The sequence below is a fragment of the Amycolatopsis japonica genome (genome assembly GCF_000732925.1).
Lineage (GTDB): Bacteria > Actinomycetota > Actinomycetes > Mycobacteriales > Pseudonocardiaceae > Amycolatopsis > Amycolatopsis japonica.
This window is the reverse complement of the sequence record NZ_CP008953.1, coordinates 5,516,035-5,573,134: the sequence shown is the minus strand read 5'-3', so window position 1 is coordinate 5,573,134 and position 57,100 is coordinate 5,516,035. Positions and strand designations below refer to the sequence as shown.

Below are 57,100 nucleotides of genomic sequence, written 5' to 3'. Positions count from 1 at the left end.
GCGGTCGGCACCGTGGTGCTGTCGCCGCTGGCGCTCGGCACCGGCGCGGTGTGGGGTTCGCCACGTTTGGTGCTGCTCGGCGTCGGGGTGGGCGTGCTCGCCACCGTCGTGCCGTACGGGCTCGACCAAGTGGTCCTGCGCAAGGCCGGGCAGGCGCGGTTCGCGCTGCTGCTCGCCTTGCTGCCGGTCACGGCGGGCGTCATCGGCTTCCTCTGGCTCCGTCAGGTCCCGGCGCTGCCCGAGGCCCTCGGCACGCTGGCCGTCGTCGCCGGGGTCGCGCTGCGCTCTCCGGGGAAACGTGATGACTCGGCGCCCCTCTGAGCGGGATACTGAGCGGTCTGTGGCGCTTTCAGCACCGGGAGGACACGTGGCCGAGATCCGGCGGGCCGGCACCGTCGAGGAGGTCGTCGCCGCTCAGCACCTGTTCGACGGCCCCGCGCACCGTGAGGCGTCCGAGAAGTTCCTCGCGGGGGAGGAGAACCACCTCCTCATCGCCTACGAGGACGGCGAGCCCGCGGGGATGATCACCGGTACCGAGGTGACGCATCCGGACAAGGGCACCGAGATGTTCCTCAACGAACTCGACGTCAGCCCGGACTACCAGCGGCGCGGGATCGGCCGCGACCTCGTCGACGCGCTGGCCGGGATCGCGCGGGAACGCGGCTGCCGGGGGATGTGGGTCGGCGTCGAAACGGACAACAAGGCCGCGCTGGCGACCTACACCTCAGCCGGGGCGTCGAACGACGGGCCGTTCATCATGCAGTCGTGGACGTTCGAAGACTGATGTCGTCCGGAATCGACGGCGACCGGACGGGGCTGTCCGGTCGCCGCTGGCTGCCAGGGGGCGAGCACCTCGTCGCCGTCGCGCGGGCCGAACTCCCGCAGCGGGACGGGCTCGCCGGACCCTTCACGGCGCTGGCCGCCCTGCGCGCGGCGGGTTTCGACGTCGCGGGCCAGGACGAGGTCGCGGCCCTGTCCGGCACCACGCACGAAGGCCTGGCACGGGCGATCGGGACGCTGTCGGGCGGACGGCTCGTCGCCGTGCCCGCCACCGGGAACTGGGCGCCGCACTCGTTGTTCATGCTCCTCGCGGCGCTGTGGCGGCTGCCGAGGGTCGCGTTGATCGCGGAGGTCGACACGGCCGAGTTCGGCGCGCACGACACCCCGGCGCGAGCGCTGCTCGACTATCTCGACACCGGTATCCCGCCGCTGTGGTCGTCGCGCTGGCGTCCGCCCGGCGGGCATCACGTGCTGGCCGCCGGGATGCGGATCGGCGCCGAAGGCACTCTCGTGTCCATTATGGACGGCTACCCGTCCTTGGGGGACAACGGTTTGCACGACCAGCCGGTGGAATGGGTGGCCGCGGCGCTGAAGCGGATGCTGGTCGTGGTGGACGACGGCGACGCCGAAGCCGCCGTCGACGCGATCACGACGGCCGGTCTGTGGAGCTGAGCTCGTCCTTCGCGAAACGGGAATGCTTGCGCCCGTAGAAGACGTAGATCAGCATGCCGAGGCCCAGCCACGCGGCGAACCGCAGCCACGTCATCACGTCCAGGTTCAGCATCAGGTAGAAGCACGCCAGCGCCGCCACGATGGGCAGATACGGCGAGAACGGCACGGTGAACGGACGTTCCAGGTCCGGGCGGCGTTTGCGCAGCACCGGGACGGCCAGCGCGACGATGATCATCGCCGACAGCGCGCCGATGCTGACCATGTCGGCGAGTTCGGAGATCGGGACGAACGCGGCCAGCACCGCGATCAGCACCGCGCCGGCGATCGTCATCCGGTGCGGGGTGCCCCAGCGCGGATGCGCCGTGCCGAACTTCTTCGGCAGCAGGCCGTCGCGGCCCATGGCGAAACCGATCCGGCCGATCGTCACCAGTTCCACCATCATCACCGACGTCAGCCCGGTGACCGCGCCGAGCGAGATCAGCGCGCCCACCCAGTGCTGCCCGACGCGGTCGAAGGCGTCGGCGAGCGGGGCGCCCGCGTCGATCTCGGCGAACGGCACCATCCCGGTCAGCACCAGCGAGACCCCGATGTAGAGCAGCGCGCAGACGCCGAGTGCGCCGAGGATGCCGACCCGCAGATCGCGTTTCGGGTTCACGGTCTCCTCGCCGAGGTTGGCGAGCGCCTCGAAACCGGTGTAGGCGAAGAAGACGACGGCCGCGGCGGTCACCATCCCGGCGATACCGTAGACGGACTGTTCGAGCCCGAGCGCGGCTTGCACGATCGGCTGATGCAGGGTTCCGGCGGTCGCCGTCGGCGGCTGCGCGGCGGGGATGAACGGGGTGAGGTTCTCGCCGCGGATGTAGAACACGCCGACCGCGAGGATCAGCACGCACACCGCGACCTTGACCAGCACGAGCAGGTTCGTCACCCGCGCCGATTCCTTGATCCCGAGGACGGCGATCACGGTCAGCACGGCGATGATCACGACCGCGCCTATGTTGACCTTCGCGTCTTCGCCGAACCAGTCGGGGGAGAGTCCCATCAGATTCGCGAGATAGCCGGACCAGCCGCGGGACACGACGGCCGCGCCGAGGGCGAACTCGAGCAGCAGGTCCCAGCCGATGATCCAGGCGAAGGTCTCGCCGAGGGTGGCGAAGGCGTAGGTGTAGGCGCTTCCGGCCGTCGGCACGCTGGAGGCGAGTTCGGCATAGCAGAGGGCGGCCAGCCCGGCCACGACGGCGCCGAGCACGAACGACAGCGTGACCGACGGGCCCGCGTGCGTTTTCGCCTCGACCCCGGCGAGGGTGAAGATGCCGGTGCCGATGATGATGCCGACCCCGAACCCGATCAGGTCGCGCCCGTGCAGGCGGCGTTTCAGCTCACCGGAATCCTGCCGTTTCAGGACCTCGTCCACGTCCAGAGTTCGCCGCATGAAGGGTCACGCTAGAAGATCGCCGTCCACCTCGCAGATCGGTGGGAGGAGTACCCGGCGGAGGTGAAGGGAGCTTTCGCCGCATCAGACGCGGTGAAGGGAGCCTTCAGCCCACGCGCGACAGTCGTGGTGGAAGTTCACCCCTCCAGCACGACACCGTTCTCCTGCGCCAGGATCGCCGCCTGCACCCGCGACCGCAGCCCCAGTTTCGTCAGCACCCGGGAGACGTGCGTCTTCACCGTCGTCTCGCCGATGTGCAGCCGCGTGCCGATCTGCGCGTTGGACAGGCCGCCGCCCAGGCACGCCAGCACTTCGCGCTCGCGTTCGGTCAGGTCTTCGAGCCCGGCGGGGGCGACGGAGGGTTCACGGGTCCCGGCGGCGAAGGCGGCGATCAGCTTCCGCGTGACCTGCGGCGCGAGCACTCCTTCGCCCGCCGCGACCAGCTTCACCGCCTCGATCAGCCGCGACGCCTCCACCGACTTCAGCAGGAACCCGGCCGCGCCCGCCCGCAGCGCGGCGTGGACGTACTCGTCGAGATCGAAGGTGGTGAGCACGAGGACCTCGCACAGCCCCTCCGCGGTCAGTTCCCGCGTGGCGGCGATGCCGTCGACCCCGGGCATCCGCACGTCCATCAGCACGACGTCCGGCTTGAGCGCCTTCGCCTGGCGGACGGCGATGGCGCCGTCCGCGGCCTCGCCGACCACCTCGATACCCTCGGCGTTGCCGAGGATCATCATCAGCCCGGCACGGATCGCGCCGTGGTCGTCGGCGACCAGCACCCTGATGTTCCCGTCGCTCAAGACCCCTCCAGAGGCAGTTCGGCGCGGACCAGCCAGCGGCCGCCGGACGGCCCGGCGGTGAAGGTGCCGCCCACCGCGGCGGCGCGTTCCCGCATGTTCAGCAGGCCGAGGCCGGTCCCGCCGTCGCCGGGGCGGCCCGGCTGAAGATCATTGCGCACCTCGACGGTGAGTATGCCGCCGCTCGACCGGATGTCGAGGACGGCCCGCCCGCCGGGAGCGTGTTTCATCGCGTTGGTCAGCGCTTCCTGCGCGATCCGGTACGCGGTCAGGTCGACCGCGGCGGGCAGGTCGGCGGACCGGCCCGGTACGGCGCCGAGTTCGACCGCCAGCCCGCTCGCCCGCGCCGATTCGACCAGTTTGGACAGTTCGGCCAGCCGGGCGGGCGCGGTCGGCTCGATCTCGGTGTCCGCGCGCAGCAGCCCGATCATCGCGCGCATCTCCTCCAGCGCGCTGACACTGTTCTCCCGCACCGATTCCAGCACCTTCCTGGACAGCTTCGGGTCGGCGGTGGCCATGGACAGCGCGGCTTCGGACTGGATCGCGATCGCCGAGAGATGCCCGGCGATGACGTCGTGCAGATCCCGCGCCATCTTCGACCGTTCGCCCGCCACGGCGGCCTTCCGGTCCAGTTCGCCGATCGTGGCCAGCTGGACCGCGTTCGCCCGCTCGTTGTGGGCGATGTCCCGCTGCTGACGGACGTTGGCCGCCCACCACACCGGGGTGACCAGGAACGGCAGGAACGCGAATGCGACGAGGATCGCCGTGCGCCACTGCGCGGAGAACAGGAGCGCCAGGCAGACCGCGGCGAGCGTCCCGACCGCGGCGACACCGATCATCACCCGGCTGACCCGTCGTGAGCCGTACAGCGTCGTCGCGTAGAGGAAGTCGGTGAAGATGACGAAGATCGGCAGCGAGGGACCGAACGCGATGTCCACGCCGAGGACGACGAGCCCGCACAACAGTCCTAAAGGGACCTTGCGGCGCAGCACCTGCAGGAGGCACAACACGGTCAGTTCGGTCAGCCGGATCCACAGCGGCGTGTCGTCCTTGCCGTTGAGCAGCACGTGCATCCCGCTGAGATAGACCAGCACGCCCAGGATCCAGGTGCCGAAGGCGATGACGAGGTCCTGTTTCCATTCGGCGAGGTGGTTCAGGCGCGGGACGAACGTGGGCACCGTTCCATCCCAGCACACCGGCACCCGCCGCGGGGTCCTACGAACTGATGACGATGATCTCGTGCCGTTCGCCGACGCGGCCCCGCCCCCTCGCGAGACAGACTCGGCTCGTGAACGAGATCTGGGACTTCATCGAAAGAAACCCGATGGCGGCCGTGATCGCCGGCGGGGAGATCGGTTTCTGGGTCGCCATCCTCGCCGGCCTCGTGGCCCGCTATCCGCTCAAGCTCAAGCGCACCGGTGTCGCGCTGCTGCTCCTGACCCCGGTGATCGACATCGTGGTGCTGGTCGCGACCGTCATCGATCTGCGCAACGGGGCCACGGCGAACTTCGTGCACGGCCTCGCCGCGGTGTACCTGGGCTTCAGCGTGGTGTTCGGGCATTCGATGATCAAATGGGCCGACGTGCGGTTCGCGCACCGGTTCGCGGGCGGGCCGCCACCGCCGCCCAAGCCGAGGGGCCGGGAGCAGCGGCGCGCCGAATGGCGTGACTGGTTCAAATGCGTGCTGGCCTGCGGGCTGGCCGCCGGGGTGCTGCTCCTGCTGATCGTCATGGCGGGCGGCACCGCGCAGGCCGACCCGTTGTGGGGCTGGCTGCCACGGCTGGGGGTCGTGACCGCCATCTGGTTCGCCACGGGGCCGCTGTGGCAGGAGTTCTCACCCAAGGACCGGGTCGGGGAAGGGGCACGACGATGATCGAACTGCTGGGGATCCTGCTGCTGGTGCAGGGCGGTGGTGGACTGATCAACCGGTTGCTGGGGAGTACGAACCCGAGCTGGTTCGTCCAGCTGCACCTTCTCCCGCCGGGGATGCACGTGGTGGCGAGCGCGCTGATGGTGGCCGCGGGCGTGGCGGTGCTGTTCGCCGAACGCGCCCGCAAGGGGCGCCGGTCAGAGTGAGACGAGCACCTGCAGGACCCCGAGGACGATGGTGACGACCGTCAGCACGACGGTCACCACGGTGAGCCGCGTGACCCGCGCGCTCACCGTGTTCTCGTAGGCGTACCTGGTCTCCTCGTCCATCGCCTCGGCCTGGCGGTCGAGCTGCGCGATGATCCGCTCCACGCCCATGCTGGTGACCAGCCGGCGCTCCAGGGAATCGATCTCGGGCGGCAGCACCGAATGCAGCATTTCGAGGATGTCGTCGAGCGAGCCGCGCAGCAGCCGGGTGCGGCTCCCGGTCTGCTTCATCGACGCCAGCCACTGGTCGGCCAGCGCCATCCGGATGAGGACGCGTTCGAGGATGAAGAGCATCCCGTGGTCGAGCCCGCCGATCTCGCTGTCGATGCCGAAATACGGTTCGGCGTCGCCGAACGGGCCGCGCATCAGCTCGGCCTGGTGCTCGACGTATTCGGAATCCTTGCTGTTGAGGCAGACGATCCCGCCCGCCATCGTGTACGCGGCGACGAAGGACCGCGTGCCCCACGACGGGCCGAGCGCGTCCCTGGCGACCTCGCGGGGCACGAACCGCCAGCCCTCGTCGCTGGTCGCCATCCCGTAGAACGGCCGGGGATCGGCGGCGACCCGCTGGGCGGGCGGATGCCCGTCGTGGGACCGCAGTTCGACGCACCAGCCCTTGCGGCCGAGCCCTTCGGAGAGGTCGCAACCCCTGGTCAGGTCCTCGAAGACGTGGGTGACGGCCTTGAGGAGCGAAGGGAACGTCTTCTCGCCGTAGCGGCCGTGCAGCCCTTTCTCCCCGTTCGACGTCTCCCGGCCCTGAAGGCTTTGCAGGATCGCGATGGCGAGGTCGAACTCGGCGGAGGGCCCGTCCGCCGCCGCGCCGGTGATCGTGGTGGCGAGGACCAGCGTCATCGCGTGGTAGGCGGGATGCCAGGTGACGACGAGTTCGCACGGCAGGCCGGTCTCGCCGACGCGGATCGCGAGCCTGCGTTTGCGCAGCACCCGTCTTCGCGGTGGTGTCGTGTAACTGGCCAGGAAATTCTCCGCCGCCGTCCACTCGTCGCCGAGTTTCCCGTCGAGGTGGGCCAGCAGGCCGCGGTCCCGTCCGCCGTCCAGTACCTTCCCGGCCTCCCGCTCCGACAGCGGGACCGCCCACGCGAAGGTGAGGAGCACCGCGGTCATGGGCGGCGCAGCACCGTGATCAGGTCCCGGCCGAGATGGCGGCGCAGCGGGCCGGAGGCGTTGACGAGTTCGTCGCGGTCGATGTGCTCGTCGGCAGGGCCGAGATCGTCGAGGACGTGGTACGTCCATTCCCACTCGGTGCGCCAGCCCGCTTCGGCCGCGTCGGCGGCGATCTCCGCCGGGTCCAGATGGCGCACCGGGAGCGCCGGGCCGCCGTCCTGCAGTGCTTGGTCGAACTCTTCGCGCGATACCCGGCGTGAGCGGACTTCGTCGCCTGCTTCGACGCTGTCGAGGCTGAACGTGCCCTGCCCGATCGGCGACCGGCTGTAGGCGAGCACCAGTACGCCGCCGGGCGCGGTGATCCCGGCCAGCCGCCGCAGGATCGGTCCGACGTCCGGCGTCGGCACGTGCTGGATGACGTGACTGCACATCACGAGGTCGTACGGGCCGCCGTCCAAATCCGTGATCGGCGAGACGGCGAAGGAGAACTCGGTGTCTTCGACGACGGTCTCGCGTGCCTTGGCCAGCCGGTCCGGGTCGGGATCCGCGGCGGTGACGTCGGCGGAGAACCGGGCGAGCCAGGGGAGAAGGCGGCCTTCGCCGCAGCCGGCGTCGAGCGCCTTGACCCGCTCGCGCGGGGGGAGGATCTCGGTGAGCCGTTCGGCGACCTTCCCGAGCGCGCGGTCCTCGCTGGCCGTCCAGTAGCCGTCGTAGGGTTCGTGCCGTCGGATGAACACACCGGTGACGTGGTCGCCGGCGTCCGGGTAGCGGTAGCCCTCGGTCAGCACAGTCGCGAATATAGCCCGGATTCGTGGCTTCTCCGGTGCTCCGCGCGGGATTACCATGAGTCATGGCCACCGGGCCTGTCGCGCTGTACGCCGTGGTCGCCGTGGCGCCTTCGGTTCTTTTCTGGTGCGCGCTGAAGGTGCCGGCCGGGCTGCGGTGGTGGCGCGGCCGCCGTCGACCCGAACTCCCGGCCGGGCCGCCCATCGAGAAACTCGCCGCCGATCTCCGCCGGGTGCACCGGCAGCTGGCGGAGCTTCCGTCCGGCGCCTCCGCCGTCCGCCGGTACGGCACCAGGCAGGCGTACGACGCGCTGCTCGTCCAGGCCTGCCGGGAGGTCGAGGTCGAGCACCGGCTGGCCGAGCTGCCGGAGGGTTTCGACCGGGAGATCGAACGGCTGCGCGTCGAGGAATCCCTGGCCGAGCGCGGGCTTTCCGTGTCCTGAAGCGGTTTGTATCGAAAGTATGCGCGCGGCCGGGAGGCTCGCGGGCATGAAGAGGCTGGGACTTCTCGCTTCACTCCTGCTGGTGTTCGCGTTCATCCCGGGCGTGGCCTCCGCCGCGGCCGCCTTCCCGAAGATGGACGCGGCCACGGTCGACGGTTTCCGCTGGACCTCCGGTTCGAGCTTCGGCACCTACGGCGCCCGGATCGCCGCGCTGGAGAACCACCTTCCGGCACGCGGGCTGCCGGAGATCCTGTCGTCGGCGAACCGGAAGGCGCGGCCGCTGTGCCACGCCACGTATCTCGCGGCGGCGCTGAACCCGGCGGGATTCTGCTGGGAAGACGCCAACGACGACAAGACCAACGACTGGATCCCGCAGGGACTGACCGGTTCCGGCGACGCCGACGCGGCGACCGGGAAGGTCGGCGGCAAACGGGTGGTGGCGACGTCCTGGCACACTCCCGGCGACACCATGGTTCGTCTGTCCTTTGTGGACGCGACCGGGCTGGGCTACCGGCACGTGCTGCTCGTCGAACCGACGTCGAACGACAACTTCGCCGTCGTGCAAGGGCACGGGCACGGCATGACGTGGATCGGGAACCGGCTGTTCGTCGCGACCACCGGGGGAGTGGTGCGGGTCTTCGACACCACGCACTTCTGGAAGGTCGACGACAGCTCCGGCGTCGTCGGCAAGGGTTCGGACGGCAAGTACCACGCGGCGTTCTACGACTACGCGATGCCGCAGATCGGCGCCTACTGGTACCCCGGCGGCGGTGGCTGCACCAACGCGCCCGGGATCCGGCCGTGTCTCGCGACGATGTCGTTCGACCACAGTGACGGCTCGATCGTGACGTCGGAGCACATCCCGAACGCGGCGGGCGGCCGGGTGCTGCGGTGGCCGTTCGACCGCGCGACCGGGCTGCCCAAGCTGTCGGCCGACGGCACCGTGCACGCGAAGGAAGGCTTCGTGTCGCCGGTGTGGGGCATGCAGGGAGCGGTGGCACGCAACGGATATTTCGTGCTGACCGGTGTGTGTCCCGAGTACGCCGGGGTGGCGGGTGACCATCCTTCGTGCCTGCACGGCGGGGTCGGCGGCACTTCGACGTCGCGGCTGAGCGGCCGGGCGCCGGTGAACTCGCAGAACCTGTCGTACTGGCCGGCGACGGGGGAGCTGTGGCTGATGAACGAGCAGCTACGGGAGCGGGTCACCGTCCACGTCCCGTGGACCACCTTGACGGGGAGGTCGTGAGTGGTAGCGACTTGGCCTCGTCCCGCTGTCGTGGTGGAGCCGATGTCGGCGAGTGGGGAGGATTTGGGACGTTCAGTGTCCGGAATCTTCCCCACTCGGCAGCGAACCGGGTCGTGCGAGCTTGATCAACGGAAGATCGGGGACATTGAGTGTCCCTGATCCTCCGTTGATCAAGCTCCGAGACCCGAGCGACCCCTCGACGACCGTCCTTACCACTCACGAGATCACGGGGTGAAGTCCCAGCGGGTGGCGCCATGGGGTTCGGCGCCCGCCACGCCGATGGCCCGGCGCAGGGCGAGGCGGTACAGATACCAGGGCGGGGCGCCCGCGCTGGGCGCGCTGAAGGGAGCGGTGAGCGCGTCGCCCTCCACCGTCGCGGGCCAGCCGCCCGTCCGGTAGACCGCCGCGACCCGTTCCAGTGTCGCCGGATCGGTGACCCGGTGCGCCTCGCCCTCCATCGTGAGGTCGATTCCCCGCAGCCGCACCGAAACGGCGCACGCCGGGTTCGCGGCCAGGTTGCGGGACCGGCGGGTGCCCGGCCCGCCTTTGAAGTACAGGACGTCGTCCACCCAGACGGCGCCGACGCCCGCCGAATGCGGACGTCCGTCGGGGCGCACGGTGGTCACGAAGAAGGTCAGGTCGGCGGTCGGGGTGTCCTCGGCGAGGACGTCCCGCGCGCGGCTCCAGGGGAGTTCCGCGGATCCGTAGCGGTCGAGGTTCTTGGTGGCGTGAGGTTTCGTCATACCCACGCGTCGAACGGGCGGGCCGCGATTCGACACCGGACGCGAAAAACCCCGCCACCGAAAACGGTGACGGGGTTTTCCGTGAACCCTGGGCTCAGTCCAGATAGTCGCGCAGCACTTGCGAACGCGACGGGTGACGCAGCTTCGACATCGTCTTCGACTCGATCTGCCGGATGCGCTCACGGGTCACCCCGTACACCTGGCCGATCTCGTCGAGCGTGCGCGGCTGGCCGTCGGTGAGGCCGAACCGCAGCCGCACCACTCCCGCCTCACGTTCGGACAGCGTCTGCAGCACCGACTGGAGCTGGTCCTGCAGCAGCGTGAACGACACCGCGTCGACCGCGACGACGGCCTCGGAGTCTTCGATGAAGTCACCGAGCTGCGAGTCGCCCTCGTCGCCGATGGTCTGGTCGAGCGAGATCGGCTCACGGGCGTACTGCTGGATCTCGAGGACCTTCTCCGGGGAGATGTCCATTTCCTTCGCGAGCTCTTCGGGGGTGGGCTCGCGACCGAGGTCCTGCAGCAGTTCACGCTGTATGCGGCCGAGCTTGTTGATGACCTCGACCATGTGCACCGGGATACGGATGGTGCGGGCCTGGTCGGCCATCGCGCGGGTGATCGCCTGACGGATCCACCAGGTGGCGTACGTGGAGAACTTGTAGCCCTTGGTGTAGTCGAACTTCTCGACCGCGCGGATCAGGCCGAGGTTGCCCTCCTGGATCAGGTCCAGGAACGCCATGCCACGGCCGGTGTAGCGCTTGGCCAGCGAGACCACGAGCCGGAGGTTCGCCTCCAGGAGGTGGTTCTTCGCCCGCTCACCGTCGCGCACGATCCACTTGAGGTCGCGCCGCATCTGGGTGACGAGCTTCTCGCCCTCCTCCTCGGCGTTGCGGACGCGCTCGGCGGCGTAGAGCCCGGCCTCGATGCGCTTGGCGAGCTCCACCTCCTCCTCGGCGTTCAGCAGGGCGACCTTGCCGATCTGCTTGAGGTACGCGCGGACCGAGTCGGCCGAAGCGGTGAGCTCGGCGTCCTTGCGGGCCTGGCGCAGCGCCTCGGACTCTTCCTCGTCCCAGACGAAGTCCGGGTTGTCGGAAGTCTTTCCGGCGTTCTTGTCGGTCGACGTGCGGCGCCCGCGGGCGGGCGTCTCTTCGACGTCCTCCTCGGACTCCGCGTCCTCGTCCGTCTCCTCGGTGACGGAAGCGTCGACGACATCCACCTCGACCTCTTCGAGGTCGGACAGATCCGGGGTCTCGAGGTCGGCCTCGTCGAGGTCGCCGGGACCGTCTTCCGGGTCGCCGTCTTCGGTCTTCGCACCCTTGGTGCTGGGTTTCTTGGCCGGAGCCTTCTTCGCCGGGGCCTTCTTCGCGCCGGCCGCCTTGGCGGCGGTCTTGCGCGCCGCGGGCTTCGCCGCGTCGGTGGCTGCCTCGTCGGCCGGCTCGCCGGCTGCGGTCGCTGTCTTCGTCCCGCTTCGGGTTGCGGTTCTTGCGGCTGCCACTTACGCCCTTTCGCAGCGGTCGATCATGACGAGCCGAGGCGTGATGGTCTCGGCTGCCTCAAACTTCGGGGAACACCCCTCGGCCTGCGGTTTCCCTCGTTCTCGTGAGTGCCGCCGCCGGGGGCCGTGTTCCATTGTAACGACGATACGTGACAGCGTCGCGGCGCGGACCACCGACCGGCGGGCGCGACACGCCGTGCGACGCGCCGAAGTGACATCCGCGGGGTGGATGTCAGCGCGGTCGCGTCAGTGCTCGATGCCCTCCGCCGCGGCGGCCGCCGCGCCGACGATGCCCGCGTTGTTCTGCAGCGACGCGACGATCACCGGGGTGCGGATGTCCAGCAGCGGGACCCATTTGTGCGACTTCTTGCTGACCCCGCCGCCGACGATGAACAGATCCGGCCAGATCAGGTTTTCCAGCACGGAGAGATACCTGTTCACCCGTTCCGCCCATTCGGGATACGACAGGTCCTCGTTGTCCTTCACCGACGCCGCGGCCTTCTTCTCCGCGTCGAAGCCGTCGACCTCGATGTGGCCGAACTCGGTGTTGGGCACGAGCTTGCCGTCCTGGAAGACCGCGCTGCCGATACCGGTGCCGAAGGTCAGCAGCGCCGTCACGCCGCGCCGCGCCACGGGGTCGCCCCAGCGGATCTCGGCCATACCGGCGGCGTCCGCGTCGTTGAGCATCGCGATGTCGTCGACGCCGCGGCCGAGACGCTTGGCGAACAGGGCGTCGGCGTCGGTGCCGATCCACTTGCGGTCGATGTTGGCCGCGGTGTGCGCGACCCCCTTCTTGACCACCGCGGGCAGCGTGACACCCACCGGGCCGTCCCAGCCCGCCTGGCCGGTGATCTCGGCGACGACGTCCGCCACCGCCTCCGGGGTCGACGGCTTCGGCGTGTCGATGCGGATCCGGTCGCCGATCAGCTGTCCCTGCGCCAAGTCCACCAGCGCGCCCTTGATCCCGCTGCCGCCGATGTCGATACCGAACCCTCGGGTCGCCTCCACCACGGACGTGGTCCCTTCTCGCACGATTCAGAAGCCTGCCTCGGAGACTTTAACCGGATGTGGTGACATGGCGGACGTGGGAGTTGACGAGACGTTGCTGAAGGGTGTCGCCGAGCGTGTCGCGGGCGAAGCCGCCGAACTGGTCCACGAGGCCTGGACCGGGATGAACGCGGGCCGCGAGGTGCGCGTGGACACCAAATCCGCCGACACCGACGTGGTGACCGCCGTGGACCACGAGTCGGAACGGCTGGTGCGCGCCCGGCTCGCCGAACTGCGCCCGGACGACGCCGTGCTCGGCGAGGAGGGCGGGGGCGTCGCCGGTGACGGCGTGACGTGGGTGGTCGACCCGATCGACGGGACGGTGAACTTCCTCTACGGGCTGCCCTGGTTCGCCGTGTCGGTGGCCGCGCAGGTCGGCGGGGTGTCGGTGGCGGGCGCCGTCGTCGAACCGGTCAGCGGGCGCCGCTGGACCGCCGCGCGGGGGCAGGGCGCGTTCCTCGACGGGCGGCCGCTGTCGGTCAACGCCCCTTCCCGGCTGGACCTGACGCTCGTCGGTACCGGATTCGCCTACAAGGTGGAACGGCGGACGAAACAGGCCCGGTTCGTCGCGGAACTGGCGACGCGGGTGCGGGACGTCCGGCGCAACGGGGCCGCCTCGCTGGACCTGTGCGCCGTCGCGGCGGGCTGGCTGGACGCCTACGTCGAACACGGCCTCGGGCACTGGGACTGGGCCGCCGGCGCGCTCATCGCGGCCGAGGCGGGCGCTCGGGTGTCGTTGCCGGGCGAGGACGCGGAACTGGGGCCGGACGCGACGTTCGCGGTGGCGCCGTCGATCGCTGCTCCGTTGCGTCAGGCGCTGCTGGAGTCGGGTGTGGGCACGATCTGAATGCCATGAAAGGTCCTTTCCTTGCAAATTTTGCAAGGAAAGGACCTTTCATAGCGCTTGAGAGAGCCTCAGCAGGGGGCTTCGCGGGCGGCCTTCAGCAGCGCCTGGTCGATCACCGGGGCACCGCCGCCCGCGGACTGCTCACCGCCGCCGCTGCCCTGCTGCGCCTTCGACCACTTCGTGAGCTGGTCGAGGACCTGGCGCGCCTCCGCCTTCGGGCGGATGTCGCCGAGCAGGGTGCCGGTGGTGAGCGTGACCGAAGCGTCCTTGCGGTTGTCCTTGACCAGTTCGGCGCACGGGACCACCAGGCTCAGCGTGCGGGCCGCGGCGGCGCCGTTCTCACCGAAGCGGATCTGGCCGCGGCATTTGGCTTCCGCGTTCTTGTAGGCCGGGTCGACGTCCGGCTCGACGATCTGGGAGAAACCGAGTTCCCGGAGAGTGCTGGTGACGATGCCGCCCTGCCCGCGCACCTGGGATCCGTTCAGCACCTGGACGGCGACCTTGTCCGGCGGGACCGGCGCGCGGTCGTCGAGACCGTTGTGCGCCAGCGGCGTGTAGGTGACACCCTGCTGCGGCACGGGCGGCGGATCGCAGCGGACCCTGGCGTCGACGTCGGATTTGCTCGCGACGACGTTCACCCAGACGATCACCGCGCCGAGCGCCATCACCCCGATGACGATGAGCGCGGGCAGCGGCTTGTGCTTGCGATACGGCCTCGCCCCGCGGTCCCCGATGCCGTTCCCCGACGCCACCTGCCAGTCCCTTCCCCAAAGCCCGGATCCCCGGACGGTGCTTCATCTCACCATCGTGTCCGATCAGCCTATGCGTTGCGGCGCGGATGATCGGCGCGGGCCTCCGGATAGCACCACGCGATGGCCACTCCGGGCAAGCAGCCGGGCCCAAGGGGTGAGGTACCCGACGCGGGGGCAACCCATTCGGACGACAGGCGTCTTGACAGCAGGGTTCCCCCTGTTGGGTGACGTAATCGCAGCAATGTCTGACTCGTTGCAGAGCCGGTATCGACGTGAGCTACCCTTCGCGGGCTCAGGCGGCAGTAAGAGGCGCAAAAGAGAGACCTCGCTCACTGCCCAGCCGGGCACAAACAGGGGCGCTGGGACGTTAACCAGCGGCACGAAGGACTCACGAGCCGCGCGCTCGCGGGTCCGGGCCATCTGACATCGAAAGCATCGCAGGGGTGAGGGACTAATGGCGACCGACTACGACGCTCCGCGCCGCAGCGAAGCCGACGAGCTGGCCGAAGACTCGTTGGAAGAGCTGAAGGCAAGGCGTAACGAAAACCAGTCCGGCGTCGTGGACGTCGACGAGGACGCGACCGCCGAGAACTTCGAGCTGCCGGGCGCGGACCTCTCCGGACTTTCCGGGGAGGACCTGACCGTCAAGGTCGTGCCCAAGCAGGCCGACGAGTTCACCTGCTCCGTCTGCTTCCTGGTGCACCACCGCAGCAGGCTCGCGGAGGAGAGTGGCGGCCGGCTCATCTGCCGTGACTGCGCCTGAGCCTACGGGCACAGGGGACGGCGCGACAGGGGCTTCGGGGACTGAAACAGGAACAAAGGGGGCCGACCGGATGGTCGGCCCCCTTTCTGTGTCTAGGACTTCGAGGCGGGGTGGCGGAGCAGCGCGGCCACCTTCTCCGGATGCCGGGTGCTGAACAGCCAGTACGGCGTCGGGTCGTCGGGGTCGGTGAGCCAGACCCGCACGACCGGGCCGACCCAGCCCCGGTGCAGCACGAACGCCGCCGGATCGGCGTCGCGGCCGAGCGCCTTGCGCTTCGCTTCCTTGTCGATGACGTCGACGTCTCCGACGAACTTGAGCGGCAGATGCGCGTCGCGCAGCCACAGCTCCGGCTCGGCGCCGCCGGTCACCCGGACGCGAGACCGGCCGAGCGAGACCATCAGCGCGATCACCGCGGGGATCAGCACCACGTACGGCAGCCATCCGCGGAGCCCGGGGTAGCCCATGTCGATCTCCGCCGCCAGCAGCCCGCCGCCCAGCAGCGGCAACGGCCAGCCCCACCACGGGACATAGAGCCGCTCTGAATGCTTGACGTCGCCGCCTTCGGCCGCGCTCACACTTTCAACCACCTCTTCAGGGTAGTCTCGCCGCCCGTGTCCACCGTTCAGGTACTGCTTTCCCGGATCGATCCTTCGGTCCCCCTCCCCGCCTACGCGCGCCCCGGCGACGCGGGCGCCGACCTCGTCACCACCTCGGATCTCGTGCTCGCGCCCGGTGAACGCGGCGTGGTCGGCACGGGGGTCGCGATCGCGCTGCCGCCCGGGTACGCGGGCTTCGTCCACCCGCGCTCGGGTCTCGCCGCCCGCGTCGGCCTCTCGGTCGTCAACACCCCCGGCACGATCGACTCCGGGTACCGCGGTGAGATCCGCGTCTGCCTGATCAACCATGATCTCTCCGAGAAGGTCGTGCTCACCCGCGGCGACCGGATCGCCCAGCTGGTCGTGCAACGGGTCGAACAGGCCGAGTTCGTCGAGGTCGCCGAGCTCGAGCCGTCCGAGCGCGGCGAGGGAGGGTATGGCTCCACGGGCGGACACGCCACACTGGGAGCCGGAGCCAGGGAAGGAACGGAGAACTAGTGGGGATTTTCGGACGCAAGCGCGCGAAGCCGACCGGACGGCACGCCGCGCCCGAGGTCGACGAGCGTCCAGTTGCCGACGACGCCGACGAAGAGATCGAGTCGCAGCTGTCGGAGACCTCCGACGGCCCCTTCGACCTCGCCGACGCGCCCGAGGACGGCATCCCGAGGATCGACCTCGGCTCGGTGAAGGTGCCGGTGCCCGACGGTTCCCAGGTCCAGGTCGAGATGGACCCGGAGAGCGGCGGCGTCCGCGCGGTGCACGTCGTCACCGAACAGGGCCAGATCACCGTCAGCGGCTACGCGGCACCGCGGTCCGGCGGCCTGTGGAAGGACGTCAGCACCGAGCTCACCGAGCAGCTGCGGGCCGACGGCGCCAAGGTCTCGGTCGGCATGGGGGAGTGGGGGCTGGAGCTGTCGGCGATCGTCGGCGACGTCGCGCTGCGGTTCGTCGGGGTCGACGGCCCGCGCTGGATGCTCCGCGGCGTCATCGCCGGGCCGCAGTCGCAGGCGTCGCAGGCGCCCGCCGTGCTGCGGGAGATCGTGCGGCACACCATCGTCGACCGCGGTGACGCGCCGATGCCGGTCCGCACCCCGCTGACCATCACGCTGCCCGACGCCGTCGCGCAGCACATCGCCGAGCAGCAGGGCTAGCGGGCTTTCAGCCAGGCCAGCACGGTCGCCCGGCCCAGTGACTCCCGGTCCGCGCCGAGGGCGGTGAGCGTCGACTCGCCGACCTCGGCGCGCGGCAGGGCGTCCGCCCAGGCGCGGGCGACCTCCGCCGGATGGATCGGATCGTCCACGCACGCGCCGATCCCCACGGGCACGTCGAGACCCTCGAGGTCTTCGAGTGACGGCGCGGGATGGGCCGCCGCCGTGCGCAGGCTCGACGCCAGTCCGTCGCCGTGCCGCCGCCACGCGCGGCCGAGTTCCGCCGCGAGCCACTCCGGGACGCCGTCGGAGGATTTCGCCAGCGCGCCGTCGACCCCGTTTTCGTCCACCAGATCCGCTGACAGCCGAGCGGCGAGCGACGCGGGTGCTCGCCCGGCCGGGCCGTTCCAGGCCGGGAGCGCGGCCAGCAGGCCGGTGCAGCGGCCCGGATTCCGTGCCGCCCACTCCGCCGAGAGGTGCGCGCCGAACGAGATGCCGCCGACGAGCAGGGGACCGTGCTCGTCGGCGAGCCGGTCCAGCTCCTCGAGATAGCCCTCCGCGAGCCGCTCGCCAGGGGGCGGGGGAGGGGCGAGCAACCGGATGCCGAGTGCCCGCAGCGGACCGCCGAACACGGCGCGCACGAACACTTCGTCGGACCCGGTGCCGGGGAGTACTACTGCCGTCGTAGGCGGAATAGCGGAGGTCACGTTGCGATCTTCTCCCAAACCCGTTGTCCTGGTCCGAGCACAGTTACGCTGGATTACGCACGGGCCGTTCAAGTCGGGGGCCCCGGAGCACAGGAGCACCGTTATGTCCGCCAAAGACGGCGGCTACTTCAGCCGGCTGGTCCGCAAGCTGACCAGCGACGTCGAGGATCTCGACGCCGACGATCTGTCCGAAAAATCCGAGGCCGGCGGAGCGCAGCGCGCCTGCGACTGCCGGTCGGGTCAAGAGGTGACGGTGCTCGGCAGACTCCGCAGCGTGGAGCTCTGCCCGACCAACGAGGCGGCGACCCTGCAGGCCGAGCTGTTCGACGGCACACAGGGTGTGACGCTAATCTGGCTCGGACGCCGCCGGATCCCCGGAATCGAACCCGGGCGAACCATCAAGGTGCGCGGCCGGATGGCCGAACGTGATGGTCAGAAGGTGCTTTACAACCCCTATTACGAACTTCAGAGCCCTGTGAGTTGATCCCGCATCGTGACTGAACCCGTCGGCGGCGAAGAGAAGACCGAAGACAAGAAGCCCCAGCCCACCCTGCTGGAACAGATGGGCGGGCTGTCCGGACTGTTCTATTCCTCGCTGCCGGTCATCGTGTTCGTGATCGCGAACGCGATCTTCGGGCTCACGGTGGGGATCTGGGCCGCGGTGGGCAGCGCGGTGGCGATCACCGTGCTGCGCATCGTCCGCAAGGAGCCGTTGCAGCCCGCGATCTCCGGGTTCTTCGGCGTCGCGATCGCGGCGTTCATCGCCTACCGGACCGGTTCCGCCAAGGGCTTCTTCCTGTTCGGCATCTGGACGAGCCTGGTCTACTGCGGCGTCTTCGTGCTGTCGATCCTCGTCCGCTGGCCGCTCGCCGGCGTGGTGTGGAACGCGCTCAACGGCAGCGGCCACGCGTGGCGCAAGGACAAGAAGTCGCTGATCTCCTACTCGATCGCGACCGCCGCGATGGCGCTGATCTTCGGTGCCCGGTTCGTCGTCCAGCGCTGGCTCTACGACGAGGATTACACCGGCTGGCTGGCCTTCGCGAAGATCGCGATGGGCTACCCGCTGTACGCGCTCGGCCTGCTCACCGTCGTCTGGGCGGTGCGGCGGTCGGACAAGCATCTCAAGGCGCAGGCCGAAGAGGCCCCGCGCGAAGAGACCGACGAAGAGGTCGAGGCCCGCCTGCGCGCGAAGTACGCGCAGGCGCCCGCCGTCGACAACTAATAGCCCAGCGCGGTCCGGATCTCCGGTTCGACGTCCGACGTCGCCACGAACAGCAGCTCGTCACCCGGCTCCAGCGGGTCTTCCGGCTGCGGCACGATCACCCGGTCGCCGCGCAGGATCGTCACCAGCGCCGCGTCCCGCGGCAGGTTGATCTCGCTGACCGCCTTGCCCGCGAGCGGCGTCTCCTCCGGGAGGGTGAGTTCGACGAGGTTCGCCTGGCTCTGCCGGAACGTCATCAGCCGCACCAGATCGCCGACGCTCACCGCCTCCTCGACCATCGCCGCGAGCATCCGCGGGGTCGAGACGGCGACGTCGACGCCCCAGGCGTCGTTGAACAGCCATTCGTTGGCCGGGTTGTTGACCCGCGCCACCACCCGGCGCACCGCGAACTCGGTCTTCGCCAGCAGCGACACCACGAGGTTCGCCTTGTCGTCGCCAGTCGCGGCGATCACGACGTCGCACTCCTCGATCCCGGACTCCTCGAGGATCGAAACCTCGCACGCGTCGCCCAGCACCCAATCCGCCTGCTCGACGGTGTGCGGCTCGAACTGGTCGGCCTCGCGTTCGATGAGCATCACCTGGTGGCGCCCGTCGATCAGCTCCGCGGCGATCGACCGGCCGACCGCGCCGGCCCCGGCAATCGCGACCCGCATCAGTTCTCCTCTTCCGGTTCGCGAGCGGCGACGCTGGTCACGTCGCTGACAGTGCCTGATTTCGCGGCGACGTACACGACGTCGTCCGCCTGGATCACGGCCTTGGTGTCGGGCAGGACGGCGGTGCCGAACCGCATGATGAACGCGACCCGCGCGCCGGTGGTGTCCTGCAGGTCGCGCACGCTGTGCCCGACCCAGCCCTCGTTCAGCGGCAGCTGCAGCAACGCCACGCTGCCGGACGGGTCCCGCCATTCCGAGGCGACGCCGTCGGGGAGCAGGGTGCGCAGGAACCGGTCGGTCGTCCAGGGCACGGTCGCCACGGTCGGGATGCCGAGCCGTTCGTAGACCGCCGCGCGTTTGTGGTCGTAGATCCTGGCGACGACCTTGTCGATGCCGAAGTTCTCCCTGGCCACCCGTGCCGAGATGATGTTGGAGTTGTCGCCGCTGGACACCGCCGCGAAGGCCCCCGCGCGTTCGATCCCGGCCTCGATCAGCACCTGCCGGTCGAAACCGACGCCGACCACCTGCTGACCGTGGAAATCACTGCCGAGCCGCCGGAACGCCTGCTGGGTCTTGTCGATGATGGCGACTTCGTGCCCCAGCCGCTCCAGCGCCGCGGCCAGGGATGCGCCTACCCGGCCGCATCCCATGATCACCACGTGCACGCCCTGCCTCCTTCGTCGTCGGACGTTCACCCGTCCGCAGGTACCCAGACATACCAGCGCCGAACCTACCTTGGGGGCGGACCGTTAGTCTTCTGCGGTGTCGAAGTTCCCGACCGTATTGAAGCGGCTCGTCCTCGGACGTCCATTCCGGAGTGACCGCCTCTCGCATACGCTGCTGCCGAAGCGCATCGCGCTGCCGATTTTCGCGTCCGACGCGTTGTCGAGCGTCGCCTACGCGCCTGAGGAAATCTTTCTGACCCTCAGCGTCGCCGGTTTGTCGGCGTACGCGTTCGCGCCGTGGATCGGCGTCGCCGTCGCGCTCGTCATGCTGGTCGTGGTGGCGTCCTATCGGCAGAACGTGCACGCCTATCCCAGTGGTGGCGGCGACTACGAAGTCGCGAACACCAACCTGGGCGGCAAATTCGGTCTCACCGTCGCCAGCGCGCTGCTGGTCGACTACGTGCTCACCGTCGCGGTGTCGACGTCGTCCGGCGTGGCGAACATCGGGTCGGCCATTCCGTGGGTGGCGCAGCACAAGGTGATCGCCGCGGTCATCATCGTGGTCGTGCTGACCGCGTTGAATCTGCGCGGAGTGCGCGAATCGGGCAAAGCGTTCGCGATCCCGACCTACGGGTTCATCATCGGCATCCTCGGCATGGTGATCTGGGGCCTGATCGAGGCGGCCTCCGGCGCCGACATGCGCGCCGAGAGCGCGGACTTCCAATTGCACGAAGAAGCCTCTTTGACCGGTTTCGCGTTCTTCTTCCTGTTGCTGCGCACGTTCTCCTCCGGTGCGGCGGCGCTGACCGGGGTCGAGGCGATCAGCAACGGCGTCCCGGCGTTCCAGAAGCCGAAATCGAAGAACGCCGCGACCACCCTGCTGATGATGGGTGTGCTCGCGGTGACGATGCTGGTCGGCATCATCACGCTGGCGATCATCACCGACGTCAAATTCGCCGAACACCCGGAAACCCAGCTCACCGGCACTCCGGCGGGCTACGAGCAGAAGACGATCGTCGCGCAGATCGCGCAGGCGGTGTTCGCCGACTTCACCCCCGCGTTCTACTACATCTCCTTCGCCACCGGCATCATCCTGCTGCTGGCCGCGAACACCGCGTTCAACGGTTTCCCGGTGCTCGGCTCGATCCTCGCCCAGGACCGTTACCTGCCGCGCCAGCTGCACACCCGCGGCGACCGGCTGGCGTTCTCCAACGGCATCCTGTTCCTCGCCGCCTTCGCGCTGGTGCTGATCATCGCGTTCGACGCCGAGGTCACCAAGCTCATCCAGCTCTACATCGTGGGGGTGTTCGTCTCCTTCACGATCAGCCAGGCGGGCATGATCCGGCACTGGAACCGCCTGCTGGCCAGGGAGACCGACGCGACGGTGCGGCGGCGGATGCGGCGTTCGCAGACGGTCAACGCGATCGGCCTCACCATGACCGGCACCGTGCTGATCATCGTGCTGGTGACGAAGTTCCTCCTCGGCGCCTGGATCGCGATCGCGGCGATGGTGGCGATCTACGTGCTGATGACCGCGATCCGGAAGCACTACGACCGGGTCGCCGAGGAATTGCGCGAAATGGACCGGAAACCGGCCGTATTGCCTTCGCGCAACCACGCGATCGTGCTGATTTCGAAACTGCACCTGCCGACCTTGCGCGCGGTCTCCTACGCCAAGGCCGTGCGGCCGGACGTCCTCGAAGCCGTGACGGTGAACGTCGACGACGTCGAGACGCGCAAACTCGTCCAGGAATGGGACGACCACAATTTCAAGGTGCCGCTGAAGGTGATCGAATCGCCGTATCGTGAGATCACGAAACCGGTGCTGGACTACGTGAAACGCGTCCGCGGCGACAATCCGCGCAACGTGGTGACCGTGTTCATCCCCGAGTACGTGGTCGGGCACTGGTGGGAGCAGGTCCTGCACAACCAGAGCGCGTTGCGGCTCAAGGGACGTCTCCTGTTCCAGCCCGGCGTCATGGTGACCAGTGTGCCGTGGCAGCTCGAATCGTCGGAAAAGGCGATCAAACGCGACCGGAAGGCGCGTCCGGCGGCAGGCGACGTCCGGCGCGGTTTCTCCCCGGTCGTCAAGCAACCCGAGAAGAACAAGGAAAAAGCAGAATGAGTGTGGACGCGTCGACCGGCACCTGGCTCGGACGAACGATCGAGCTGGAGGTCGGCGCGGTCGCGCACGGCGGGCACTGCGTCGCCCGGACGGAGGGCCGGGTCGTGTTCGTCCGGCACGCGCTGCCCGGCGAGCGGGTCCTGGCCACGGTCACCGAGGACAAGGGCGGCTCGTTCTGCCGCGCCGACGCGATCGAGGTCCTCGAAGCATCCCCCGAACGCGTGGAGCCGCCGTGCCCGCTCGCGGCGCCGGGGGAGTGCGGCGGCTGCGACTGGCAGCACGCCACGCCCAAGCATCAGCGTGAACTCAAGGCCGCCGTGGTCATGGAGCAGCTGAAGCGGCTCGCCGGGATCGAGCGCGACGTCGTCGTCGAGGCGCTCGACGGTGGCCCGCTGGACTGGCGCAGCCGCGTGCGGCTCGTCGCGGGCAAGGACGGCAAGGCGGGCTTCCGCGCGCACCACAGCCACCGCGTGATCGCGGTCGACGACTGCCCGATCACCGTCCCCGGCGCGCTCGACGACGTCGTGTCGCGCAACTGGCGGCCCGGCAGCGAAATCGAGGTCACCAAGGACGGCGAGGGGCAAGTGCACCTTCGCGACCTGTCCACGGTCCACGGGAAGACCCGGTCGCGGCAGCTGGCGGGCGGGATCGCCGTACAGCACGCCGCCGGTCGCGACTGGCGCCTGGACGCCCACGGCTTCTGGCAGGTCCACCCGGCCGCCGCGGACGTGCTCGCCGCCGTCGTCGCGGAATGGGCCGAGGCACCGCGCGACGGCGTGGCCTGGGACCTGTACGCCGGCGTCGGCCTCTTCGCGTCCGTCCTCGCTTCACAGGTCGGCCCGCGCGGACGGGTCCTGGCCATCGAGTCCGGACGGCGTGCCGTCGCCGACGGCGAGGAGAACCTGGCCGACCTCCCGCAGGTCCGCTGGCGCTCCGGCCGCGTCGAACACCTGCTGGCCGATGCCCCCAAACCGGTGGACGTCGTCGTCCTCGACCCGCCGCGCAAGGGCGCGGGCAAGGCGGTCGTGGAGTCCATTGTGGAGGGTTCCCCGGACCGGATCGTCTACGTGGCGTGCGACCCGGCCGCCCTGGCGCGCGACATCGCGCTGTTCAAGGAGCACGGATACGGGCTCGTGGATCTGCGCGCCTTCGACGCTTTCCCGATGACGCACCACGTCGAATGCGTTGCGCTGCTGCAATAATTCCGAATTTGTAATTCGTCGGAATGGAGTGGCTTCGTTCGGCTTGTCCGGGTGTCGTCGTGCTCGCTAACTTCCTCAAATCATGAACTATCTTACTTCGGTCTGTGGCGACTGTGATGGAAAAGGTTGTTCCGGCTGTGACGGGCACGGCACGATCACCATTGTGGAGGACTGATCGAGTGGAACCCTCAATGCTTCCTCCTGGTGTCACGGCACAGGAGATCAGTTACCGCAGCGGTCGGAAGCAAGTGATCTACACGGCGCCGTACCCCTCCGAAGGGCCGGTGCTCGCGCGTGATCTGCTGGGCAGGCAGGCGTGGATGTTCATGTACGCGCATTTCGTCTTCACCTGGGTGGAAGGCGCGGTCCAGGTGCAGGTCAGTCACGGAACCCTGAGCGGGCCGAAGATGCCGTTGTGGAAGGGGATCAGTATTCCCGCGTATTGGTCGGGCCCCGCGTTGGCCGAGTTCGGGCGGGCATGGGCGCTGGACCAGATGACGGGGAATCGGGGAACTCCGGCGGCCATTTACCTTTGAGGAGTTCGTGAGGCACAAGCGTCTGGGGCTGAATAGGGGCATGCCGAGGAGCCCGTCGCCGGTGCGGTCGGCGGGCTCCTCGGGATGGGGCGAAGGTCAGGTCACGACGCGATGGAGGGTGTTGCGCCGTGGCACCTGTAATGGGTCGAGGTATTGGGGCGGCACGAATTCCGGTATCCCCTCGGGAGCCATCCGGACCTGCCAGTCACCGTGGTGGATGAGCCGGTGGTGGAAGGAACAAAGCAGGACCAGGTTCCGAAGATCGGTCGGGCCGCCGTCGGCCCAGTGCCGAATATGGTGGGCGTGACAGTGTTTCGGCGCTCGATGGCAGCCAGGGAACGCGCAGCCACCGTCGCGGATGTTCAGGGCCCGGCGTTGGCCAGGAGTGACGAAGCGTTTCATCCGCCCGACGTCGAGGGGTTCGCCGGCGGCGCCGAGCACCACCGGGATCATCAGGCAGTCGCAGGCGGCCAGCCGGGCTTCGCGGGCGGTGATCCGGCCGACGAAGTCGAGGCACGCGGTCCCGAGTCCGGTCTTCAGCGCATCGAGCCCGACGGTCACGTGCACCAGCGTGCGGTAACCGGAAGTGCCCGGCTGGTCGGGGCAGGCGATGGCGAGATCGAGGAGTTCGGCCCACGCGTCGCCTCGGCGCTGGGGCAGGGTGCGGTGGTCGGCCCGGCCGAACTCGTCGACGGGCCGCTTCGCCGCGTAGGCGTCCAGGGCGGCCGCGGTGCGGGCGCCGGTTTCGGGGTCGAGCAAGCCGGAGAGCTTCCAGAAGCCGTCCTTGCGGCGCTCGACGAACACCTCGCGGCGCGGCGGGGCGGGCTCGGGGTCTTTCGGCTCGTTCCCGTCGGGGTCGAGGTGTGCGAGCAGGTCGGCTCCGGCCTCGGCGATCTGTTTCGGCCCGGCGTCGCGGGCGAGGTCGGCGAGGATCTTCTCCGCCCCGGCCCGGTCCTCGACGGGTACGTCGGACGGGATCTTGCGCAGGATCTCCAGGATCAGGTCGATGTGCTGCTCCCCGAGCGCGCCGTCCTCGGCCGCGGCGGCGGTCGCGGGCGCGAACACGGCGACCTCGCCACCGACGCTCGGCGCGGGGTTCAAGGCCAGAGCCCGGTTCACCATGTCTTGGGCGTCGCCAAGGGAGATCCGGGCGACATCGGCGAGCCAGGATGCCGCGCTCCCGTAGCCGAACAAGTCTTCCGCGCCCCGCGACTCGATCTCCGCCAGGAAGTTCCCCAGTCCGGCGGAGGCCACTCTCATGACCTGCAGCAGGTGCGTCACGCCGTGGGCAAGCTCCAGCTTGCCGGCGCGCCACAGCTCCTGCGGCAGTTCGGGAATGGTCGTCTCGGGCACATCTCCATATTACCGAAAAATGCACAGGGAATCATTCGTAATTTTAAGCGACGACGGTAATTGCGCATTTGCCACTGATGAGTGATTTGAGTGCTGTGCGTCGTGACTCCAAGGAGGCCTTCACGGACTTGGGAACACAGGGCGCGCCGCTGATCACGTGAGTGCGAGACCCAAGGTCAGCGTTTCAGGGTAAAAGTGAAGTCCCCGGAAACCTTCCCTCGCAACCGCACGGCCGAAACCACCTTCCCCTCCTCGATCAATCTCTCGACCTCGCCACGCGAAAGACCGCACCCTTCCGCGATCAGCCGCACGGGCCGAAGCGGAATCCGGGCCTCGAAGTGAACCGAGACATCGCGAAAGTCCCCATGACACAAGGAGCCGGTATCGAGCCGCCAGGCACCCTCCCAATCGAGGGCGACGTGGTTACGGCGGAGCACGGCCGGATCCTGGAGCAGTTCGGCGGCGAGGCCGAGGTCGTTCTCGTGCAGCCGCTCCAGCAGTTCAGGCCGGACGGAGCGCACGTTCACCCGCTCCAGGATCGTGAGTTTCGCGGTGTCCCCGCACCCGGTGCAGAGCACGAGGAGCCAGACGTCGATGAGTTTGTGGTTGGCGTTGACCCGGAATTTGCCGTTCGCCCGGAAACGCCCGGATCCGCAGGCGTGGCAACGGCGGAGGACGGCAGGAAGGCAGGTGGGAACGACCACCCAGTTTTCGAGCATGGGAAGTACACCCGTTCAGTGAGAAATCCGCAGCAAAAGGAGGCGCGGCGCGAAAGACGCGACGCGCGACGAAATCAGCGCTCGGGAGGTCTCACAGGGTGTACAACGGCAGGCCCTCGGCTCGGCGACGTGGTCCGGCAGCACGGTAATGGCCCGCCGTCGGCCGCTCCACCGGTTTTCCGGCAAGAAGAAGGCCCCCTGACCGAAGCCAGGGGGCCGGACGAGCGAGTCCTAGGAGCGCGCGTCCTCCTTCAGCAGGTCCGCGCACTTCTCACCGATCGCCATCGTCGTGATGCACGGGTTCACCGCGACCAGGAACGGCATCGCCGAGCCGTCGGCGACCCGCAGGCCCTCGACGCCGCGCACGCGCAGCCGGGCGTCCAGTACGGCCATCGGGTCCCCGTCGCCGCCCATTTTCGCGGTGCACGACGGGTGATAGACCGTGTTGTGCGTCTTGCGCAGGTAGTCCGCGATCTCGTCGTCGGTCTTGACGTCCTTGCCGGGCGCCAGTTCCGTGCCCGCCCATTCGTCCAGCGCGGGCTGCTCGGCGATCTTGCGCGCCAGTTTGATGCCGTAGGTCATCACGCGCATGTCGTGCTCGTCGGTGAAGTACCGCGGGTCCACCTTCGGCTTGTCCCGGTAGTCGCGGCTGCGCAGCCGCACGGTCCCGGTCGACCGCGAACGCGTGACGTTCGGGGTCAGGCAGAAGCCGTTCTCCGTGGTGGGATAGCCCTGCCGGAGGGTGTTCATGTCGAACGGCACCGAGCCGTAGTGGAACATCAGGTCCGGCCGGTCGAGGCCTTCCTCCGTGGTGGTGAAGATGCCGATCTCCCACCATTGAGTGGATTCGGTCGTCATCGGCTGCAGAGCGTCCCACTGGATGACGCCTTCGGGGTGATCCTGCAGGTTCTCGCCGACGCCGGGGGAGTCCACCAGCACGTCCACACCGACCTCGCGCAAATGGGAAGCGGGGCCGATCCCGGACAGCATCAGGAGTTTCGGGGTGTCGATCGCGCCCGAAGACAGGATCACCTCACGCCGCGCGCGCAGCTGGACGCCGTGGATCAGGTCGTCGGCCAGGTATTCCGCGCCGGTGCAGCGTTTGCCGTCGAACAGCAGCCGCCGGACGCGGGCGCCGGTGATGATCTCCAGATTCGGCCGCTTGCCGATGATCGGGTGCAGGTACGACACCGAGGCCGACGACCGCGTGCCGTCTTCGCGTGCGTTGATCTGGAACCAGTTCGCCCCGTGCGTCACGGTCTCGCCCGAGTTGAACTCCGTCCTCGGGATCCCCGCCTGCTCGCACGCCTGCAGCAGCGCGACACCGGTCGGGTCGTTCGGCGGCACCGAGCGGATGGTCACCGGGCCCGAGCGGCCGTGGTGGTCGCCGGGGCCGTCGTTGGTCTCAAGGCGTTGGTACAGCGGGAAGATGTCCTTCGAGGACCAGCCGGGCAGGCCGAGTGACGACCATTCGTCGAGGTCTTCCGCCGGCGCCCAGAACGCGATGCACGAGTTGTGCGACGAGCAGCCGCCGAGCACCCGCGCGCGGGCGTGGCGCAGGAACGAGTTGCCGGATTCCTGCGGCTCCACCAGGTAGTCCCAGTCGTAGCCGGATTCCAGCAGCGCCATCCACTTGGTCAGCTCCAGCACCGCCGGATCGTCCACATCGGACGGTCCGGCTTCCAGGAGTGCCACGGTGACGTCCGGATCTTCCGAGAGTCTCGCCGCGACCACCGAACCCGCCGTCCCGCCGCCGACGACGATGTAGTCGAACTCTCCGGTCACTGTGCTGCCTCCTCGGGATGTACTTCCGCGGCGTGATCGGCCAGGACGCCGCTCTTGTGCCGCAGGACGAACCAGTAATACGCGAAACCGACGACCGCCACCGCGCCGACGAACAGCACGGCCCCCCATTCGAGGTACCAGTGATACGGCTCGGTCGCGTTGTAGACCTCGCGCCGCGGCCAGGCCAGGTTCACCACGATCGCGCCGCCCCACAGCACGCCGAGGATGTTGACCGGCAGCCCCAGTTTGCCGAGCGAGAAGTACTTGGTGCCCTCCACCTTCGGCGGCGGCCACTGCCCGCGGAAGCGCTTGACCAGCATCGGGACGGTGACCAGCAGATACGCCAGATAGATCATGATGATGCCGATACTGGTGATCACCGTGAAGATCTGCGGCTGGCCGACGTTGACCACCAGGATCAGCACGGCGATCACGCCGGACACGATCGCGGGGATCACCGGCGTCTTCGTCTTCGGCGACACCCGGGCCAGGTGCTTCCCGGCGGGCAGGTTGTTGTCGCGGCCCATCGCGAACATCATCCGGATTGCCGCCGACTGCACGGCCAGGTTGCACACGGTGATGGCGATGACGACCGCCAGCAGGAAGATCGTGCCGATCGTGCTCCCGAGGACGTCGAGCACGATGAACTGCAGGCCGCCGGTCGCGATCTCCGGGTTGTTGATGTCGCCCACGGCCATCAGCGCGAGGATGAGGATCAGCCCGCCGATGACGAACGACGCGATCAGCGCGCGCAGGATCGCCTTGGGCGCGTTCTTGCGAGGGTCGTGCGACTCCTCGCCGAGCGAACTGGCGGTGTCGAAGCCGTACATGACGTAGGTCGACGCGAGCGAAGCGACCAAGAACGCCCCGAAGTACCCCCACGGCTGGTCGGCGCCGGTGTTGTTGGTCTCCATGACGACTTCCGGGCCCCGGGTGATGTTCACCGCGAGCGCGACGATCAGCAGGACCGCGGCGATCAGTTCGATGAACACGCCGGCGCTGTTGATCCGCGCCATGAGTTTGACGCCCCAGGCGTTCACCAGCGTCGTGAACACGATCAGCGCCGTGCCGAGGATGACCGCGTTCACCGCGCTGTCGCCGGAGAAGGAGAAGAACGACGAGATCTGGGGGAGCGTGATCTGGTACGCGAGCGCGACGGCGGCGATGCTGACGATCGACGCGGTGAGCATCATCCACCCGGCCAGCCAGGCGACGTGCGGGCTGCCGAGCCGTTTCGACCAGTTGTAGATCGACCCGGCGACCGGATAGTGCGCGGCCAGTTCGGCGAACGACAGCGCCACCATCAGCTGGCCGACGAACACCATCGGCCACGACCACCAGTACGCCGGCCCGCCGAAGCTGAAGCCGAAGTAGAACAGCTGGAAGGTGCCCGTCAGGATCGAGATGTAGCTGATCCCGGCGGCGAAGGTGTGGAAATTGCCGAGCGTTCTTTCGAGTTCCTGTTTGTAGCCGAAACCGGCCAAGCCGTCGTCGGAAGGATTGCTCATCGGCAGTTTCCCCTCTTTAGTTGGACGCCGGCTCCCCGGAGAACCAGCGCTGTGGTGCGGGCCGGAGGTTCTGGTAGATGTGCTTCGCCTCGGTGTACTCGGCGAGCCCGGTCGGGCCGAGCTCGCGCCCGAAGCCGGACTGCTTGTAGCCGCCCCATTCCGCCTGCGGCAGGTACGGGTGGAAGTCGTTGATCCAGATCGTGCCGTGCCGCAGCCGGTTCGCGACCCGCTGCGCGCGGGAGGCGTCCGAGGTGAACACCGCGCCGGCGAGGCCGTAGTGGGTGTCGTTGGCGATGCGGACGGCGTCGTCCTCGTCGGTGAAGGTCTCGACGGTGAGCACCGGGCCGAACGATTCGTCGACGACGGCGCTGCTGCCCTGCTTCACGTTGTCGAGGATGGTCGGCAGGTAGTAGTGCCCCTTCGCGAGTTCGCGATCGTCGGGGCGTTTGCCGCCGGTGCGCAGGACGGCGCCCTCTTCGAGCGCCGCGGCGACGTAGCGTTCGATCTTTTCCAAATGGGCGGCCGAGATCAGCGGACCGGTTTCAGCCTTCGGGTCGAAAGGTCCACCCAGTCGGATCAGTTCGGCGCGTCGGACGAGTTCGTCGACGAACTCCTCGTGCCACTCCTCCTGGACGATCAGGCGAGCGCCCGCCGAGCAGACCTGCCCGGAGTGCAGGAACACCGCGGTCAGCGCGTAGTCGACGGCGGTGTCGAAGTCCGAGTCCGCGAACACGACGTTCGGGTTCTTGCCGCCCAGCTCCAGCGCGACCTTCTTGATGGTGGCCGCCGCCGAGGCGGCGATGATCTTGCCGGTCGCGAGGCCGCCGGTGAACGACACGAGGTCGACGTCCGGATGCTCCGAGAGCGGTGCTCCGGCCTGTGCGCCGGCGCCGAGCACGAGGTTCGCGACGCCGCCGGGGAGGCCGGCCTCGGTCAGCAGCTTCATCAGCATGATCGAGGTGTGCGGGGTCAGTTCGCTGGGCTTGAGGACGAAGGTGTTGCCCGCCGCGAGCGCGGGGGCGACCTTCCAGATGGTCTGCAGGAGCGGGTAGTTCCACGGCGTGATCAAGCCGCAGACGCCGACCGGATCGTGCACGATCCGGCTGAACGCGTCCGGGTTGCCGGTGTCGACCACGCGGCCCGCGTCGTTCGCGGCGAGCTTGCCGAAGTAGCGCAGGCACGCGGCGATGTCGGCCATGTCGTATTCGCTCTCGACCAGCCGTTTCCCGGTGTCGAGCGATTCGGCGCGGGCGAAGGCGGCGGCGTCGCGGTCGAGCAGGTCGGCGGCCTTCAGCAGCAGGTCGCCGCGCTGCGGGGCGGGCGTCTGCGGCCACGGGCCGGTGTCGAACGCCTTCCGCGCGGCGGCGATGGCCGCTTCGGTGTCTTCACGGGTGCCCTCGGCGACCTCCGCGACCAGCGACCCGTCAGCGGGGCAGCGGATTTCCCGGCGACCACCGCCGACCGCGTCGACCCACTCGCCACCGATGAAAAAGTCCGCCATCAAGCCCTCCGAACCGGCTCTTGCTCAACCGTCGATCAGCGATTATCGCGGCCACCTGACGTGACCGCTACTTGGCAAAAGAGACCATGTTCACACCCTTGGGTGCCGAGTGGTGATTTTCTGACATGTGACCCGTGACGCGGCGGACGGAAGACTCTCAGGCGACCTCCGTAGACTGGTCGGAACGGCGGAAGAGGAACCAGGCGAGGTGGGAGAGTGACGTTGCTCGAGTCCGTGCACGGACCGGCCGACTTGAAGCGGATGAACCAGGACCAGCTCGGAGAGCTGGCCGCGGAGATCCGGGACTTCCTCGTCGAGAAGGTGCGGCTCGCCGGTGGTCACCTCGGCCCGAACCTGGGTGTGGTCGAGCTGACCATGGCGCTGCACCGCGTCTTCGACTCGCCGGACGACGCGATCGTGTGGGACGTCGGTCACCAGGCGTACGTGCACAAGATCGTCACCGGCCGTCATGACGGCTTCGGCAAGCTGCGCCAGCTCGGCGGCCTCACCGGCTACCCGGCGCGCTGCGAGAGCGAGCACGATTTCGTCGAGAACAGCCACGCCTCGACCGCGTTGTCCTATGTGGACGGTCTGGCCAAGGCGTTCGAACTCGAAGGCGGCGGCAGGCACGCGATCGCCGTCGTCGGCGACGGCGCGCTGACCGGCGGCATGTGCTGGGAGGCGCTCAACAACATCGCCGCGAACCCGCGCCGCCCGGTCGTCATCGTCATCAACGACAACGGCCGCTCGTACTCGCCGACCATCGGCGGCGTCGCGGACCACCTCGCGTCGCTGCGGCTCAAGCCGGGCTACGAGCGCGTGCTGGACCGCGGCAAGGAACTGCTGCGGCACACGCCCGTCGTCGGCAAGCCGATCTACGCGGCTCTGCACGCGGCGAAGGCGGGCCTCAAGGACGCGCTGAGCCCGCAGATGATGTTCTCCGACCTCGGCCTCAAGTACCTCGGCCCGGTCGACGGGCACGACCTCGTCGCGCTGGAGAAGGCGTTCCAGAGCGCCCGTGCCTTCGGTGGCGCGGTCATCGTGCACGTGGTCACCGAGAAGGGCCACGGCTACGAGCCGGCGGTCACCAACCAGGCCGACCAGATGCACCAGACCGACCCGATCGACCCGGAAACCGGCCTGCCGCCGGTCAAAGGCCCGAGCTGGACCGGCGTCTTCGCCGACGAAATGGTCAAGATCGGCGCCGACCGCGAGGACGTCGTCGCGATCACCGCGGCCATGCTGCGCTCGACCGGGCTGCACAAGTTCGCCGAGGCGTACCCGGACCGCTGGTACGACGTCGGGATCGCCGAGCAGCACGCGGTGACCTCGGCCGCCGGTCTCGCGATGGGTGGCAAGCACCCCGTCGTGGCCGTCTATTCGACCTTCTTGAACCGGGCGTTCGACCAGGTCCTGATGGACGTCGCGCTGCACCGCCAGCCGGTGACGCTGGTGCTGGACCGCGCGGGTATCACCGGTCCGGACGGCCCCAGCCACCACGGCATGTGGGACCTTTCGCTGCTGGGCATGGTGCCCGGGATGCGGGTCGCCGCTCCGCGTGACGCCGGCACGCTCCGCGAGGAGCTGCGGGAGGCCGTCGCGGTCGAGGACGGGCCGACGGCGCTGCGGTTCTCGAAGGGCGGCGTGATCGACTCGGTGCCCGCCGTGGAACGCGTCGGCACGGTGGACGTGCTGCGCAAACCCGACGGCGACGCCGACGTCCTGCTCGTCGCGGTGGGCGCGTTCGCGATGCTCGGGCTCGCCGCCGCGGACCGCCTGGCCGACCAGGGCATCGGCGTGACCGTGGTGGACCCGCGCTGGGTCGTCCCGGCCCCGGCCGAACTGGTCGCGCTGGCCGAGCAGCACAAGCTCGTCGTGACCGTCGAGGACAGCGGGCGGCACGGTGGCTTCGGCTCCGCGCTGGCCGCGCTGTTCCGCGACGCCGAATGCGACGTGCCGCTGCGGGATCTCGCGGTGCCGCAGGTGTTCCACGACCACGGTTCGCGCGAAGAGGTGCTGGCCCGCGTCGGTCTCACCGCGCAGGACGTGGCGCGACGGGTGACCGAGTGGTCGGCGAAGCTGGCGAGCCGGACTCCGGCGCCGGAGGACACGCGCCGCTGAGCCCGGCGCGTCGACGGTCGTGAGTGGCGATTCGGGTCAGAGCCAAAGCTGTCTTAGGTACCTACTGAATGTGGGTGGCAGTTGATCGCAAGTCCGTGAAGGCCTCCTTGCCTACCCTGAAGGTAGGGAAGGAGGCCTTCACGCCTTCCCTCAGTACATGAAGGCCCCCTTCACTGCGCTAGACGCGATGAAGGGGGCCTTCACGTACTGCAGCTGTGAGCGAGCGAGCGTGGCAGTGGCGTGGCGGGGCGCGGCTCGTGGGTGGAGATTCGGGCTAGAACACAAGTCGCCACTCACGACCCCACTGATCGAGCCCAGGCTGGCGAGCCGGACTCCGGCGCCGGAGGACACGCGCCGCTGAGAAGCGCGCCATGAAAGGTCCTTTCCTTGCAAATTTTGCAAGGAAAGGACCTTTCATGGCACGCGCTACGCATCCCCCGGGAGTTCACCGCCGCATACCCGGCGGTCGCGCGAAAGCCCGGCTCAGGCGCCCACGATCCGCCCGACCGCCCGCACCACGAGGTCGCGCGTCGCGGTGGGGGAGGAGAACCCGAGGATCGACAGGTGCACGACGAGGCTCAGCAGTTCCTCGGCGTCGAAATGGTCCGGCACGGTGCCCGCCCGTTGCGCAGCCTGGATCGCGGCGACCTTGTCGGCGTGCGCCCGGACCTCGGCCTCGGGCGCCGCGTCGAAGCCGTTCTCCAGGCGCAGCCAGCCCATGAGCCGCAGGAGCTGGGGGTGCTCGAGGTAGCGGTCGAACAGCCTGCCCGCGTAGCCGGGCAGGTCCTCGGGCGTGATCGTGAGGGTTCGGATGGCGAGGTCCACCTGCTCCTCCACGACCTTGTCGAAAAGCTCTTCCTTGCTGCAGAAATAGGCGTAGATCAGCGCCTTGTTCGCGCCCGCGTTCTTCGCGATGCGATCCACCCTGGCGCCGGCGATGCCGTACGTCGCGAACTCCGTCGTCGCCGCGTCCAGCAGTTTCCGCTTGGTCGCTTCCTTGTCCCTGACCATGTGACCCAGTCTAACTAACTGGTTGGTTGACAGCCAGCCCGGCCGCGTGGCAACCTGAATTGGCAACCAACTGGTTAGTTAGGAGATGGACATGAAGGTCGCACTGGTCACGGGAGCCTCCGCGGGGATCGGCGAAGCCACGGCGCTGGCGCTGAAGGACGCGGGCTACACGGTCTACGGCGCCGCGAGGCGCGTCGAGCGGATGGCGGGTCTCGCCGAGCGCGGGGTCAAGGTCCTCGCGATGGACGTCACCGACGACGCGTCGATGGTCGCGGGTATCGAGCGGATCATCGAGGAGTCCGGCCGCATCGACGTCTTGGTCAACAACGCGGGCTACGGCTCGTACGGCGCCTTCGAGGACGTGCCGCTCTCGGAGGGGAAGTACCAGTTCGAGGTCAACCTGTTCGGGCTCGCGCGGCTCGTCCAGCTGACCACGCCACAGATGCGGGCCCAGGGCTCCGGCAAGATCGTGAACATCTCGTCGATCGGCGGCAAGATCTACGAACCGCTCGGCGGCTGGTACCACTCGACGAAGTTCGCGGTCGAAGGACTCAGCGACTCACTGCGGCTGGAGCTCAAGCCGTTCGGCATCGACGTCGTGGTGGTCGAACCCGGCGCCATCAAGACCGAATGGGGCGGCATCGCCATCGAGAACCTGATGAAGACCTCGGGTGACACCGCGTACGCGCCGCAAGCAAAGGCGCTGGCGAAGTTCTTCGACCAGGCCGCGCGCGGTTCCCATCCCAAGGTGATCGCCGACGTCATCGTGAAGGCCGTCCGGGCCCGGCGCCCGAAGACCCGCTACGCCGCCGGTTTCGGGGCGAAGCCGATCCTGTTCGTGCGCCGGGTGCTCCCGGACCGCGCCTTCGACGCGTTGTTCCTCGGGGCGCTGCGCCGCTTCGCCTAGACCGCGACGGCCGGTTCCGCGACCGGTTCCGCGTACGAGTAGACCTCCCGCGGCTCGGGGAAGAGCTTCACCAGCACGGGATACGCGATCGCCGCCGTGCACAGCGTCACCACCATGCTGATGTCGACGCCGCCCGCGATGTCCTTGAACGGCCCGGCGATCATCGGGGTGTTGGCCGTCAGCAGGCCCAGCGTCGTCGCCGGGATCCACGCGGCCATCGCGCGCCAGTTCACCCCGCGGGTGAACCAGTAGCGCCCGCCCTTGCGGCCCTGGTTGAACACCTGGAGGTCGTCCGGGTCGTAGAACCCGCGCCGCAGCACGAAACCGATCATCATGATCACCATCCACGGAGACGTGCACAGCACGATCAGCGTGGCGAAGGCGTTGATGCTGGACACCATGTCCAGCACGAAATTGCCGACGAAGATGAACACGACACTGAGCGAGCCGATCAGCAGCGTCGCCTGCACCCGGCTCAGCTTCACGAAGATCGAGCTGAAGTCCAGCCCGGTCCCGTAGAGCGACGTCGTACCGGTGGACAGCCCGCCGATCAGCGCGACGACGATCAGCGGGATCGCGTACCAGAGCGGGGAGATCGCGGTCAGGCCGGTGATGTAGTCGGCCGGATCCGCGACCAGGGTCGCGGTGGCGATGCCGAACCCGAACGGCAGCAACGTCGCCACCTGCGCCAGGAACGGCGCGGCCAGCAGGGAACGGCGGCTGTGCCGCGCCGGGATGTAGCGCGTCCAGTCGCCGAGGAAGGCGCCGAACGAGATCGGGTTCGCCATCGTGGTGAGCGCGGCCAGGATCCACGTCGGCCAGAAGTCGCCGAGCGCGTAGGTGCCCGTGCCGGCGAACCCGGGGTCGAACGTGCCGCCGTAGGCCACGATGCCGAGCAGCATGATCGCCGTGCCCAGCACCACGGCGACCCGGTTCACCAGCAGCATGAACCGGTAGCCGTAGATGCACACCACCAGCGTGGCGATCGCGATGACGCCGTACGCGACGCCGCGGAGCACTTCGCCGCCGTCGAAGCCGAAAAGCCGTTGTGCCGCACCGGCGACGGCGTCGCCGCTCACCCAGACCGAGATGGCGAAGAAGGTGATCGCCGTCAGCAACGAGAGGAAGGAGCCGACACAGCGGCCGACGACGCCGAAATGCGCGCCGGAGGAGACCGCGTTGTTGGTCCGGGTGAGCGGGCCGAACAACGACATCGGCGAGAGCACCAGCGCGCCGACGACCACGCCCGCGATGGTGGCCGCCACCGCCGCCCGGAAGCTCAGCCCGAAGGCGATCGGGAGGGTCCCGAGGATGATGGTGGCGAAGGTGTTGGCGCCGCCGAACGCCATCCGGAACAGGTCGCGCGGACGCGAGGTCTGTTCCTCCGGCGGGATCGGCGCGATGCCGTGCTGCTCGACTTCGGTGACCTTGTCACCCATGGGGACCTCCAGCTATGCGTTTAGTCCTCTGAATGCGGTCCTTGCACACGCAAGTACCGCGTTCAGAGGACGAAACGCGATCAGGCGAAGCGGGTCATGACGTGCTTCACGCGGGTGTACTCGGCGAAGGAGTAGGACGAGAGGTCCTTTCCGTGGCCCGAGTGCCCGAAGCCGCCATGGGGCATTTCCGAGACCAGCGGCCCGTGGGTGTTGACCCAGACGCAGCCGAAGTCGAGTTCGCCCGAAACGCGGGTCGCGCGTGACAGGTCGTTGGTCCAGATCGACGACGCCAGCCCGTAGGGGACGCCGTTGGCCAGGCGTACCGCCTCGTCCTCGTCCACAAAGGACTGAACGGTGATCACCGGGCCGAAGATCTCCTCCTGCACGATCTCGTCGTCCTGCTTCAGGCCCGAGACCACGGTGGGGGAGAAGAAGAAACCGCGGTCGCCGGCGGGAGTGCCGCCGGTCTCCACGCGAGCGTGCGAGGGCAGCCGCTCGACGAGCCCGCGGACCCGCCCGAACTGCGCCTCGCTGTTGAGCGGGCCGAAGTCCTCGCCCGGGGTCTGCGCGGCGGCGGCCTTGGTCAGCTCCGCGACGAACTCGTCGTGGATCGCCGCGTCCACCAGCACCCGGCTGCCCGCCGTGCAGTCCTGCCCGGCGTTGTAGAACGCCGCGCCGACGATGCCCTCGGCCGCTTCGGCGAGGTTCACGTCGCCGAAGACCAGCAGCGGCGCGTTGCCGCCGAGTTCGAGGTGCGTGCGCTTGAGGTCGGCCGCCGCGACGGTGGCGACGTCGATCCCGGCGCGGGTCGACCCGGTGATCGACACCAGCTCGGTGATCGGGTGCTTCACCAGCGCGCGGCCGGTGTCGCGGTCGCCGCACAGCACGTTGAAAGCGCCCTGCGGCAGGAACTCCGCCGCGACCTTCGCCAGCAGCACGGCCGTCGACGGCGTGGTCTCCGCGGGTTTCAGCACGACGGTGTTGCCCGCCGCCAAGGCCGGGGCGATCTTCCAGACACCCATCATCAGCGGGTAGTTCCACGGCGCGATCTGCGCGCAGACGCCGACCGGCTCCCGGCGGATCGCCGACGTGTGCCCGGGCAGGTACTCCCCGGACGCGGTGCCTTCGAGCTGCCGCGCCGCACCGGCGAAGAACCGCAGCGCGCTGACGCACTCCGGGATCTCCTCGTCCAGGACGACGGCGCGGATCTTGCCGGTCTCCCGGATTTCGAGCTCGGCGAACTCCTCCGCGCGGGATTCCAGCGCGTCGGCGATCTTCAGCAGCGCGAGCTGACGCTGGGCGGGCGTGCTCTTGCGCCACACCTTGAACGCCCGTTCGGCGGCGGCCAGCGCGGCGTCCACATCGGACTGTTCCGAAAGGACGCTGGTGTCGAAGACCTCGCCGGTGGCGGGATTCACCAGGTCGAGCGTCCGCGAGCCCGACGCCGGTACCTCGGCGCCATCGACGAAATTGAGGACCTGAGTCATTTCTTCTCCAGGTGGGTCGGCTCGAACATCTTGAGCAGGGCGGGCAGGACGACCACGGACGGGCCCGGTGTGGCCAGCGCGTCGGCGAGGTCCTTCCCGACGGTGTCCAAAGAGGACACGATCGCGCCGACGCCGAAGGACTTCGCCAGCGCGGCGAAATCGGGGCGGGCGAGTTCGGTGGCGGTGGACTGCCCGAACGCGCCGGTCAGGTACTCGCGCAGGATGCCGTAACCGCCGTCGTCGACGATGAGCCAGGTGACGTCCAGCCCGTGCTGGACCGCCGTGGCCAGTTCCGCGATGCCGTACATCGCGCCGCCGTCGCCGGAGACCGCGAGCGCCGGGCCGCCGGTCGCGGCGGCACCGCCGAGCGCGCCGGGCAGGCCGTAGCCGAGCCCGCCCGCGCCCTGCGCGGTGTGGATCGGCGCGCCCTCGGGATTCCACGCCGACCAGGCCCAGTAGGCCGCGATCGTCATGTCCCAGAACGTCTGGGTGCCTTCGGGGATCGCCGCGCGGATGTCGTCGATGAGCTTGCGCTCGGCTTCGAGGGACTGGCCGTCGAGGCGTTCACGCACCTTCGTCAGCAGTTCCGTCACCGCCTTTTCGGCGGCGCCGTCTGATTGCCGGAACGGAACCTGCTCCAGAAGTCCTTGCAGGGCTAGGCGGACGTCGGCGTGGATACCCAGCGCCGGGTAGTTCGACTCCAGCTTCCCGAGATCGGCCTCGACCTGGATCACCCGGCCGCGCGGGGCGAACTCACGGTAGTTGCTGGACAGCTCGCCGAGGCCGGAACCCAGCACCAGCAGCACATCCGCGGCGGACAGGAATTCGGTGCTGTGCCAGTCCTCCAGCCACGACTGCCCCGACAGCTCGTGGTCCCAGCCGAAGACGCCCTTGCCGCCGAACGTCGACAGCACCGGTGCGCGCAGTGCCTCCGCGAGCGCCTTCAGTTCCGCGTGCGCGCCCGAACGCAACGCGCCACCACCGGCGAGGATCACCGGATTCTCTGCCGCGCCAAGGAGTTTCGCCGCTTCGGTGACGAGCTCCGGCAACGGCGCGAGCGGAGCGGGCCGCGCGGTCACGGACGTGATCCGCGGCAGGTCCGTCGGCGCCAGCAGGATGTCCTGCGGGATCTCGACCCACACCGGACCGTAGGGCGCGGTCGCCGCCGATTCCCACGCCTCGCGCAGCGCCGTCGGGATCTGGCCGACGGTGCGCACCACGTGCACCGACTTCACGACATCGCGGAAACTGGCCTGCTGATCGGGCAGTTCGTGCAGATAGCCGTGCCGTCCGCCGCCGAGCCCGGCGACCGGGATCTGGCTGGAGATCCCGAGCACCGGGACCGACGCCGCCCGCGATTCCTGCAGTGAGGCCAAAGTCAGCAGCGCGCCGGGGCCGGTCGACACGATCATCGGCGTCACCGGGACCGGGCCTTCGGGATCCGCCGCGAGCCGGGCGCGGGCGTGCCCGTCGGCCGCGAACGCCAGGTTGTTCTCCACCCGCGAACTGACGACGCGCAGGTCGTCCGTGCGCCGCAACGCTTCGAACAGACCGAGCGCGTGCTGGCCCGGCAGGCCGAACACGGTGTCCGCGCCGAGCGCGTGGAGGGTTTCGACGACGATGTCGCCGCCGATGCGTTGTGTCATGCGCTCTTCCCCAAACTGAGCAGGCTCACCAGGTCGTAGGCGACGTGGGAAGCCGCGATGGCGGTGATCTCGGCATGATCGTAGGCCGGGGCCAGCTCCACCACATCGGCTCCGACGAGGTTGCAGTCCCGCAGCCCGCGCAGGATCTCCAGCAGTTCGCGGCTGGTCATACCGCCCGCTTCGGGAGTGCCGGTGCCGGGCGCGTGCGCCGGGTCGAGCACGTCGATGTCGACCGAGATGTAGAGCGGGCGGCCGCCGATGCGCTGGCGCAGCGCGTCGACGGTCTCGGCGACCCCGCGGCGCATGACGTCGCCCGAGGTGACGATGCCGAATCCGAGGCGGCGGTCCTCTTCCAGATCCCGCTTGCCGTACAGCGGGCCGCGCGTGCCGACGTGGGACAGCGCTTCGGTGTCGAGGATGCCTTCCTCGGACGCCCGCCGGAACGGGGTGCCGTGGGTGTACGGCTCGCCGAAGTAGGTGTCCCAGGTGTCGAGGTGCGCGTCGAAGTGCAGCAGCGCCACCGGTCCGTGCTTCTTCGCCGCCGCCCGCAGCAGCGGCAACGCGATCGTGTGGTCGCCGCCGACGGTCACCAGCCGTGTCCCGTCCGCGGTGAGCGCCTCGGCCTCGCTCTGCAGCGTTTCGATCGCCTCGCCGATGTTGAACGGGTTGAGCGCGATGTCACCGGCGTCGACCACCTGCGTTTCGGCGAACGGGGAAACGTCGAGTTCCGGGTGGTACGGGCGAAGGAGCCGGCTGGCCTCACGGAGCGCGGAGGGGCCGAAGCGCGCGCCGGGGCGGTAGGACACCCCGGCGTCGAACGGCACCCCGACGACGGCGACGTCGGCGCGCTCGACCTGATCGATCCGCGGAAGCCTCGCGAAGGTCGCGAAACCGGCGAACCGGGGCACCCTCGAAGAGTCGACGGGTCCGATCGGGTTCTGCTCAGGCACTGTGTCTCCTTCTGGTGTTTCAGGACTGCGAAGCGGCGAGTTTCGCCTCTTCTTCTTCGGCGACCGCGCTGCCGTTCAGACGGCGGGTCCACACGGTGAGGATTTCGTCGGAGGTACGCGGGGTCAGGAAGCTGACCAGCAGGTACACCGCGAGGCTGGAGCCGAGGCCCCAGTAGATCGGGCTGTTGGCCTCGACGCCGTCGACGAACATGAACGTGATGACCACGACGGTGCCGACCACCATCGACGCGAGCGCGCCCTGGCGGGTGCCGCGTTTCCAGGCCAGGCCGCCGATGATCGCGACCAGCAGCCCGCCGACGAGGATGTCGTAGGCGATGGTCAGCGCGTTGACGACGTCGTCCACGATCATCGCGATGCCGATCGCGACGATGCCGAGAACCAGCGTCGTGATCCGGTTCCGTGTCACCTCGTTGACGGCCTTTTTGAGGCCCAGCTTGGAAAGCAGGTCCGAGGTGCTGACCGTGGAGCAGGCGATGAGCGCGCCGCTCGCGGTCGACATCATCGCCGAGAGCGCCGCCGCGAGCACCAGCCCGCGGATCCCGGCGGGAAGCTGCTGCTCGACGATGGTCGCGAACGCGTCCTGCGCGCTGGCGAGGTTCGGGTACAGCGTCTTGGCCGCGGTGCCGATCAGCGCGCCGGCGAGCCCGTAGACGAGGCAGTAGACGCCGGAAATGACGCCGCCGCCGGTCGCGATACCCGGCGTCCGCGCGGTGAACACGCGCTGCCAGATGTCCTGGCCGATCAGCAGGCCGAAGCTGTAGATGAGGAAGTACGTGAAGATCGTGTCGCCGCCGATGGCGGTCAGCTCGAAGTAGCTCTCGTCCAGCCGCGCGGCCATACCGTCGAAACCGCCCGCGGAGACGATCGAGACCGGCAGCAGGATCAGCAGGATGCCGATGGTCTTGATGACGAACTGGACGATGTCGGTCAGCGTGATCGACCACATGCCGCCGAGCACCGAGTAGAGCACCACGATCGAGCCGCCGATGGCGATACCCGCCCAGCTCGGCACGTTGAAGAGGACCTTGAAGATGGTGGCGAACGCCAGCGTCGAGGTGACGGTCAGCATCAGCGTGTAGCCCCACATGACCACGCCGGAGATGGTGCTGGTGGAGCCGCCGTAGCGCAGGTCGAGCATCTCGCCGACGGTGTAGACGCGGAGTTTCACCAGCCGTCGCGCGAACAGCGTGTGCAGGACCAGGATGCCGACGCCGATCGCGATCACGAGCCAGGCGCCGGAGATGCCGTAGGTGTAGCCGAGTTTCACCCCGCCGACGGTCGAAGCGCCGCCGAGGACGACCGCGGACATCGTGCCCGAGTACATGAACCAGCCGAGGCGGCGGCCCGCGACGAGGTAGTCGGATTTGGTCTTGGCGAGCCGCAGCCCGAACCAGCCGACCCCGATCATGCCCGCTATGTAGAGCGCGATCACCGCGTAGTCACCGGCCACGGTGTCCTCCTTGACTTGGGGCTGTTCGCTTCGTTCGGGTCACCGTAGGTTCGTTCGCGGCTTGAACGACATGGGATGATCCATCCGAAGTCATCGGAGATCGAGGATGAAATGACCCAAAGCCGCGATCCGTTCGACTCGGATGTGAATGTCCCGTTACGCGCCGTGGTCGGCAACCCGGAACTGGCACTCGACCCGGTCGTGGAGACCCTGCGCCCGGGCGCGCTCGACGCCCCGGTGCGCTGGGCCCACGTCAGCGAGCTGCTGGATCCCGTGCCGTACCTGCTCGGGGCGGAGCTGCTGCTCACCGCCGGGGTGAACCTGCCGGTGGAACCGGCCGAGATCGATCGCTACGTCCGGCGGCTGGCCGGCAGCGGCATCTCCGCGCTCGGGTTCGGGCTCACCCCCGGCGCCTACGAGACGCTGCCCCCGCCCCTGCTGACGGCGTGCGCCCGGCACGGTCTCCCGCTGCTGGTCGTCCAGCCGCGGACGCCGTTCCTCGCGATCAGCCGGGCGGTGTCGGTCGCGCTCGCCGAGGCGGGGCAGCGGGAACAGCGGCGGATCGCGGTCGCGCGCGAGGCGCTGACCAGGGCGGCGGGCGACGGGCTCGGGGAACTGGCGAGCGCGTTGGCCGGACGGCTGGGGGCGTGGGTGGCGCTGGTCGGCGTCGGCGACGTCCTGGCCGCGGACCACGGCGCGCCGTCACCACTGCCCGGCGAGGTCCGCGAACTGATCGCCACGCTGCGGGCCGGCCGGGGGATCCGCAGCGCGACCACGGAACTGGCCGACGGCACGCACGTCGTCGCGCAGCCGGTGTACCCGCAGGCGACGGCGTCGCATCTGGTCGTGGTCGGCCGGGTCGAGCGGTTCGACGGCGCGGACCGCTCGATCCTGTCGGTCGGGGCGGCGCTGCTCGGGCTGGCGGGCCGCGCGGGTTCGGACGCGGCCGGGCTGGGCGCCACCGCCACGGGGCTGCTGCTGGGGGAGACCGAGGTGATCGGCGGGGACGAACGGCGTCTGGTCGCCGGGATCGCGTACCGCAAAGGGCCGAACGAGGTGGCCGTCCGCTACGACTGGCTGCGCGCCCGGCTCGACACCCCGCTCGTCCGGCTGCGGCCGGGCCCGCGCTTCGACGCGATCGTCCGCGAGGCGCCGGAGGCCGGTGACCTCGACCGGCTCCGCGCCGACGGCTGGCTCGCGGTGGTGGGTTCGCCCGTCCCACCCGGGCGGCTGCCCGAAGCAGCGGGTGAGATCGAGCTGCTGCTGACGCGGGCCGCCGCGCTGGGACGGCCGGTGGTGGCGGAAGGTCCCTCGGGGCTGGACGCGCTGATCGATCCGGGCGCCGCGGCCGGGTTCGCCGCCCAGGTGCTGGCGCCGTTGCGCGAACTCGACCGGAAGGGTGACCGCGAGCTGGTCGCCACGCTGCGGACGTGGCTCGCGCACCACGGCGGCTGGGACCGCACGGCCGCCGAACTCGGCGTGCACCGCAACAGCGTCCGGCACCGGATCGGGCAGATCGAACGGGCGCTGGGGGTGGATCTGGCGGATCCGGAGACCCGGATGCGGCTGTGGTTCGCGCTGCGCTGGTCCTCGTGAGTGGTAGCGGCGGCTAGGGCGAAGGGCGTCCTGAGTACCTACTGGCGGTCTTGCGTGACTGGATGGACGACACCCGTGATCAGACGGACGACACGCGTGTCTGGGCGGACGACTCACGGCGAAAGCATCGCCACGAGCGTGTCGTCCATCTGATCACACGTGCCGTCCGGCCGATTGGACCTTGATCAATGGAAGGTTCGGGACACTCAACGTCCCCGATCCTCCGTTGATCAAGGTCGCGCCAGGCGCGACCGGTGGCAGACGAGGTGACGGGGGAAGATTCCGGACGTTCAACGGCCGGAATCCTCCCCCGTCGACCGCAGGCCACAGTCCGTGAAGGGGGCCTTCACGGACCGGGCCCGGGACCAGCGGCCAGGAGCCAGTAGGTGCCGAAAAGGACTCACGAGTCCAATCAGGTCACTCTCAGGTAAATGTGGCAACGTAGGGTCGTGCGAATTCTGGTAGTCGAAGACGAAGAACCCCTCGCCGACGCGATCGCACGCGGCCTGCGGCGCGAGGGCATGGCGGTGGACATCGCGCTCACCGGTGACGACGGGCACGAGAAGGCCGCTGTCACCCGGTACGACGTCGTGCTGCTCGACCGCGACCTGCCCGGCATGTCCGGTGACGACCTGTGCCGCGAGATCGTCGCGTCCGGCGAGCTGACCCGCGTGCTGATGCTCACCGCGAGCAGTTCCGTTTCGGACCGCGTCGACGGCCTTTCCCTCGGCGCCGACGATTATCTCGCCAAACCGTTCGCCTTCCCCGAACTCGTCGCACGCGTGCGGGCGCTGGGCCGCCGCGCGACCCCGGCCGCGCCGCCGCTGCTGACTTCGGGCGACGTCGAACTGGACCCGGCGAGGCGGACCGTCCGCCGCGCGAGCGGTCCGGTCGAGCTGACCCGCAAGGAGTTCGGCGTGCTGGAGGTGCTGCTGTCGGCCGCCGGTTCGGTGGTCAGCAGCGAAGAACTGCTCGAACGCGTGTGGGACGAGAACGCCGACCCGTTCACCACCACCGTCCGGGTCACCGTGATGACCCTGCGGAAGAAACTCGGCGAGCCGGGCATCATCGAAACCGTCGTCGGCTCCGGCTACCGGGTGCCGGAGCAGGGGACCGCACGCGGGTGAACCTGTCCGGTGCCCGCAGCCTGCGCGCGCGGGTCACGTTGCTCGCGACCGGGCTGGTGGCACTGGTCAGCGTCCTGCTGCTCTGGCTGACCTGGAATCTGGTCGGCGACGCGGTTTCCGCCGTGCCGCAGCTTCCGCCCGGCACCACGGTGCGCGTCGACGGCGTCGAGGTCGACGCGTCCGCCGTCACCGAGCATCTGCGGGTCTACGCCAGGAACCGGGTGCTGCTGTTCGGCGCGGTCGCGTTCTGTTTCGTCGTGCTGGCGGCGGGGATCCTCGCGTGGACGTTCACCGCGCGGGTCCTGCGGCCGCTGCGCGAGATCAGCGGTACCGCGCGCCGTCTCTCGATCGAGTCGATGGGGGAGCGGATCGGCGAGGTCCGCACGAAGGACGAACTCGCGGAACTGGCCGAGACCTTCGACGACATGCTCGACCGGTTGCAGGCCGCGTTCGACGCGCAGCGGCATTTCGTCGCGAACGCCAGCCACGAACTGCGGACGCCGCTCGCCGTCATCCGCACCGAACTCGACGTCACCCTGGCCGACGAGCAAGCGGACGAAGCCGAATTACGCCGGATGGCGGGTGTCGTCCGTGACGCGACGGAGCGGGCCGAGCGGCTGGTCGGTTCGCTGCTGCTGCTCGCCCGTACGGACGGCGCGGGACTGGTGGCCAGGGAACCGGTCGACCTCGCGGTGATCGTCGCGAGCGCCTGGCGCGCGGTGCGCGCCGAAGCCGAAAAGCGCGGCATCCGCACCGAATTCGCGACCCAGGGCGCGGCGACGTTCGGCGATCCCGCGCTGCTGGAACGGATCGCGGGCAACCTGCTGGAGAACGCCGTGCGGCACAACGTCGACGGCGGCTGGCTGGACGTCGTCACGCAGGCCGGTCCACAGTGGTCGGTGCTGCGGGTGCGGTCTTCGGGCGGGCTGCTCGATCCGGCCGCGGTCCCCGAACTGTTCGAGCCGTTCCGCCGCGCCGGCGTCGCCAGGACGGCCCGCACCGGTGCCGGGCTGGGGCTCTCGATCGTGCGGGCCGCGGTGCAGGCGCACGGCGGCACGGTGTCCGCGGAACCCGTTGTGGGTGGCGGTCTTTCGGTGACCGTCCACCTGCCCGCTCTGCCCTGACCCCCGGCGGGGGTTACGGTTCGAGCATGGTTCCCAGTATTCGGCTGAACAACGGAACATCCCTCCCGCAACTCGGGTTCGGGGTGTACAAGATCGGCGACGACGAGGTCACCGGCGCGATCCGCACCGCCATCGAGGCGGGGTACCGCGCCATCGACACGGCGACCCTGTACGCCAACGAACGCGGCGTCGGCGAGGCCGTCCGCACCAGCGGGCTGCCACGCGAGGAACTGTTCGTCACCACGAAACTGTGGAACACCGAACACGGCTACGACTCGGCGTTGCGTGCCTTCGACACGAGCCTGAGCGAACTGGGGCTCGACTACGTCGACCTGTATCTGATCCACTGGCCGCTGCCGGCGCAGGACAAGTACGTGGAAACGTGGCGGGCGCTGGAAAAGATCGCCTCCGACGGCCGGGCGAAGGCGATCGGCGTCTCGAACTTCCAGATCCCGCATCTGGAACGGCTGATCGAGGAGACCGGGACCGTTCCCGCGGTGAACCAGATCGAATGCCACCCGTGGCTGCAGCAGCCGTTGCTGCGGGACTTCCACGAGAAGCACGAGATCGTCACCGAGGCGTGGAGCCCGCTGGCGCGCGGCGGAGACCTGCTCGCCGACGAGAAGATCACCACGATCGCGGAGAAACACGGCAAGACACCGGCCCAGGTCGTGCTGCGCTGGCATGTCGAGATGGACCATCTGGTGATCCCGAAATCCGTCACGCCGGACCGGATCAAGGCGAACATCGACGTCTTCGACTTCGCGCTCGACGCGCACGACACCGCCGCGATCGCGACGCTGGAGCAGGGGAAGCGGCTGGGGCCGGACCCGGACAAACTGGGCGCCTAGACCCGGCCCCGGTCGCCTACCGCACGTCCACGAAGATCGGGTTCCCGTACAGCCACAGGTCTTCGAACGGGTTCGACTGCCCGATCACGTCGGCGCTCGGCTCGATCCCGCCGGGCACGTGCTTCTTGCCGTCCGTTCCGCGTGTCCGCACGAAGAACGGCTCACGCACGTCGCGGAACGTGTGCCGGAAGGTGACCCGCCGCCCGGGCGCCCACCGCGGCTCGAACGACCGCACAACCCGGGTACCCGGGGCGGTCTGCGTGTCGCGGTCGGCGGCCGGGCCGGTCACCGGTCCCGAGACGAGGTCGAGCCGTGCGAGCCGCGGGATCGCGCCGCCGCCGTTCGGCCGGGCCGCCAGCTTCGCCGAGACGACCACCGTGACGTCGGATCCGCGCCGGACCCGCAGCCTGCCGCCCATCGTCGCCGAGCTCCAGCCGCTGTACGCACCGAATTCGAGTTCCTGCGCGAGCCCGCCGTGCGCCACCCAGACGCGGCCCGCGCGCAGACCTTCCAGCACCCCTTCGTGGCTTCGGCGGGTCACGCCGACCATCGTCCGGCTGAACTCGGCGGGGGCGAAGTCCGCGTACGGCGGCAGGGTCTGCGGGACGCCGGTGTCGATCGGGTCCGGGTAGCCGCCGTGCTCGTCGTAGTAGCCGTCGGGGACGCTGGGCCGCACGTGGGTGTCGCCGCGGTTGTAGTGCGAGTCGGAGTTGCTGGTGATCCACCACGGCTTTCCTTCGGCCAGCAGCGAATCCCAGAGCCCGCCGACGGTCGCGGTGCTCCAGTCGAAGCCGCCGTAGGTGCGGTAGGCCGACGCCGGGAAGCCCAGCCACGAGTTCGAGCCGGGCGAGTTGCCGTACCCGCCACGCGCGCCCCCGCCGCTTCCGAGCGGTTCGGGGAAACCGTCGGCCTGCGCTCCCGGCGCGCCTTCCATGCCGATGACGATGCCGGGCGCGGCGTCGCGCAGCGCACGGATCTCGTGCGGGGCGATCCGGCCGTTGCGCAGCGGATGGTTGATCACCACCACCGGCGCGTGGATCCGGCGTGCCCGCTCTTCGGCCGCGAGCCAGCGGATCGCCTCGACGGCCAGCGCCTCGTTGTCCGGCGTGCCCGGTTCGGTCCCGGTCAGCCGCCAGTCGAAGGCGCGCTCGAACTCGCGCAGTTTCGCGGCCTGGGCCGCGCCCGCCTGGAAGAACAGCGTCGCGTGCTCGGCGCCCGGCACGTTCCACTCCATGCCCTGCCACAGCAGGAGATCGGGATGTTCGCGCTGCGCCGCCCGGATCGCGGCGTTCGTCCGCTCCACCGACGACTTCTCGTGCGCGGCGTGGCCGTGATCGGTGATCACCGCCCAGTCCGCCCCGTGGCGGCGCGCGTCGGTGGCGATTCCGTCCACTGTGTACATCGCGTCGTAGGAGTACTGCGTGTGGATGTGGTGATCGCCCGCCAGCCACCGATAGCGGTCCCGGCCGAAGAGCAGGCCGAGATCGAGGTCGAGATCCAGATCGAGGGCGTCCGCCGGTGCCGCGGCGGTGAGCGGCGCGCCGGCGGCCGCCGCGGACACGAGGCCCGCGCGTTTGAGGAATCCGCGGCGGTCGACGCCGGGTTTTTCGCTGTTCACCGGCCGGACGCTAAAGAGCCTCGTTGAACGGACGATGTCCGGACGGCCAACGCACGGCGTTCTGTGATGCCCGTCTCCCCGGGGGATGGCCGGGGAGACGAACGTTCCCGTACGAACCCCAGGCTTTCACGAAAACGTAGCCGTTCGCCATCGAATCCACGAAAAACGTGAAAGGCCACCGCCTGCGATCGAGGGATCGCCGACGGTGGCCTTTCGTCGCGGCTCAGGAGAGCGGCACGCTCGCCACACCCGGCGCCAGGAACGGCTTGCCGTTGACCTTCTCGGACACGCCGGCCCGGTCGAGGTACGGCGTGATGCCGCCCAGCCAGAACGGCCAGCCCGCGCCGAGGATCAGGCACAGGTCGATGTCCTGGGCCTCCGCGACCACGCCCTCGTCGAGCATGATCCGGATCTCCTCGGCGATCGCGGCCAGCGCGCGGTCACGCACCTGCTCGGACGTCGACGGCGAGTCGCCGCGCTGCCAGAGCTCGTCCACTTCGGGGTCGACGGTGGCATTGCCCTTGTCATCCCACTGCCAGACGCCCTTCTTGCCCGCCTTGACGAAGCGGTCGAGGTTCTCGCTGACGGTGAACCGGTCCGGGAACGCCCCGTGCAGGGTCTCCCCGACGTGCAGAGCGATCGCCGGGCCGACCAGCTGCATCAGCGTCAGCGGCGTCATCGGCAGGCCCAGCGGCTCGAGCGCCTTGTCGGCGACGTCGAACGGCGTGCCCTCGTCGACGGTCACCAGCACCTCGCCGAGGAAGCGCAGCAGCAGCCGGTTGACCACGAACGCGGACGCGTCCTTGACCAGCACGCTCGACTTCTTGAGCTGCTTGCCGAGTGCGAACGCCGTCGCCAGCGCGGCGTCGTCGGTCTTCTCCGCGCGGACGATCTCCAGCAGCGGCATCACCGCGACCGGGTTGAAGAAGTGGAATCCGACCACGCGCTCGGGATGCTTCAGCTGCGACGCCATCGCGGTGATCGACAGCGACGAGGTGTTCGTCGCCAGGATCGCCTCGGGCGAGACGTACTGCTCCAGGTCGGCGAAGACCTTCTGCTTGACGCCCAGCTCCTCGAACACCGCCTCGATCACGAAGTCGGCGTCGGCGAACGCCGACTTGTCGAGCGAGCCGGTGACGAGCGCCTTCAGCCGGTTCGCGCCGTCCGGCGAGACCCGCTTCTTGGCCAGCAGCTTGTCGATCTCACCGTGCACATAGGACACACCCTTGTCGACGCGTTCCTGGTCGACGTCGGTGAGCACCACCGGCACCTTGAGGCGGCGGACGAACAGGAGCGCCATCTGGCTGGCCATCAGGCCCGCGCCGACGATGCCGACCTTGTTCACCTTGCGTGCCAGCGACTTGTCCGGCGCACCGGCCGGCCGCTTGGCCCGCTTGTTGACCAGGTTGAACGAGTACAGCCCGGCGCGCAGGGTGTCGTCCATGAGCAGTTCGGCGAGCCCGTCGGTCTCGGCCGCGTAGCCGCGGTCCAGATCGTTCTCGCGGGCCAGCTCCAGCAGCTCGACGGCCTTGGTCGCGCCGGGGGAGGCGCCCTTCGTGCGACCGTCCACAATGGCCTTGGCGCGGGCGATCGCGGCGTCCCAGCCCGCGCCGCGGTCGATCTCGCAGCGAGCGGGGGTGATCTCGCCGTTGACGACCTTCGCCAGCCACAGCAGGGACTGCTCGAGGTAGTCGGCCGAGCCGAAGACCTCGTCGACGATGCCGAGTTCCGCCGCCTGCGCGACCTTCAGCATCTTGTTCTGGGCCAGCGCGTTCTCGATGATCACGGTGACCGCGGCGTCCGGCCCGATGAGGTTCGGCAGCAGCTGCGTGCCGCCCCAGCCCGGGAACAGGCCGAGGAAGACCTCGGGGAACGCGATCGCGGCGGTGTTCTCCGAAAGCGTGCGGTAGTGGCAGGAGAGCGCGAGTTCGAGCCCGCCGCCCATCACCGCGCCGTTGATGAACCCGAAGGTCGGGATCTCGGTTTCGGTGAGGCGCCGGAACACGTCGTGCCCGGTCTGCGCGATCTCCCGCGCCAGCGCCGGATCCGCGACCGCTTCGACGCCGGAAAGGTCGGCGCCGACGGCGAAGATGAACGGCTTGCCGGTGACCGCGATCGCGGCGGGTTCCGCGGCGAAGGCGGCGTCGATCGCGGCGTTGAGACTCACCAGGCCCTGCGGGCCGAAGGTGTTCGGCCGGGTGTGGTCGTGGCCGTTGTCGAGGGTGATCAGCGCGACGGGCTTGTCGAGCCCGGGCACCTTCACCAGCCGGGTGACCGCGTTGGTGACGACCTCGTCGGGGAAGGCGGCTTTCGCCTGCTCAGCGGTGAAAGTCATGTTACTTGGCCCCCTCGAAAGCCGGGTTCTCCCAGATGACCGTGCCGCCCATGCCGATGCCGATACACATGGTGGTCAGGCCGTAGCGCACGTCGGGACGCTCGGCGAACTGACGCGAAAGCTGCGTCATCAGCCGCACCCCGGAGGACGCGAGCGGGTGACCGCAGGCGATCGCGCCACCCCACTGGTTGACGCGGGGGTCGTCGTCGGCGATGCCGAAGTGGTCGAGGAACGCGAGCACCTGGACCGCGAACGCCTCGTTGATCTCGAACAGGCCGATGTCGTCGATCGACAGGCCGGTGCGCGCGAACAGCTTCTCGGTGGCGGGCACCGGGCCGATGCCCATGACCTCCGGCTCGACACCGGCGAAGGAGTAGCCCACCAGGCGCATGCCGATCGGCAGGCCGAGTTCGCGGGCGGTGTCCTCGTCGGCGAGCAGCGCCGCGGTGGCGCCGTCGTTGAGCCCGGCCGCGTTGCCCGCGGTGATCCGGCCGTGCGGGCGGAACGGCGTCTTCAGCCCGGCGAGCTGCTCGACGGTGGTGCCGGGGCGCGGCGGCTCGTCCTCGGTCGCGAGACCCCAGCCGAGTTCCTTGGACCGGGTGGCGACCGGGACCAGCTCGGGCCCGATCTTGCCGGTCTTCACGGCCTCGGCGTACTTCTCCTGGCTGCGCGCGGCGAAGGCGTCGGTGCGCTGTTTGGTGATCGCCGGGAACCGGTCGTGCAGGTTCTCCGCGGTCTGGCCCATCACGAGCGCCGTCGGGTCGACGAGTTTGTCGGCGATGATGCGCGGGTTCGGGTCCACGCCCTCGCCCATCGGGTGGCGGCCCATGTGCTCGACGCCGCCGGCGATGGCGATGTCGTAGGCACCGAAGCCGATCCCGCTCGCCGTGGTGGTGACGGCGGTCATCGCGCCCGCGCACATCCGGTCCAGCGCGAAACCGGGCACGGACTTCGGCAGGCCCGCCAGCAGCGCGGCGGTGCGGCCGATGGTCAGGCCCTGGTCGCCGATCTGGGTGGTGGCGGCGATCGCCACCTCGTCGACACGCTCGGGCGGCAGCTCGGGGTGCCGCCGCAGCAGTTCACGGATGGCGTTGACGACGAGATCGTCGGCGCGGGTGCCGGCGTACATACCCTTTTCGCCTGCCTTGCCGAAGGGCGTCCGCACCCCTTCGACGAAGGCGACATTGCGTACCGACCGCGCGTTCGGCGCGAGCGGTGTTGCTCCTGCGGCCACGAATGCTCCTGAAGTAGAGGTTGTCCTGACCGCACCCTAGCCCCGGTTACCAGTCGGTAACCAGGATGGTGGCCCGGTCGAGTGGGGGAAGGCACACTCCCGGGGTCACCCGCCTCGGCCGCTTGGCCGATCCGGGGACGGTGGGGAAATTGCTATGTTCGAAGTGATCAGGGGGAGGGATCACGATGAACTCGCCGGGGCCGGCCGTCACCCGTCGTGCGCTACTGGGGATGGCGGTCCTCGCGTCACTGGCCGCCTGCACGCGGGCGAACCCGCCCGCGCCGTCGCCTCCGCCACCCCCGCCGTCCACCACCCGCCAGTTCCACGACCGGTTGATGGAGCTGGAGAACAAGTTCGACGCCAGGCTCGGCGTGTACGCGCTCGACACGGGAGGCGGCGGCACCGTCGAGCACCGCGCCGACGAGCGGTTCGCGTTCTGCTCGACGTTCAAAGGTGTCGCGACGGCCGCGGTCCTGCAGCGCAACCCGTTGTCGCATCTGGAAACCCGGGTCAGTTACTCGCGGGACGACCTGATGAAACACGCCCCGGTCACCGAGCGGCACGTGGCCACGGGCATGACGATCCGCCAGCTGTGCGACGCCGCCGTCCGGTTCAGCGACGGCACCGCGGGCAATCTGCTGCTGCGGGATCTCGGCGGCCCCGCCGCACTGACGGCGTTCACACGCGGTCTCGGCGACACGGTCACGCGGATGGACCGGGTCGAGCCGGCCATCACCGAGGCCACCCCGGGCGACCTTCGCGACACCACCACGCCGCGGGCGTTCGCGGCCGACTACCGGGAGATCGTGCTGGGGGACACGCTGACGGCCGAGAAACGCGACTTCCTGCGCGACCTGCTCCAGCGCACCGTCACCGGCGCCGGACGGATCCGCGCGGGCCTCCCGTCCGGCTGGACCATCGCGGGTAAGACCGGAACGGGCGAGTACGGCACGCTGAACGACATCGCCGTCCTGTGGCCGCCGGGTAAGGCACCGATCGTCCTGGCGGTCATGTCGAGCAAGCCGGCGAAGGACGCTCCCTACGACGAAGCGCTACTCGCGGAGGCCGCGAAGTACGTCGTCGAAAAGCTGGCGTAGGCCGAGTTCCGGGTCAGTTGCCGGTGGCGCTGGGGAGCAGGGCGGGGCAGCCGGCGGTCTTGTAGGCCGGGTCGTACTCGAAGTGCCACTTTTCGTTGTCGTAGCGGCGGCACCAGCCGAGCGGGCCGCCGTGCTTGTCCACCCAGGAGGCCGAGTTCAGCGGCTGGATGTCGACGGCGATTCCCTTGACGTGCATGGACGTCTCGGGCTGCAGCGCCCACTTCTTGGCCTGCTCCACGGAGCCGAACCGCTCGACGGCCTTGTCGAATTCGCGCTGTTGCTGGCCCCGGCTGCGTTTTCCGTCGTTCACGCAGAGGGTGATGTTCTGGGCTTTGGCCTTGGCGCGCATGGCGTTCCACGCCTCGATCACGTCCGGGCGCATACCGAAGGTGTCTTCGTCGACGTAACGCTTGTCGACGGCGCAAGTCGGCCCGCTCTCGGGACCGGGGACCTCTTCCAGGACCGCGAGCGCCTGTCCGTTCACCGGTTTGACGGCCAGACCGGTGGCGCCGAGCGTCACCATCGCGGCCACGACGAGGCCCAGCGCCGCGAACACGCTGATCACGGTCCTGCGGCTGGAGGTGGATGTGGTCGGCACCACTCCGAAACTACCCAGCCCCCGGCGGACCGCCACGATTTGTGAGCTTCTTCCCAGAACACCCAGTGAAGCCAACCAAATCGGAAAACGCCTGGTCCGGGTGGTCGTGGGTGGAGATTCGGGTTAGAACCCGAATCGCCACTCACGAGACTCGACTCAACGACCCAGATACCCGAGCCACCCGCCGTACTCCGTGATGTCCTGGGCACCCTCCACCGCGCCGGGCTCGCAGACGAACCCCGACACCTCACTCCCGTCGGCCAGCCGCACCTTCCCGATGGCCAGCGGCGCGGGAATGCCCGCCACGAACTCGCCGAAGCCGCTCAGCGGCAGGTCCCACACCTCCGCCTCGATCGGCTCGCCGCCCGAAGCGACCCGGACGAGACCAGGTTTCGGCGGCACGGTGTCCAGCGCGTAGAACCGGTACTCGGCCGCCGTCGGCCCCGCGGAGACGAACCGTCCGCCCCGCGAGGTCAGTTCGTGGTTCAGCGGCTGCCCGCGCAGATGCGCGCCGACGACCGCGATCCGCGTCCGCCGCGGCACCGAGCGGGCGACGTCGGCGAGGATCCGGTCGGCGTACGCGGGGCCGACCAGCATCACCCCGAACGGCAGCCCGCCGACGGTCCCGGCGGGCACGGCGAGCGACGACAGGCCCAGCAGGTTCGTCGAGTTCGTGAACCGGCCCAGCCGCGCGTTCGCACCCAGCGGATCGGCCTCGACCTCGGCGATCGTCGGGTGTTCCGGCGTCGTGGGCAGCAGAAGGCAGTCCACAGTGGACAAAACGGCCGAGGCTTCACGAGAAAGACCGTCGAGCGTGGCGAGGTCGGAGAACAACCGATGCGCCGGGATGTCCTTCGCCGCGCCGATGATCCGCCGCACGGCCGGATCGACGGCGTCCGGATGAGCATCGATGAACTCGCCGACCGCCGAGTACCGCTCGGCCACGAAGGCGCCTTCGTACAGCAGGCGCGCCGCGGTGAGGAACGGCGATATGTCGACAGGAACCAGTTCCGCGCCCGCGTCCCGATACGAGCCAGCCGCCGCGGTGAACGCTTCGGCCCAACCGTCCTGGAGAGGCCCGGGTTCGGAAGGCACGCCGATCCGGAAAGGACGGTTCAGCACCGGAAGGTCCCGGGGCTCGCTGAGACAGGCGAACGCGGACGTCGCCTCGTCGACCGTCCGCGCGAACACCGTGACGCAGTCGATGCTCGCGCACGCGGGCACGACACCCGTCGTCGGCAGCAGCCCCCGCGTCGGCTTCAGCCCGACGATCCCGTTGAACGCCGCCGGAACCCGGCCGGATCCGGCGGTGTCCGTGCCGAGCGCGAGATCCACGATCCCGAGCGCCACCGCGACCGCCGATCCGGAACTCGACCCGCCCGATACGTACGCCGGATCGAGCGCGTTCCGGACCGCGCCGTGCGGGCTGCGCGTCCCGACCAGTCCGGTCGCGAACTGGTCCAGATTGGTCGTACCCAGGATCAGCGCCCCGGCCGCGCGCAGCCGCGCCACCACCGGCGCGTCCTCGGCGGGCGAGTAGGCGTACTCGGGGCACGCCGCCGTCGTCGGCAGCCCGGCGACGTCGATGTTGCCCTTGACCGCGGCGAGTTTCCCGTACAGCGGCAAGGATTCCCCCGCCGCGCGACGGGCTTCCAGTTTCTCCGCGTCGGCGAGCACGTCCTCCTCGGGACGCAGGTCGATCCAGATCTCGGGCCGGTCGACCCGCGCGATCCGGTGGTACGCGGCGCGCACCCGCTCCCGCACGCTCATCCCGCGCTCCTTCCCAGAACCACCAGCGGGGTGCCGGGGGCGACTTGATCACCGGGCGAGACGAGGACCTCGACGACCTCGCCGCCGGCGGGGGCGGGGATCCGCGCCTCGGTCTTCATCGCTTCGAGGATCACCAGCGTCTCCGCCGCGTCGACCGTCTTGCCGGGCTCGACGTCCACCCGCCACACGGTCGCCGCGAACGGCGCCTCGACGACGTGCCCGCCGGGCGGGGCCTCGACCTTCGTGGTCGGGACCTTCGCGCCGACCGGCTCCGGCCGCGGGTCGAACTCGCCCGCCGCCGCCCACGCCTGCCGCTCCGCCTCGAACGCCGCGCTCTGCTTCGCCCGGAACGCGGCGATGTCGGCCGCGTTGTCGGCCAGGAAGCGTTCGTGGTCGGCCAGCGCGAACTCGCCGTCGGTGATGTCGAGTTCCAGTTCCCCGGCCGAGCTCTGTGCCCGCAGGTCGAGCAATTCCTCGGCGCTCACCGGGTACCAGGAGATCCGGTCGAAGAACCGCAGCAGCCACGGCGAACCCGGCTCGAACGATCCGCGCTGCCGCCAGCCACTCCACACCTGCACGGTCCGCCCGACGAACTGGTATCCGCCGGGGCCCTCCATCCCGTAGATGCACAGGTACGAGCCGCCGATGCCGACCGAGTTCTCCGCGGTCCACGTGCGGGCGGGGTTGTACTTCGTGGTCACCAGCCGGTGCCGCGGGTCGAGGGGAGTGGCCACCGGCGCGCCGAGGTAGACGTCGCCGAGGCCGAGCACCAGGTACTCCGCGTCGAACACCGTGCGGTAGACGTCGTCCACACTGGACAGACCGTTCACCCGGCGGATGAACTCGATGTTCCACGGGCACCACGGCGCGTCGTCGCGCACGCCCGCCATGTACCGCTCGATCGCCTCGCGGGTCGCCGGATCGTCCCAGGACAACGGCATCCGCACGGTCCGGCTCGGCACCACGAGGTCGCCGGTCCGCGGCAGATCGTGCTCCACCTCCTGCACGAGCCCGAGCAGTTTCGGCACCGGCAGCACGTCCGGATCGACGTGCACCTGCAGCGAGCGGATGCCCGGGGTCAGGTCCACGACGCCGTCCAGACCTTCCTTGCCCAGCCGGTCGGCCAGCGCGTGGACCCGCATCCGCAGGGCCAGGTCGAGTTTCATCGGTCCGTACTCGATCAGCAGGTTGTCGTCGCCGCTGCGCCGGTAGGTGACCTCGGGGTTCTCGTCCGCTGTGGACAGACGCCCGAGGATGCCGCCGTCGTCGATCGGCTTCCGGCTCGCCTTGACCGCCTTGCTCGGTGAGACGCGCAAAGAGCCCGCGTGCTCGGTGGTGATCGGCACGAACCGCACGGTGTCGCCCGGCCGCAGCTGGCCGAGTTTCCAGCGCTGCCCGGTCACCACGGTCGCCGGGCAGACGAACCCGCCGAGGCTCGGCCCGTCCGGGCCCAGCAGGATCGGCAGATCGCCGGTGTAGTCGACGGCGCCGATCGCGTACGGCGTGTCGTGGATGTTCGACGGGTGCAGGCCCGCCTCGCCGCCGTCCTCCCGTGCCCAGCGCGGCCGGGGCCCGACGAGCCGGACACCCGTTCGCGCGGAGTTGAAGTGCACCTCCCAGTCGGTGGCGTAGAACGTCTCGACGTCGTCCGGGGTGAAGAACTCCGGTGCCGCGTGCGGTCCCTCGGTCGCGCCGATCTCCCAGTGCGTGGCGAAAACCGGCCGTTCGGCCTTGGGAACGGGTCCGCCGACGGGGTTCTCCGGCAGCGGCCCGGGGGAGAGGACATCGCCGGTCGCCAGCGCGCGCCCGCCGTGCCCGCCGAAACCGCCGAGCGTGAACGTGGCCGCGCTGCCGAGGAAGTCCGGCACGTCGATCCCGCCGCGCACGAGGACGTACGCGCGGAGCCCGGCGGTCCCGGTGCCGACGTCGAGCACCCCG

At 69.4% G+C, this 57,100-nt stretch carries 53 protein-coding genes (2 of these 53 running past the window's edge); 23 read left to right on the top strand and 30 right to left on the bottom strand.

Going from position 1 to position 57,100, the window contains the following annotated elements:
• The 3 genes in view from AJAP_RS25640 to AJAP_RS25630 are tightly spaced (at most 46 nt apart) and all read left to right on the top strand, a layout consistent with a single transcriptional unit that may run on beyond the window.
• A protein-coding gene (locus AJAP_RS25640) for an EamA family transporter (protein ID WP_037344482.1) crosses the window boundary here: on the top strand, positions 1 to 321 show its final stretch. The gene continues 474 nt to the left of window position 1, outside the view; 321 of the gene's 795 nt are visible here — the last part of the coding sequence; the start codon falls outside the window, past its left edge; its stop codon occupies positions 319 to 321.
• A 46-nt stretch (positions 322 to 367) separates the two neighbouring features.
• The gene (locus AJAP_RS25635) at positions 368 to 784 is read left to right on the top strand and encodes a GNAT family N-acetyltransferase (protein WP_038515839.1); all 417 of its coding nucleotides are present in this window, start codon (positions 368 to 370) and stop codon (positions 782 to 784) included.
• The gene (locus AJAP_RS25630; protein WP_038515836.1) at positions 784 to 1,452 is read left to right on the top strand and encodes a DUF6885 family protein; all 669 of its coding nucleotides are present in this window, start codon (positions 784 to 786) and stop codon (positions 1,450 to 1,452) included. The genes AJAP_RS25635 and AJAP_RS25630 overlap by 1 nt, the downstream gene beginning before the upstream one ends.
• Here AJAP_RS25630 and AJAP_RS25625 read toward each other — a convergent pair.
• The 3 genes from AJAP_RS25625 to AJAP_RS25615 all read right to left on the bottom strand — a co-directional run bounded on the left by AJAP_RS25625 (position 1,427) and on the right by AJAP_RS25615 (position 4,859).
• Positions 1,427 to 2,866: an APC family permease gene (locus AJAP_RS25625; protein WP_038515834.1), complete on the bottom strand. Its 1,440-nt coding sequence runs from the start codon at positions 2,864 to 2,866 to the stop codon at positions 1,427 to 1,429. The two genes, AJAP_RS25630 and AJAP_RS25625, sit on opposite strands and share 26 nt — an antisense overlap.
• 155 nt (positions 2,867 to 3,021) lie before the next feature.
• Positions 3,022 to 3,684: a response regulator gene (locus tag AJAP_RS25620; protein ID WP_038515832.1), complete on the bottom strand. Its 663-nt coding sequence runs from the start codon at positions 3,682 to 3,684 to the stop codon at positions 3,022 to 3,024.
• Positions 3,681 to 4,859, bottom strand: coding sequence for a sensor histidine kinase (locus AJAP_RS25615; protein WP_038515828.1), 1,179 nt, complete (start codon positions 4,857 to 4,859; stop codon positions 3,681 to 3,683). The genes AJAP_RS25620 and AJAP_RS25615 overlap by 4 nt, the downstream gene beginning before the upstream one ends.
• A 110-nt stretch (positions 4,860 to 4,969) precedes the next feature.
• On the opposite strand from AJAP_RS25615, the gene AJAP_RS25610 reads away from it, so the two are divergent.
• Entirely contained in the window at positions 4,970 to 5,554 is a 585-nt protein-coding gene (locus AJAP_RS25610) for a hypothetical protein (RefSeq protein ID WP_038515825.1), read from the top strand.
• Positions 5,551 to 5,757 (top strand): hypothetical protein, encoded by a 207-nt coding sequence (locus AJAP_RS25605; protein WP_038515822.1) that lies wholly within the window; start codon positions 5,551 to 5,553, stop codon positions 5,755 to 5,757. Before AJAP_RS25610 ends, AJAP_RS25605 begins: the two co-directional genes overlap by 4 nt.
• Here AJAP_RS25605 and AJAP_RS25600 read toward each other — a convergent pair.
• A complete protein-coding gene (locus tag AJAP_RS25600; RefSeq protein WP_038515819.1) occupies positions 5,749 to 6,939 on the bottom strand; it encodes a hypothetical protein in 1,191 nt (396 codons plus the stop codon). The two genes, AJAP_RS25605 and AJAP_RS25600, sit on opposite strands and share 9 nt — an antisense overlap.
• Positions 6,936 to 7,727, bottom strand: coding sequence for a class I SAM-dependent methyltransferase (locus AJAP_RS25595; RefSeq protein WP_038515816.1), 792 nt, complete (start codon positions 7,725 to 7,727; stop codon positions 6,936 to 6,938). The genes AJAP_RS25600 and AJAP_RS25595 overlap by 4 nt, the downstream gene beginning before the upstream one ends.
• 62 nt (positions 7,728 to 7,789) lie before the next feature.
• Between AJAP_RS25595 and AJAP_RS25590 the strand changes: the two genes are divergently transcribed.
• Both AJAP_RS25590 and AJAP_RS25585 read left to right on the top strand, forming a co-directional pair.
• The gene (locus AJAP_RS25590; protein WP_038515814.1) at positions 7,790 to 8,167 is read left to right on the top strand and encodes a hypothetical protein; all 378 of its coding nucleotides are present in this window, start codon (positions 7,790 to 7,792) and stop codon (positions 8,165 to 8,167) included.
• 46 nt (positions 8,168 to 8,213) lie between these two features.
• Positions 8,214 to 9,413: a hypothetical protein gene (locus tag AJAP_RS25585; protein WP_228694582.1), complete on the top strand. Its 1,200-nt coding sequence runs from the start codon at positions 8,214 to 8,216 to the stop codon at positions 9,411 to 9,413.
• 224 nt (positions 9,414 to 9,637) lie between these two features.
• Here AJAP_RS25585 and AJAP_RS25580 read toward each other — a convergent pair whose 3' ends face one another.
• The 3 genes from AJAP_RS25580 to ppgK form a co-directional block, all read right to left on the bottom strand.
• Positions 9,638 to 10,156: a pyridoxamine 5'-phosphate oxidase family protein gene (locus AJAP_RS25580; RefSeq protein ID WP_038515810.1), complete on the bottom strand. Its 519-nt coding sequence runs from the start codon at positions 10,154 to 10,156 to the stop codon at positions 9,638 to 9,640.
• Between the two features lie 94 nt (positions 10,157 to 10,250).
• On the bottom strand, positions 10,251 to 11,651 hold the full coding sequence (locus tag AJAP_RS25575) for an RNA polymerase sigma factor (RefSeq protein WP_038515808.1): 1,401 nt from the start codon (positions 11,649 to 11,651) through the stop codon (positions 10,251 to 10,253).
• A 246-nt stretch (positions 11,652 to 11,897) separates the two neighbouring features.
• Positions 11,898 to 12,659: a polyphosphate--glucose phosphotransferase gene (gene ppgK, locus AJAP_RS25570; protein WP_038515806.1), complete on the bottom strand. Its 762-nt coding sequence runs from the start codon at positions 12,657 to 12,659 to the stop codon at positions 11,898 to 11,900.
• A gap of 67 nt (positions 12,660 to 12,726) precedes the next feature.
• On the opposite strand from ppgK, the gene AJAP_RS25565 reads away from it, so the two are divergent.
• The gene (locus AJAP_RS25565; protein ID WP_038515804.1) at positions 12,727 to 13,545 is read left to right on the top strand and encodes an inositol monophosphatase family protein; all 819 of its coding nucleotides are present in this window, start codon (positions 12,727 to 12,729) and stop codon (positions 13,543 to 13,545) included.
• Between the two features lie 68 nt (positions 13,546 to 13,613).
• Here the strand turns inward: AJAP_RS25565 and cei are convergent, their stop codons facing one another.
• Positions 13,614 to 14,297 carry an envelope integrity protein Cei gene (cei, locus tag AJAP_RS25560; RefSeq protein WP_038515802.1) on the bottom strand — a complete coding sequence of 228 codons (684 nt, stop codon included), beginning with the start codon at positions 14,295 to 14,297 and terminating at the stop codon, positions 13,614 to 13,616.
• Between the two features lie 454 nt (positions 14,298 to 14,751).
• Between cei and AJAP_RS25555 the strand changes: the two genes are divergently transcribed.
• Positions 14,752 to 15,060 (top strand): DUF4193 domain-containing protein, encoded by a 309-nt coding sequence (locus AJAP_RS25555; protein ID WP_005164528.1) that lies wholly within the window; start codon positions 14,752 to 14,754, stop codon positions 15,058 to 15,060.
• Positions 15,061 to 15,152: 92 nt separating this feature from the next.
• Here the strand turns inward: AJAP_RS25555 and AJAP_RS25550 are convergent, their stop codons facing one another.
• Complete coding sequence (locus AJAP_RS25550; RefSeq protein WP_051972591.1) at positions 15,153 to 15,647, bottom strand: DUF3093 domain-containing protein; 495 nt, start codon at positions 15,645 to 15,647, stop codon at positions 15,153 to 15,155.
• 24 nt (positions 15,648 to 15,671) lie between these two features.
• On the opposite strand from AJAP_RS25550, the gene dut reads away from it, so the two are divergent.
• Together dut and AJAP_RS25540 are read left to right on the top strand one after the other, a co-directional pair.
• Positions 15,672 to 16,154, top strand: coding sequence for a dUTP diphosphatase (gene dut, locus AJAP_RS25545; protein ID WP_007033571.1), 483 nt, complete (start codon positions 15,672 to 15,674; stop codon positions 16,152 to 16,154).
• The gene (locus AJAP_RS25540; RefSeq protein WP_037343736.1) at positions 16,154 to 16,807 is read left to right on the top strand and encodes a DUF3710 domain-containing protein; all 654 of its coding nucleotides are present in this window, start codon (positions 16,154 to 16,156) and stop codon (positions 16,805 to 16,807) included. The genes dut and AJAP_RS25540 overlap by 1 nt, the downstream gene beginning before the upstream one ends.
• On the opposite strand, the gene AJAP_RS25535 is transcribed toward AJAP_RS25540, so the two are convergent.
• On the bottom strand, positions 16,804 to 17,511 hold the full coding sequence (locus AJAP_RS25535; RefSeq protein ID WP_179948470.1) for an alpha/beta fold hydrolase: 708 nt from the start codon (positions 17,509 to 17,511) through the stop codon (positions 16,804 to 16,806). The two genes, AJAP_RS25540 and AJAP_RS25535, sit on opposite strands and share 4 nt — an antisense overlap.
• 103 nt (positions 17,512 to 17,614) lie before the next feature.
• Between AJAP_RS25535 and AJAP_RS25530 the strand changes: the two genes are divergently transcribed.
• Together AJAP_RS25530 and AJAP_RS25525 are read left to right on the top strand one after the other, a co-directional pair.
• Entirely contained in the window at positions 17,615 to 17,995 is a 381-nt protein-coding gene (locus AJAP_RS25530) for an OB-fold nucleic acid binding domain-containing protein (protein ID WP_034316985.1), read from the top strand.
• A 9-nt stretch (positions 17,996 to 18,004) separates the two neighbouring features.
• A complete protein-coding gene (locus AJAP_RS25525; protein WP_037343737.1) occupies positions 18,005 to 18,733 on the top strand; it encodes a DUF3159 domain-containing protein in 729 nt (242 codons plus the stop codon).
• Here the strand turns inward: AJAP_RS25525 and AJAP_RS25520 are convergent.
• Both AJAP_RS25520 and AJAP_RS25515 read right to left on the bottom strand, forming a co-directional pair.
• Positions 18,730 to 19,386, bottom strand: coding sequence for a potassium channel family protein (locus AJAP_RS25520; RefSeq protein WP_016332961.1), 657 nt, complete (start codon positions 19,384 to 19,386; stop codon positions 18,730 to 18,732). The genes AJAP_RS25525 and AJAP_RS25520 overlap by 4 nt on opposite strands.
• Positions 19,386 to 20,051, bottom strand: a complete 666-nt coding sequence (locus AJAP_RS25515) for a potassium channel family protein (RefSeq protein ID WP_016332962.1) — start codon at positions 20,049 to 20,051, stop codon at positions 19,386 to 19,388. Before AJAP_RS25515 ends, AJAP_RS25520 begins: the two co-directional genes overlap by 1 nt.
• Before the next feature lie 97 nt (positions 20,052 to 20,148).
• Between AJAP_RS25515 and AJAP_RS25510 the strand changes: the two genes are divergently transcribed.
• From AJAP_RS25510 to AJAP_RS25500, 3 genes are all read left to right on the top strand, one after another.
• Entirely contained in the window at positions 20,149 to 22,176 is a 2,028-nt protein-coding gene (locus AJAP_RS25510; protein WP_038515796.1) for an APC family permease, read from the top strand.
• Entirely contained in the window at positions 22,173 to 23,378 is a 1,206-nt protein-coding gene (locus AJAP_RS25505) for a class I SAM-dependent RNA methyltransferase (RefSeq protein ID WP_038515794.1), read from the top strand. Before AJAP_RS25510 ends, AJAP_RS25505 begins: the two co-directional genes overlap by 4 nt.
• Before the next feature lie 248 nt (positions 23,379 to 23,626).
• On the top strand, positions 23,627 to 23,914 hold the full coding sequence (locus AJAP_RS25500; RefSeq protein WP_228694581.1) for a hypothetical protein: 288 nt from the start codon (positions 23,627 to 23,629) through the stop codon (positions 23,912 to 23,914).
• Between the two features lie 96 nt (positions 23,915 to 24,010).
• On the opposite strand, the gene AJAP_RS25495 is transcribed toward AJAP_RS25500, so the two are convergent.
• The 5 genes from AJAP_RS25495 to AJAP_RS25475 form a co-directional block, all read right to left on the bottom strand.
• Complete coding sequence (locus AJAP_RS25495; RefSeq protein WP_038515792.1) at positions 24,011 to 25,267, bottom strand: HNH endonuclease signature motif containing protein; 1,257 nt, start codon at positions 25,265 to 25,267, stop codon at positions 24,011 to 24,013.
• A gap of 176 nt (positions 25,268 to 25,443) precedes the next feature.
• Complete coding sequence (locus tag AJAP_RS25490) at positions 25,444 to 25,986, bottom strand: DUF1062 domain-containing protein (protein ID WP_038515789.1); 543 nt, start codon at positions 25,984 to 25,986, stop codon at positions 25,444 to 25,446.
• 231 nt (positions 25,987 to 26,217) lie between these two features.
• Positions 26,218 to 27,771 (bottom strand): GMC family oxidoreductase, encoded by a 1,554-nt coding sequence (locus AJAP_RS25485; RefSeq protein ID WP_038515787.1) that lies wholly within the window; start codon positions 27,769 to 27,771, stop codon positions 26,218 to 26,220.
• The gene (locus AJAP_RS25480) at positions 27,768 to 29,279 is read right to left on the bottom strand and encodes an APC family permease (RefSeq protein ID WP_038515784.1); all 1,512 of its coding nucleotides are present in this window, start codon (positions 29,277 to 29,279) and stop codon (positions 27,768 to 27,770) included. Before AJAP_RS25480 ends, AJAP_RS25485 begins: the two co-directional genes overlap by 4 nt.
• A gap of 16 nt (positions 29,280 to 29,295) precedes the next feature.
• Positions 29,296 to 30,780, bottom strand: a complete 1,485-nt coding sequence (locus AJAP_RS25475) for an aldehyde dehydrogenase family protein (RefSeq protein WP_038515782.1) — start codon at positions 30,778 to 30,780, stop codon at positions 29,296 to 29,298.
• A gap of 216 nt (positions 30,781 to 30,996) precedes the next feature.
• Between AJAP_RS25475 and dxs the strand changes: the two genes are divergently transcribed.
• Positions 30,997 to 32,901 (top strand): 1-deoxy-D-xylulose-5-phosphate synthase, encoded by a 1,905-nt coding sequence (gene dxs, locus AJAP_RS25470; RefSeq protein WP_038515780.1) that lies wholly within the window; start codon positions 30,997 to 30,999, stop codon positions 32,899 to 32,901.
• A gap of 483 nt (positions 32,902 to 33,384) precedes the next feature.
• Here the strand turns inward: dxs and AJAP_RS25460 are convergent, their stop codons facing one another.
• Positions 33,385 to 33,912 carry a TetR/AcrR family transcriptional regulator gene (locus AJAP_RS25460; RefSeq protein WP_038515776.1) on the bottom strand — a complete coding sequence of 176 codons (528 nt, stop codon included), beginning with the start codon at positions 33,910 to 33,912 and terminating at the stop codon, positions 33,385 to 33,387.
• A gap of 91 nt (positions 33,913 to 34,003) precedes the next feature.
• On the opposite strand from AJAP_RS25460, the gene AJAP_RS25455 reads away from it, so the two are divergent.
• On the top strand, positions 34,004 to 34,819 hold the full coding sequence (locus tag AJAP_RS25455) for an oxidoreductase (protein WP_038515773.1): 816 nt from the start codon (positions 34,004 to 34,006) through the stop codon (positions 34,817 to 34,819).
• Here the strand turns inward: AJAP_RS25455 and AJAP_RS25450 are convergent.
• The 5 genes from AJAP_RS25450 to AJAP_RS25430 form a co-directional block, all read right to left on the bottom strand.
• Positions 34,816 to 36,258: a purine-cytosine permease family protein gene (locus AJAP_RS25450; RefSeq protein ID WP_038515771.1), complete on the bottom strand. Its 1,443-nt coding sequence runs from the start codon at positions 36,256 to 36,258 to the stop codon at positions 34,816 to 34,818. The two genes, AJAP_RS25455 and AJAP_RS25450, sit on opposite strands and share 4 nt — an antisense overlap.
• Positions 36,259 to 36,338: 80 nt before the next feature.
• Entirely contained in the window at positions 36,339 to 37,745 is a 1,407-nt protein-coding gene (locus AJAP_RS25445; RefSeq protein WP_038515769.1) for an aminobutyraldehyde dehydrogenase, read from the bottom strand.
• Positions 37,742 to 39,391, bottom strand: a complete 1,650-nt coding sequence (locus AJAP_RS25440; protein ID WP_038515767.1) for a thiamine pyrophosphate-binding protein — start codon at positions 39,389 to 39,391, stop codon at positions 37,742 to 37,744. Before AJAP_RS25440 ends, AJAP_RS25445 begins: the two co-directional genes overlap by 4 nt.
• Positions 39,388 to 40,341 carry an agmatinase gene (gene speB, locus AJAP_RS25435; RefSeq protein ID WP_038515765.1) on the bottom strand — a complete coding sequence of 318 codons (954 nt, stop codon included), beginning with the start codon at positions 40,339 to 40,341 and terminating at the stop codon, positions 39,388 to 39,390. The genes AJAP_RS25440 and speB overlap by 4 nt, the downstream gene beginning before the upstream one ends.
• A gap of 19 nt (positions 40,342 to 40,360) precedes the next feature.
• Positions 40,361 to 41,812, bottom strand: a complete 1,452-nt coding sequence (locus AJAP_RS25430; protein ID WP_038515763.1) for a sodium:solute symporter — start codon at positions 41,810 to 41,812, stop codon at positions 40,361 to 40,363.
• Positions 41,813 to 41,923: 111 nt separating this feature from the next.
• Here AJAP_RS25430 and AJAP_RS44285 point away from each other — a divergent pair, with 111 nt between their 5' ends.
• From AJAP_RS44285 to AJAP_RS25410, 4 genes are all read left to right on the top strand, one after another.
• A complete protein-coding gene (locus AJAP_RS44285; RefSeq protein ID WP_174492045.1) occupies positions 41,924 to 43,408 on the top strand; it encodes a PucR family transcriptional regulator in 1,485 nt (494 codons plus the stop codon).
• Between the two features lie 449 nt (positions 43,409 to 43,857).
• Entirely contained in the window at positions 43,858 to 44,535 is a 678-nt protein-coding gene (locus AJAP_RS25420) for a response regulator transcription factor (RefSeq protein ID WP_007033550.1), read from the top strand.
• On the top strand, positions 44,532 to 45,659 hold the full coding sequence (locus tag AJAP_RS25415; RefSeq protein ID WP_038515761.1) for a sensor histidine kinase: 1,128 nt from the start codon (positions 44,532 to 44,534) through the stop codon (positions 45,657 to 45,659). The genes AJAP_RS25420 and AJAP_RS25415 overlap by 4 nt, the downstream gene beginning before the upstream one ends.
• Before the next feature lie 26 nt (positions 45,660 to 45,685).
• Positions 45,686 to 46,510, top strand: coding sequence for an aldo/keto reductase (locus AJAP_RS25410; RefSeq protein WP_038515759.1), 825 nt, complete (start codon positions 45,686 to 45,688; stop codon positions 46,508 to 46,510).
• A 16-nt stretch (positions 46,511 to 46,526) separates the two neighbouring features.
• On the opposite strand, the gene AJAP_RS25405 is transcribed toward AJAP_RS25410, so the two are convergent.
• The 3 genes from AJAP_RS25405 to AJAP_RS25395 form a co-directional block, all read right to left on the bottom strand.
• Positions 46,527 to 48,128 (bottom strand): CehA/McbA family metallohydrolase domain-containing protein, encoded by a 1,602-nt coding sequence (locus AJAP_RS25405; RefSeq protein WP_038515757.1) that lies wholly within the window; start codon positions 48,126 to 48,128, stop codon positions 46,527 to 46,529.
• A 223-nt stretch (positions 48,129 to 48,351) separates the two neighbouring features.
• The gene (locus AJAP_RS25400; protein ID WP_038515755.1) at positions 48,352 to 50,463 is read right to left on the bottom strand and encodes a 3-hydroxyacyl-CoA dehydrogenase NAD-binding domain-containing protein; all 2,112 of its coding nucleotides are present in this window, start codon (positions 50,461 to 50,463) and stop codon (positions 48,352 to 48,354) included.
• Position 50,464: 1 nt separating this feature from the next.
• Complete coding sequence (locus AJAP_RS25395) at positions 50,465 to 51,697, bottom strand: thiolase family protein (protein ID WP_005156956.1); 1,233 nt, start codon at positions 51,695 to 51,697, stop codon at positions 50,465 to 50,467.
• 185 nt (positions 51,698 to 51,882) lie between these two features.
• Between AJAP_RS25395 and bla the strand changes: the two genes are divergently transcribed.
• The gene (gene bla, locus AJAP_RS25390) at positions 51,883 to 52,794 is read left to right on the top strand and encodes a class A beta-lactamase (RefSeq protein WP_038515753.1); all 912 of its coding nucleotides are present in this window, start codon (positions 51,883 to 51,885) and stop codon (positions 52,792 to 52,794) included.
• Positions 52,795 to 52,807: 13 nt separating this feature from the next.
• Here bla and AJAP_RS25385 read toward each other — a convergent pair whose 3' ends face one another.
• The 3 genes from AJAP_RS25385 to uca all read right to left on the bottom strand — a co-directional run.
• Complete coding sequence (locus tag AJAP_RS25385) at positions 52,808 to 53,395, bottom strand: D-alanyl-D-alanine carboxypeptidase family protein (protein WP_038515751.1); 588 nt, start codon at positions 53,393 to 53,395, stop codon at positions 52,808 to 52,810.
• 153 nt (positions 53,396 to 53,548) lie between these two features.
• A complete protein-coding gene (gene atzF, locus AJAP_RS25380) occupies positions 53,549 to 55,162 on the bottom strand; it encodes an allophanate hydrolase (protein ID WP_038515749.1) in 1,614 nt (537 codons plus the stop codon).
• Positions 55,159 to 57,100, bottom strand: partial view of an urea carboxylase gene (uca, locus tag AJAP_RS25375; protein ID WP_038515747.1) — the 3' portion only. The gene runs 1,625 nt beyond the window's last position; 1,942 of the gene's 3,567 nt are visible here — the last part of the coding sequence; its start codon lies beyond the right edge, outside the window; its stop codon occupies positions 55,159 to 55,161. The genes atzF and uca overlap by 4 nt, the downstream gene beginning before the upstream one ends.

Bases quoted from the DNA above. Each gene is read 5' to 3' on its own strand.
- AJAP_RS25490 (WP_038515789.1), bottom strand. From the start codon at position 25,986: ATGCTCGAAAACTGGGTGGTCGTTCCCACCTGCCTTCCTGCCGTCCTC.
- bla (WP_038515753.1), top strand. From the start codon at position 51,883: ATGAACTCGCCGGGGCCGGCCGTCACCCGTCGTGCGCTACTGGGGATG.
- AJAP_RS25445 (WP_038515769.1), bottom strand. From the start codon at position 37,745: ATGACTCAGGTCCTCAATTTCGTCGATGGCGCCGAGGTACCGGCGTCG.
- AJAP_RS25400 (WP_038515755.1), bottom strand. From the start codon at position 50,463: ATGACTTTCACCGCTGAGCAGGCGAAAGCCGCCTTCCCCGACGAGGTC.
- AJAP_RS44285 (WP_174492045.1), top strand. From the start codon at position 41,924: ATGACCCAAAGCCGCGATCCGTTCGACTCGGATGTGAATGTCCCGTTA.
- AJAP_RS25475 (WP_038515782.1), bottom strand. From the start codon at position 30,780: ATGGCGGACTTTTTCATCGGTGGCGAGTGGGTCGACGCGGTCGGCGGT.
- AJAP_RS25505 (WP_038515794.1), top strand. From the start codon at position 22,173: ATGAGTGTGGACGCGTCGACCGGCACCTGGCTCGGACGAACGATCGAG.
- AJAP_RS25630 (WP_038515836.1), top strand. From the start codon at position 784: ATGTCGTCCGGAATCGACGGCGACCGGACGGGGCTGTCCGGTCGCCGC.
- AJAP_RS25585 (WP_228694582.1), top strand. From the start codon at position 8,214: ATGAAGAGGCTGGGACTTCTCGCTTCACTCCTGCTGGTGTTCGCGTTC.
- AJAP_RS25440 (WP_038515767.1), bottom strand. From the start codon at position 39,391: ATGACACAACGCATCGGCGGCGACATCGTCGTCGAAACCCTCCACGCG.
- AJAP_RS25455 (WP_038515773.1), top strand. From the start codon at position 34,004: ATGAAGGTCGCACTGGTCACGGGAGCCTCCGCGGGGATCGGCGAAGCC.
- AJAP_RS25600 (WP_038515819.1), bottom strand. From the start codon at position 6,939: ATGACCGCGGTGCTCCTCACCTTCGCGTGGGCGGTCCCGCTGTCGGAG.
- atzF (WP_038515749.1), bottom strand. From the start codon at position 55,162: ATGAGCGTGCGGGAGCGGGTGCGCGCCGCGTACCACCGGATCGCGCGG.
- AJAP_RS25480 (WP_038515784.1), bottom strand. From the start codon at position 29,279: ATGAGCAATCCTTCCGACGACGGCTTGGCCGGTTTCGGCTACAAACAG.
- AJAP_RS25450 (WP_038515771.1), bottom strand. From the start codon at position 36,258: ATGGGTGACAAGGTCACCGAAGTCGAGCAGCACGGCATCGCGCCGATC.
- AJAP_RS25520 (WP_016332961.1), bottom strand. From the start codon at position 19,386: ATGCGGGTCGCGATTGCCGGGGCCGGCGCGGTCGGCCGGTCGATCGCC.
- AJAP_RS25565 (WP_038515804.1), top strand. From the start codon at position 12,727: ATGGCGGACGTGGGAGTTGACGAGACGTTGCTGAAGGGTGTCGCCGAG.
- AJAP_RS25410 (WP_038515759.1), top strand. From the start codon at position 45,686: ATGGTTCCCAGTATTCGGCTGAACAACGGAACATCCCTCCCGCAACTC.
- AJAP_RS25555 (WP_005164528.1), top strand. From the start codon at position 14,752: ATGGCGACCGACTACGACGCTCCGCGCCGCAGCGAAGCCGACGAGCTG.
- AJAP_RS25530 (WP_034316985.1), top strand. From the start codon at position 17,615: ATGTCCGCCAAAGACGGCGGCTACTTCAGCCGGCTGGTCCGCAAGCTG.
- AJAP_RS25580 (WP_038515810.1), bottom strand. From the start codon at position 10,156: ATGACGAAACCTCACGCCACCAAGAACCTCGACCGCTACGGATCCGCG.
- AJAP_RS25605 (WP_038515822.1), top strand. From the start codon at position 5,551: ATGATCGAACTGCTGGGGATCCTGCTGCTGGTGCAGGGCGGTGGTGGA.
- AJAP_RS25460 (WP_038515776.1), bottom strand. From the start codon at position 33,912: ATGGTCAGGGACAAGGAAGCGACCAAGCGGAAACTGCTGGACGCGGCG.
- AJAP_RS25590 (WP_038515814.1), top strand. From the start codon at position 7,790: ATGGCCACCGGGCCTGTCGCGCTGTACGCCGTGGTCGCCGTGGCGCCT.